The organism is Bartonella sp. AU55XJBT (assembly GCF_028618525.1).
In genome coordinates this window covers 1-41,422 of record NZ_JAQITC010000017.1, presented here as the reverse complement: position 1 = coordinate 41,422, position 41,422 = coordinate 1, and the positions used below count along the sequence as shown (strand labels likewise).

At 36.8% G+C, this 41,422-nt stretch carries 31 protein-coding genes and 4 tRNA genes; 17 read left to right on the top strand and 18 right to left on the bottom strand.

Translation table 11 applies throughout. The annotated features are described in order from the left end of the window. Window positions 1–550: 550 nt before the first annotated feature. The 7 genes from PVV70_RS08635 to PVV70_RS08605 form a co-directional block, all read right to left on the bottom strand. On the bottom strand, window positions 551–1,951 hold the full coding sequence (locus PVV70_RS08635) for an amino acid permease (RefSeq protein ID WP_273717785.1): 1,401 nt from the start codon (window positions 1,949–1,951) through the stop codon (window positions 551–553). Window positions 1,952–2,736: 785 nt separating this feature from the next. Further along, on the bottom strand, window positions 2,737–3,216 hold the full coding sequence (locus PVV70_RS08630; RefSeq protein WP_273758855.1) for a LysE family translocator: 480 nt from the start codon (window positions 3,214–3,216) through the stop codon (window positions 2,737–2,739). Between the two features lie 150 nt (window positions 3,217–3,366). Beyond that, entirely contained in the window at window positions 3,367–3,975 is a 609-nt protein-coding gene (locus PVV70_RS08625) for a fumarylacetoacetate hydrolase family protein (RefSeq protein ID WP_273758854.1), read from the bottom strand. Between the two features lie 233 nt (window positions 3,976–4,208). Continuing rightward, on the bottom strand, window positions 4,209–4,514 hold the full coding sequence (locus PVV70_RS08620) for a D-isomer specific 2-hydroxyacid dehydrogenase family protein (protein WP_273758853.1): 306 nt from the start codon (window positions 4,512–4,514) through the stop codon (window positions 4,209–4,211). Between the two features lie 31 nt (window positions 4,515–4,545). Then, entirely contained in the window at window positions 4,546–4,944 is a 399-nt protein-coding gene (locus tag PVV70_RS08615; protein WP_273758852.1) for a hypothetical protein, read from the bottom strand. Continuing rightward, window positions 4,941–5,660 carry a 2OG-Fe dioxygenase family protein gene (locus tag PVV70_RS08610; protein ID WP_273758851.1) on the bottom strand — a complete coding sequence of 240 codons (720 nt, stop codon included), beginning with the start codon at window positions 5,658–5,660 and terminating at the stop codon, window positions 4,941–4,943. Before PVV70_RS08610 ends, PVV70_RS08615 begins: the two co-directional genes overlap by 4 nt. A 1,125-nt stretch (window positions 5,661–6,785) precedes the next feature. Next, on the bottom strand, window positions 6,786–8,354 hold the full coding sequence (locus PVV70_RS08605) for a TerC family protein (protein ID WP_273758850.1): 1,569 nt from the start codon (window positions 8,352–8,354) through the stop codon (window positions 6,786–6,788). Between the two features lie 436 nt (window positions 8,355–8,790). Here PVV70_RS08605 and PVV70_RS08600 point away from each other — a divergent pair. Further along, a tRNA-Lys gene (locus tag PVV70_RS08600) sits at window positions 8,791–8,866 on the top strand. A 584-nt stretch (window positions 8,867–9,450) separates the two neighbouring features. Here the strand turns inward: PVV70_RS08600 and PVV70_RS08595 are convergent. The 4 genes from PVV70_RS08595 to PVV70_RS08580 all read right to left on the bottom strand — a co-directional run bounded on the left by PVV70_RS08595 (window position 9,451) and on the right by PVV70_RS08580 (window position 15,266). Further along, a complete protein-coding gene (locus PVV70_RS08595; protein ID WP_273758849.1) occupies window positions 9,451–10,404 on the bottom strand; it encodes a YbhN family protein in 954 nt (317 codons plus the stop codon). A 24-nt stretch (window positions 10,405–10,428) separates the two neighbouring features. Next, entirely contained in the window at window positions 10,429–12,171 is a 1,743-nt protein-coding gene (gene ybaL / locus PVV70_RS08590) for a YbaL family putative K(+) efflux transporter (protein WP_273758848.1), read from the bottom strand. A 100-nt stretch (window positions 12,172–12,271) separates the two neighbouring features. After that, on the bottom strand, window positions 12,272–14,785 hold the full coding sequence (gene secD / locus PVV70_RS08585) for a protein translocase subunit SecD (RefSeq protein WP_273758847.1): 2,514 nt from the start codon (window positions 14,783–14,785) through the stop codon (window positions 12,272–12,274). A gap of 91 nt (window positions 14,786–14,876) precedes the next feature. After that, a complete protein-coding gene (locus PVV70_RS08580; RefSeq protein WP_273758846.1) occupies window positions 14,877–15,266 on the bottom strand; it encodes a hypothetical protein in 390 nt (129 codons plus the stop codon). 171 nt (window positions 15,267–15,437) lie between these two features. Here PVV70_RS08580 and PVV70_RS08575 point away from each other — a divergent pair, with 171 nt between their 5' ends. The 3 genes from PVV70_RS08575 to PVV70_RS08565 all read left to right on the top strand — a co-directional run bounded on the left by PVV70_RS08575 (window position 15,438) and on the right by PVV70_RS08565 (window position 19,608). Then, on the top strand, window positions 15,438–17,813 hold the full coding sequence (locus PVV70_RS08575; protein WP_273758845.1) for a mechanosensitive ion channel domain-containing protein: 2,376 nt from the start codon (window positions 15,438–15,440) through the stop codon (window positions 17,811–17,813). Further along, on the top strand, window positions 17,807–18,079 hold the full coding sequence (locus tag PVV70_RS08570; protein WP_120101727.1) for a hypothetical protein: 273 nt from the start codon (window positions 17,807–17,809) through the stop codon (window positions 18,077–18,079). The genes PVV70_RS08575 and PVV70_RS08570 overlap by 7 nt, the downstream gene beginning before the upstream one ends. Window positions 18,080–18,663: 584 nt before the next feature. After that, a complete protein-coding gene (locus PVV70_RS08565) occupies window positions 18,664–19,608 on the top strand; it encodes an outer membrane protein (protein WP_273758844.1) in 945 nt (314 codons plus the stop codon). A 333-nt stretch (window positions 19,609–19,941) separates the two neighbouring features. Here PVV70_RS08565 and PVV70_RS08560 read toward each other — a convergent pair. Beyond that, window positions 19,942–20,027 (bottom strand) — tRNA-Leu (locus PVV70_RS08560). A 148-nt stretch (window positions 20,028–20,175) separates the two neighbouring features. Between PVV70_RS08560 and ilvA the strand changes: the two genes are divergently transcribed. The 3 genes from ilvA (at window position 20,176) to PVV70_RS08545 (ending at window position 23,688) form a co-directional block, all read left to right on the top strand. Next, entirely contained in the window at window positions 20,176–21,453 is a 1,278-nt protein-coding gene (gene ilvA, locus PVV70_RS08555) for a threonine ammonia-lyase IlvA (protein ID WP_273758843.1), read from the top strand. Window positions 21,454–21,488: 35 nt separating this feature from the next. Then, window positions 21,489–22,019, top strand: a complete 531-nt coding sequence (locus tag PVV70_RS08550; RefSeq protein WP_273758842.1) for a hypothetical protein — start codon at window positions 21,489–21,491, stop codon at window positions 22,017–22,019. 286 nt (window positions 22,020–22,305) lie between these two features. Continuing rightward, a complete protein-coding gene (locus PVV70_RS08545; RefSeq protein WP_273758841.1) occupies window positions 22,306–23,688 on the top strand; it encodes a DEAD/DEAH box helicase in 1,383 nt (460 codons plus the stop codon). Between the two features lie 1,420 nt (window positions 23,689–25,108). Here PVV70_RS08545 and PVV70_RS08540 read toward each other — a convergent pair. Next, window positions 25,109–25,183: transfer RNA gene (locus PVV70_RS08540), tRNA-Asn, on the bottom strand. A 185-nt stretch (window positions 25,184–25,368) separates the two neighbouring features. Here PVV70_RS08540 and PVV70_RS08535 point away from each other — a divergent pair. The 6 genes from PVV70_RS08535 (at window position 25,369) to PVV70_RS08510 (ending at window position 33,474) form a co-directional block, all read left to right on the top strand. Then, window positions 25,369–25,442 (top strand) — tRNA-Cys (locus PVV70_RS08535). 215 nt (window positions 25,443–25,657) lie between these two features. Then, window positions 25,658–26,332, top strand: a complete 675-nt coding sequence (locus PVV70_RS08530) for a protein-L-isoaspartate O-methyltransferase (protein ID WP_273758840.1) — start codon at window positions 25,658–25,660, stop codon at window positions 26,330–26,332. A 57-nt stretch (window positions 26,333–26,389) separates the two neighbouring features. Next, on the top strand, window positions 26,390–27,691 hold the full coding sequence (locus PVV70_RS08525) for a TolC family outer membrane protein (protein WP_273758839.1): 1,302 nt from the start codon (window positions 26,390–26,392) through the stop codon (window positions 27,689–27,691). A gap of 245 nt (window positions 27,692–27,936) precedes the next feature. Then, window positions 27,937–28,506: a DUF2497 domain-containing protein gene (locus PVV70_RS08520; RefSeq protein WP_273758838.1), complete on the top strand. Its 570-nt coding sequence runs from the start codon at window positions 27,937–27,939 to the stop codon at window positions 28,504–28,506. Window positions 28,507–28,656: 150 nt separating this feature from the next. Next, a complete protein-coding gene (locus PVV70_RS08515; RefSeq protein ID WP_273758837.1) occupies window positions 28,657–31,380 on the top strand; it encodes a valine--tRNA ligase in 2,724 nt (907 codons plus the stop codon). Window positions 31,381–32,682: 1,302 nt separating this feature from the next. Continuing rightward, a complete protein-coding gene (locus PVV70_RS08510) occupies window positions 32,683–33,474 on the top strand; it encodes a tetratricopeptide repeat protein (protein WP_273758836.1) in 792 nt (263 codons plus the stop codon). Between the two features lie 103 nt (window positions 33,475–33,577). Here the strand turns inward: PVV70_RS08510 and PVV70_RS08505 are convergent, their stop codons facing one another. The 5 genes from PVV70_RS08505 to xth all read right to left on the bottom strand — a co-directional run bounded on the left by PVV70_RS08505 (window position 33,578) and on the right by xth (window position 37,760). Next, window positions 33,578–34,324, bottom strand: coding sequence for an amino acid ABC transporter ATP-binding protein (locus tag PVV70_RS08505; RefSeq protein ID WP_273758835.1), 747 nt, complete (start codon window positions 34,322–34,324; stop codon window positions 33,578–33,580). A 12-nt stretch (window positions 34,325–34,336) separates the two neighbouring features. Further along, window positions 34,337–35,053, bottom strand: coding sequence for an amino acid ABC transporter permease (locus tag PVV70_RS08500; RefSeq protein ID WP_273758834.1), 717 nt, complete (start codon window positions 35,051–35,053; stop codon window positions 34,337–34,339). 2 nt (window positions 35,054–35,055) lie between these two features. After that, complete coding sequence (locus tag PVV70_RS08495; protein ID WP_273758833.1) at window positions 35,056–35,808, bottom strand: amino acid ABC transporter permease; 753 nt, start codon at window positions 35,806–35,808, stop codon at window positions 35,056–35,058. 140 nt (window positions 35,809–35,948) lie between these two features. After that, window positions 35,949–36,854, bottom strand: a complete 906-nt coding sequence (locus PVV70_RS08490; protein WP_273758832.1) for a transporter substrate-binding domain-containing protein — start codon at window positions 36,852–36,854, stop codon at window positions 35,949–35,951. Between the two features lie 123 nt (window positions 36,855–36,977). Beyond that, entirely contained in the window at window positions 36,978–37,760 is a 783-nt protein-coding gene (gene xth, locus PVV70_RS08485) for an exodeoxyribonuclease III (protein ID WP_273758831.1), read from the bottom strand. A gap of 502 nt (window positions 37,761–38,262) precedes the next feature. Here xth and rpsL point away from each other — a divergent pair. From rpsL to PVV70_RS08465, 4 genes are all read left to right on the top strand, one after another. Continuing rightward, window positions 38,263–38,634 (top strand): 30S ribosomal protein S12, encoded by a 372-nt coding sequence (rpsL, locus tag PVV70_RS08480; protein ID WP_005773262.1) that lies wholly within the window; start codon window positions 38,263–38,265, stop codon window positions 38,632–38,634. Window positions 38,635–38,652: 18 nt separating this feature from the next. Beyond that, window positions 38,653–39,123: a 30S ribosomal protein S7 gene (gene rpsG, locus PVV70_RS08475; RefSeq protein ID WP_005773264.1), complete on the top strand. Its 471-nt coding sequence runs from the start codon at window positions 38,653–38,655 to the stop codon at window positions 39,121–39,123. A 24-nt stretch (window positions 39,124–39,147) separates the two neighbouring features. After that, window positions 39,148–41,232 (top strand): elongation factor G, encoded by a 2,085-nt coding sequence (gene fusA, locus PVV70_RS08470; RefSeq protein ID WP_273758830.1) that lies wholly within the window; start codon window positions 39,148–39,150, stop codon window positions 41,230–41,232. Between the two features lie 63 nt (window positions 41,233–41,295). Next, window positions 41,296–41,422: GTP-binding protein (locus PVV70_RS08465; RefSeq protein ID WP_244455647.1), on the top strand; the 127-nt coding region annotated here is incomplete at its 3' end.

The following is a 41,422-nucleotide window of genomic DNA, read 5'->3' as shown; positions in this document are numbered from 1 at the left end:
AATATTTATTAAATAATAATTTTCATTTTATATAAAAATATATTTAAAATAGTTTTATAAAAATGATAATTATGATTTTTTTAAAAATAAAAAATTTTGTTGTTGTAGATAACTGTTAGTATCTATTTCATTGAGAGATGTATTTTTAATCTTGAAAAAAAGTTGCATAAAAATTGGGGGAGGAGGCAAAGTCTAAATATTGTATGAGTAAACAATGTAAGTGAACTTTATAGAAAATTCTTTACAGAATAATTCGTGTATTATCCTATTATACTGTACAACACCGTTGTTTAGAGCAGTAATAGGGGAAAATATATTATACATTAGGTATTTTTAGAATGAGTGCTAGGTGAAGTATTCAGGGCAGGGGGCCCATAGAGCCTTATGTAGGTGAACCATATAAGTGGTTAGCAGCATCTCCCTTAACACGTCAGATTTTTCTACAAACCGGTGCTGGGAGGAATCCTCTTCTTTTGAAGTGTGGGGAGAAGATTAAGAAGAAAAAGGGTAACACTTTAGTTACCCTTTTTTGAGCTGTTTTGTATAGATTTTATTTGTTCTTTGGAGCAATTTTTTTTCTTATAAACATAAAATACATTATGCCTAAGAAGATAAACCAAAAGATACTGTATTTTAAAGCTATTAGGGTATCGTGTTCTAATGTTAACAAATAGAGCATGAAAGCAAAAAACACTAACACAATCCCGCACATAATGACACCTCCCGGCATTTTGTAGACGGATTCAGCATGTAGATGAGGGTGATTGCGACGATACACAATATAGCTAATCAAAATGACGGACCATACGAATAAAAATGCAATAGCTGAAATACTTGTCACAATTGTAAAAGCACTTATGATGCTTGGAGATGATGATGCAATTGTATATCCTACTAAAATACATAGGCAGGAAAAGAACAGAGCATTGGCTGGAACATGGTATTTGGAAAGCTTCCCTAAAATTGGAGGAGCGCCTTTTTGTGTTGCAAGACCGTATATCATACGGCTGGTGGAAAAAATACCACTATTTGCTGAAGAGGCCGCTGAAGTGAGAACAACAAAATTGACCAAACCAGCAGCTATTGGAATGCCAGCAAGCCAAAACATGGAGACAAAGGGGCTTTTATCTGGAACTATTTGATCCCAAGGTGTAACTGACATAATCACAGCAAGAGAAAAGATGTAAAAGAGTACAATACGCACCGGTATTGCATTAATTGCTTTAGGGAGAACTTTTTTAGGTTCTTTGACTTCAGCTGCTGTTGTTCCAGCAATTTCAATCCCAACAAAAGAAAAAATGGCAATTTGAAATCCGGCAAAAAAACCTGTAATTCCTCGGGGAAATATATCTCCACCATTCCATACGTGACTGAGAGAAGCGACAGTACCATTTGGAGAGGTAAAGCCTGTAGTGATCATATAAAATCCAACAATAACTAATGCTAAAATTGCTACGACTTTGATAAGACCAAACCAGAATTCAAGTTCACCAAAAAATTTTACGGCAAGGAGATTAAGGATTAAAAAGAAACCAATGCAAGCAAAAACAACAATCCATGGATTAAGTGTTGGCCACCAGAAATGCATATAGTTAATGATTGCAATAATATCTGCAGCTCCAGTCACAACCCAGCTTAACCAATAGTTCCAGCCAACAAAAAAAGCGATTCCTGGCCCTAGCATATCGGTTGAAAAATCAATAAGAGATCGATATTGTGAATTAGAAAGCAATAATTCTCCCATTGCACGCATGACAAAGTATAGGGCACATCCAATAACGGCATAAACGAGTATGATGGAAGGGCCGGCTACACTAATCGTTTTTCCTGATCCCATGAAGAGCCCTGTTCCAATAGCCCCACCGAGGGCTATAAGTTGTACGTGACGGTTATCTAGACCACGTTGTAGTTTTTTCTGAGGATCATCTTTTAAATTTTGTTTACAGTTCATTTTTTGGGGGTTCCCTTTAATTATTTTGAGATTAAATTACACTCAAAGAGATATTATTCGTATCGAAGCATGATATAAATGAGGTGTAAAGGAAAAAAACATTTTTTATGGTTTTGTGTGGATAAAGATAAAGGGGGATAAACAAAAGAACATGGTTTTGAAAAAAGAGAATGTATTTCTCTTAAATAGCATAACAGATATTTGCATAGGGAGTTTATTTGTTATGAATAACAAATAAATAGCTCATGAAGAGGTTTTGATAGAGCGCCCTTTAAAATTATTTCAGAAAGTTGTTAGGTGTTTTTATAACTTTATGAAATTTATCGTTTATAATCAATATGTTGTTATTCATAATAGAGAGAGTTTAAATTTTTTGCTCAAGTAGCATTAGAGAGTTGGCATCTTAAGTGTAGGGAAAATTCTTTAATGATAAAAAATTTAAATGATTTCTAAAATCATTTTATTTGTTTTTATGATGCTATCATAAGTAAAAAAGAGGGCCTTTTTCACAAAGGAAAAGAGGGACACTTTAGCTTTTTTCTTCTAAAGTGGTGAATAAGAACTTCATTTAGATATTGATAAAACGTTGCGATAAATTCTATTGTTTACACAAAAGTTCTTGAGACTACGATAAAAAAGCAACGTTATTCAGTTTTACAGAGAAAATAAGAAAGAATTGGGGATTGTCTCAGCTTTGTGAGAGGTTAGACTCTTCAGAAGTGAGAGGCAGCGTCATGAAAAGATTACTCTGTTAGCTTTACGACCTCTTATCAAAAGAGGAAATGTTATCCAAAGAAAATGAAAAAAGAAAATAGCGATAAAACTGTTCCTGTTGCACTATTAATACATCCTTTTATTTTTTCCTTTTTTAGAGTGGCACTTGCAAATGATATAAAAATGGTCATTAAAGTAAACCATGCAAAGATATTGAAGGAATGTATTGTTACAAGTTCAAAGCCTTTTTTTATGCTACTGCCAGAAGCTAAGAATTTTGGAAAAGCTGCTATGTAAAATATTGATACTTTGGGATTTAGTATTTGTGTTAAAAAACCATCCATATAGCTGGTGAAGAGCTTTGTTTTACCGACAATGCTTTTTTCATTCGTTGATATTTTTTCTTTTGAATTTAAGCTGTGTATTCCAGATTTAATCGATTTAAAGCCCATATATAATAAATAGCAGCCTCCCATGAGTTTTACTAAAAGGAAGAGCGTTTTGTTGTTGAGAATGAGTGCTGATACACCTAGATATGGAAAATGCTCCATGCGCATATGTTGCTGTACACAACCCTAAAACGTTTGTAAATGCGTTCTTTTTTCCCAATCTCGTTGCATTATCGATGATAAGGGCCATGTTTGGTCCCAGTGAGATGACTAAAAAAAATGAAACAATGAAAAAGGTCAGTATTTGATGCCTCATTTTACTTTTAGCTCTGAGATTAATTTATCTTCAAGATAGAGTTCTATGGCATCAAATGGGGAAAGTTTTCCTACGCCCTGTGGAGTGCCTGTATATATGATATCACCACTTCTTAGCTGAATGTAGTGACTTAAGAATGATATTATTTTCCCAAAGCTGAAAATCATATCTCTCGTATTGCCAAGTTGTCTTGTTGCACCATTCAACTTCATTGTAAAGGTTATTGGGTCCTTGACTTTTTCCTTGTTTATGAAGTCAGAGACGTATGCGGCTCCTTTAAAGCCTTTAGACAAAAGCCAAGGAAGCTTTTTTTCTTTTAATTTTGTTTGCAAATCTCTTGCTGTTAGATCAAGACCTACCGCTACAGCATCATAACATTCTTCAGCTTCCCTTTCATTGACCATAAAGGTATCCTTTGAGATTCTGAGCACAATTTCAGTTTCGAAATGGATTTCTTTGGAAAAATCAGGAAGATCAATTTGATTTCCTAAGATGAGTGAACTATTCGGTTTGCTAAATATAACAGGTTCATCTTCAACAACATTCCCCATTTCATGAACATGTTCAACATAATTGAGTCCGACACAGTAAATATTATTAATCATAGGAAAACTCCAAGTTTTTCTTTTCCTTTTGTATAGGCAAGATATAACTGTTGAAACAATATCTTTTCTCATATCGATGTGTGAGCTTTCTGAAAAGTATGCGTTGTGTGGATTAATGACTAACCGCGATGATAGCCACTTCGCATTGTCTCTCCAAGCTTTAATGAGAGGGTGGCTATTGGGTGGTTCTATGGGGAGAATATCAGGGAATGCGTGAAATTTAGGATTTTCGCTTAGATGCTTTCTAAGCAATCAAAACCGCTGAGGATTTTCCCTCTCGCGGTGTTCACTAAGATAGCATTTTTCTTCATCTTGTTGAGAAATTCTGAATTAATCATTCCTATTGTTTTTTTTGTTAGAGGACAGTGTAATGATACCACATCAGACTCTCCTAGAAGGGTATCTATATCTTCTAATAGTTTGAAGTTGAGTGATTTAGCGAGTCCCTCGTCAATATATGGATCATAGACCAAAATTTTGAATCCAAAAGGCCTTAGACGCTCTAGCGTTGCTTTTACTATTTTCCCGAACTCAGCCAACTCGATGGTTTTATGTTTTGGACGGAATATTTTAAGATTGTTTTCTTACTATATTTTTTGCTAAATCATTATGTCTGGATACTTGCCTGCATCCTTCCAAAATCATTGTTAATGCAGTATCAGCTACTTCATCTATACAATAAGAAGGGTTGTTAGCAAATTCAACACCGTGCTTTCTTAGCTCTTCGTAATCTAATTGCTCAAAACCGATACCAAATCGTCCTGCTATTTTACATTTATGCAATTCCTTGGTTGTTTTCTCTGTTATTTTTGCATGCCAGATCAATAAGACATCAATTTCCCTCAGAATTTCTTCAGGAAAGTCGTTTTCATTTAAAGAGTTGAAAAAATAAAATTCAGCACCCAAATCAGCCAGAGGTTTCTCAAATTCACTCACTTCAGTTATTCTATCGGTTATAGCGATTTTCATTGTCGTTTTTCTCTATAATCGATAACCATCAAATCTCTAAAGCCTTTTTTATCATTTATTGATGAAATTACAAATGCTGAATGGTACATTTCCATATCGTCGAGCAGTATACTCTCTAAGTTTTCTTCCAAAACAATCTCTTTTATTTTATTTCTGTTTTCATCATAGATATAGGATGTACCACCTTCAATATTATATCTACCGATCATGTGCATACTTATAAATGTATGACCATCTTTATGAATGCCCTCTGGTGTAGGATTTCCTTGTATTCCTTTTTTTGATTCAATACGGAATTGGTGCACAAAAACATCCCATATATTGCTTTTTTTCTTTTTATACATCAAAAAAGCATTCAGTGTATTTTCAATGATTTTCCGTAATATAACATTAGATGATATTATATCTGACATTTGGGGCAGTTTTCTTTCAATCCCACCTGCATAACAATTTATTTCAGAACTCTGAAAAAAAATATTATCATCTACAAAATCTATTGTTTTATTTGCTATATCCACAATAAATTTGCCAAAGCATCTTCTCCTGTAAGTGTCACCTTTTTTCATGTAAGGATCGATTGGCAAATAGTCCCAGCTTCTTTTTAGTAAGGCTAAATCAGTTATCTCATTTGCCTTGATATTGATTTTCTCAGAAAGTATATGGGAAAATTTATTCTTTTTTAGTTCCTCAACAACCTTATCTAGACTTACAAACATATACTCCCCCCTTTTCTATACTAGTAGACTCTTATAACCACTTTTAAAACTGAAGCAAGTATATATCAGATAAAAGCTCTTTTTATGGCTAAGCTATTAATTTTTTTTATAGCATGGTTTTATTATTAGGAACTTGAATGGTAAAATAGTCGTGTTTTTTAGTAATAATTAGTATAAGGCTTAAATGATTTAAGATGTTAGCACGATATTAGTTGCTATGCAGGGGGGAATTCGTGATAACTTATACTTTAGCGATGTTGCGCAATGCATTGTCATAAAACATATTTCATACCAGAGATGTCGTAGAGACATTAAAAAGGTTAGCTCCAGAGCCTTATTGTGATTGAAGTGAGAGACAACTTTTGCATATTATCTACTGATCGTATTGTAGGTATTCGTTATGATATTTTAAATTATAGAGAAGAGAAGAAGAAAGGTTTCGGTTACCGGTTAAATATGATCACTGCCGCTTATTGTCTTGCTTGAGAATATTCTGTCGGCAAAGATTCATGGAATAACTATAAAAACGCGCTGTTTAGCTATCTTTTGATTGAAAAAGTAGCAAAAAACATGAGCTAGGGGAAGTAACGACGTTCTTAACAAGAGCTTTCTGGCGAAGAGAAGCGTCGCTCTTGGAAGGAAAAAAGTTAAATTTATTGAAAAAAAGATAAGGAATAGCTCCTTAAGAAATATAAAAAAATCTCAAATTTTATAGAAAATAGGGTGTTGCTCAAAGCTGCCTTCATCAGTTAAGTGAACGCATTAATGATGGTAGTTTAATGTTTAAAAAAGCTTTTTTAATATGAAGATGACAGGATGTTTTAATAAAGAAATAATAAATAATTATTATGCATCAATATGTTGTATAAAATTATCATTTTTAAGATTAATAACCATTTACAAATATAATTATGCACCATTTTTTCTTTTAGTGCTCTTCGCAAATCATCAGTGAAAACTTTTTTGTACTGAAAATTTATTGATAACTATAATTTTTGTGCATTCATTCTTTCCGCTTAAAAAATATAAAATAAGGACAATACAATTAAGTTATCAATTTCTTATTCTTTTCACTTTCTCATCATGAAGAAAAATCTTTTTACTTAACCTTATGGATCAAAAGAATTAGCTTTTTTCTGGTAATACAAGTGGAGAAATAAGGATTTTAGATATGTTTCGCCGTTCCATTTCAACCACTTTAAAGCGTAAACCATCAGTTTCAAAACTTTCTCCTTCATTCGGCAAATGACCAAATTGCCAAAGCATAAAGCCTGCCAGAGTCGTATAACGGTCTGCCTCATCAACAAGATTTCGTCCAAGATAGCCACTTAAACGGCGGATATCAGCGTATCCCTCTACAAGAAGGTTGCCATTTTCAAGTTGTTCTGCGATCATGAGCTCTTCATCGTCATCAGGAAAATCTCCTGCAATAGCTTCAAGAATATCGGTTGGTGTTGCAATCCCTTCAAAAGAGCCATGCTCATCAACAATAATTGCAAGCTGAATCGAAGAATGACGTAATTGTTCCATCAATCGTAAAACACTTGTATTTTCATGAACAACAAGTGGTTCTCGCATCGCTTTTTTCCAATTAATCTTTTTACCCTCAGCCAGATTCAAAAGAAGATCTTTTGTTAACGCAACGCCAACAAATTCATCCACTTTTTCACGTGCAAGAATTAAGCGGCTATGCTTAACCTTTTGTAATTCTTCACGCATTTCATTTTCATCAGCATTTAAATCTAACCACTCAATCTCATTGCGCGGCGACATGATAGAGCGAACAGGACGATCTGCTAAATCGAGAACACCACGAATCATCTCCTTTTCTTCTGGTCTAAATAACTCAGAAGCTGCAGCTTGTTCAGCAATGACATCTACAGTTTCAGCAAGATGACTATCTTTGCTTCCTCCTCCTAGGAGCCTTAAAACAGCATCAGCTGTTCTACTGCGTAGATCATTCGTTGTAATCATCTTTTCACGGTTACGACGTCCAATTTGATTAAAAGCTTCGATGAGAACAGAAAAACCAATAGCGGCATACAAATACCCTTTGGGAATGTGAAAACCGAACCCTTCAACAATGAGTGTAAAACCAATCATCATTAAAAATCCAAGACAAAGGATTACAATAGTGGGATGACGATTAATAAAACGCATAAGAGAGCCAGAGCCACACATCATGACTCCCATAGCAGTAATGACTGCGATATACATAACTGCGGCCTGATCTTTTGCAATCATACCTGTTGCAGTAATAATACTATCGAGTGAAAAGACGGCATCCAGCACTACGACTTGAACAATGACTTGCCAAAAAACAGCATAAGCAACGCCTGTTTTTCTCTCATGAGATACTCCTTCTAACCTTTCATGTAATTCTAGCGTTCCCTTTGCTAGCAAAAAGGCTCCACCACCGATTAAAATAAAGCTATGCCAACTGAAGACAAAGGATGAAAGTGAAAGAATGATCGTATCCAGTCTCATAACCCATCCAATAATTGTAAGAAGGAAAAGCCGCATGATTAATGCTAAAGTAAGACCTATCAAGCGTGCACGGTCACGCAAATGCAATGGCAATTTTTCAGCTAAAATTGCAATAAAGATAAGGTTATCTATTCCTAAAACAATTTCGAGAAAAACCAACGTGACCAAACCAAACCACGCATGGGGATCAGTGATCCATTCCATCATTTCTTACCTTTTAAAAGCTTAAAAGCGTGTGATAGACAAAAAAAATTCATGAGCTTTTATTCGTATATTTGATCATAAACATTGAAGGTAAAAAACTTACATTCAAAGAAAAAAACAGCAAAGTATTGCTTAAATGCATGTGATTATTGATAAAACAAAACGACGTCCCATCCCGCTTACAATCACAAGAAGGTTCCTCTAAATTTTGCTCGGGCATTATGCTCGATAATCCTCCAACTATGGGCTCTGTATAACAAACAGAAAATTTATTTATAGAGCCTCTTATAATGGGTTTATTTTTATATAAGATCAAGTAGTGAATATCATATTTTTAACCTTACAGACAGTGACTCTCTATAAAAAGTAACAAAATATCTAGACATCTACCCTTAGGAGCGTTATAGAAACGCTCATTCTCGTTTTTGGGGAAGCTTATGGGTGATTAGCTCAGTCGGTAGAGCAGCTGACTCTTAATCAGCGGGTCGTGGGTTCGATCCCCTCATCACCCACCATTTATTTTGTATTATAAATAATTTGTTGATTACATAAAATTTTTCAAGATATAAGAGGTTCAATGAAATTGGGGAGGAGGAGAAAGCCTACACCACACGCTTTGCTCGTCCCAATATTATATCAGCAACTTTTGTCCTTGAAACGATTTAGAAGAGGTATTTTAATCCTTTCTTGTACAGTTTCACTTCACACGGTTCTTCCTGCTTATAACGTGCAAAAGACATGGTTTTGATTCATTCAACGTGGGGAGATTTGAAATGAGAGAATCTTACGGTATTCAAGGTTCTCATTCAACTTGAATAATGATAAATTATCTTTATAAATCAATATGTTGTATGTTATGGAAACGATTGTTTTCTACGCAGGTAGATATTTTCAAGTTTATGGAATTTCTTTGAAGGAAAATAGATAAATATTTCTCTGTTTTTTTAGAATAAGTCTCTTATAAAGGGGGCATTTCAGGTTCGAAGGTAAAAAAGATAAATAAAATAATGATTGTATTAATTTACAGATGCAATTTGAATTCCGATATGATCCTATCATTTATAGGCACACACAAAAGAAGCCATTGATAGCCTTTTATTTATTTAGGAGGTGTTTTGGGGGCTTTTTTCCAATATTGCTGTGCTTCAAAAATGGCGACCACAAATAATGAAATGATGAGTGGTATGATCAAATAAAGTATTCTAAAGACAATAAGTGCTGCGATAACATCGGTTGGATTTATATTCGGCATACCTGTTATGAAGAGTGCTTCGAGAACGCCTACACCTCCTGCTGGAGCATTGGAGAGAAGCGTTATCGTAAAAGATGCTAGGAAAACACCAAGAACAGAAATAAAATGGATATCTGCATTGTAGGGGAGAACAGCATATATAATTCCTGCTGCTCCTAAAAGCTCTAGAGGGCTAATGAGGAGCTGTTGAATAACAATTTTTAGCCGTGGATAGGAAAGCTGAATTTTCTTGCCCAAGCGTAAGGGCTTCAATTGAAGCCAACTCCCAAACGTATAAAGTGCTATGCAACTGAGTAAAATTGCTCCAACTGTCGTTCCCAGCCATTCAGGAAGCTCTTCATGAATGAGGGTGATAATTTCGGGTTGCAAAACCAAAACGATCCCCAACAGTAAGATTGTACCGATGACAAAAGTAAAAGAACAAAAACCTACTAATATGGCGATTTCTGTTCCATTTAATCCTTTCATTTTATAGGCGCGATAACGCACGACGGCACCAGAAAAAACTGAAGCACCGATATTATGTGAAAGAGCGTAAGTTGTAAATGAACAGATCGCAATAAAAATCCAAGAAATTTTATGGCCTAGATGTTGCAAGGCGATGCGATCATATCCAGCAAGAGCAGCATAAGCAAGCAGAGAACATAAACAGGCTAATAACCAGTGCTGTGTATTTAAATCGCTCAAGCGTTCCAATACGTCTGCGAACGAAATGGCAGAGAGCTTTATATAAAGAATTCGAACAGATATCAGCATTGCTAAGATACCAATTAAGGGCCATATAAATTGCTTTATTTTCACGCTTCTTTATCCATGTTATGTTTTCTATAAATTTTCATGATTATGCATATTCTTTACAGACCTTTGCTCTGTTATATGCTCTATAATGCCATTAGCAATTTCTTCATCATCCGTTACTACAATATCAGCCCCTAAATCAATGAGATAAGCTGTTTCTGTGTCAGATAATGCATGTGTGATTATCTGGATATCCTTCTGCATATCACGTATATTCACGATACATTCTCCGACTTCAATGGTACTTCGCATTGTAATAACAACTTTATGTGCATGATTTATATTGGCTGCGTTCATTATTTCTTGTTGAATAATATTGCCATAAATAACCTCAAAACCATCGGCAATTGCTTTATCAGCGAGGCGTTTTGATTCTTCGACAATTACTATGGGTTTATCTCTATTTATTAAAGATAATGCAATACATTGACCAATACGACTATAGCCAATAATGACGATATGGTTGTTTTTTAAGGTCATTGGTAAAAAATCTTGGTCAGGATCTTGTGGATCAATATCAATAATTGTTTGGGTATTTTGTGAAGAGGTAGAAATTTTTTCTAGACGTTTTTTTATTTTGTTACAAGCAATGAAAATAAGAGGATTGAGCAAAATAGAAAAAATTGCTCCTCCAAGAATCAAATCATGGGCGTCATTGTTTAAAAGTCCTAAGCTTAGACTTAAACCAGCAAGGATAAAGGAAAATTCTCCGATTTGGGCAAGGCTTGCAGCAATCGTTAAAGCCGTTGCGTTTGAATAGCGAAAAGCTTTAACGATGAAAAAAGCGACAGCAGATTTTCCAATGACGATAATAAATAAGGTTGCTAAGAGAGGAAAAAAATGAGTTAAGAGCTTTTCTGGATCAAATAACATGCCTACAGAAACAAAAAAGAGAACAGAAAAGGCATCGCGCAGGGGTAAAGATTCTTCAGCAGCATGGTGACTTAATTCTGATTCGCTCATGACCATGCCGGCAAAAAAAGCACCAAGAGAAAGAGAAACACCAAATAAATGAGCGGCTCCAAATGCTACACCTAGGGCAATAGCAAAGACACTGAGACGGAATAATTCGCGTGATCCCGATTGTGCGCTCATTTTTAAAAGCCATGGGATAACACGTCGCCCAATGACGAGCATCAATGCGATAAATATAATGACTTTCAGGATGGTGAGACCAAAAATACCCCAAATACTTAAATCCAACCATTGAATAAGGGGATCCAATGCTTCTTTGTTTGTATGGTTGAGCGTACTTGCCAAGGCTGGAATAAGGACAAGTATAAGGACCATTGCTAAATCTTCAATAATCAACCATCCAACAGCAATGCGGCCTTTCTCTGTTTCAATAAGATGACGCTCTTGCAAAGCACGTAACAGGATAACAGTACTTGCTATGGATAAAGCAAGTCCGAAGATCAAGCTCCCACTGAGGCCCCAACCCATAATCAGACCAAGGCATAAGCCTAGAAAAGTAGAAAATGCCATTTGGGCAATAGCAGCGGGAACAGCAATCGCTTTGACAGATAAAAGGTCTTTTAAGGAAAAATGTAGCCCAACACCAAACATGAGCAAAATAATACCAATTTCAGCAAGTTGATTGATAATAACGGAATCTATTTTAAATCCGCCTGTATTGGGACCCACAATAACACCAGCTAACAAATAGCCCACAAGGGGCGAAATCCGCAAACGGCTAGCAATCATTCCCAAAAGAAATGCTAAACATAAACCGGCAACAATGGTTGTGATAAGTGGTGTGTCGTGGAGCATGGATTATTTACTATTCTTGATCAAAAAGCGAATGAATGAAAATGTCTCTTATTTCTTCGAGAAGAGAGGAATGATGTATCATATGTATCAAAGAACATTTTCATTTCGCTTTCATATTTACACGATTATTTCGTTCACGCCACCAATTTCCTAGCAGGAGTAAAATAGGAGCAGCAATAAAGATAGAAGATGATGTTGCAACAATAATCCCAAAGACCATGGGCAATGCAAAATTATGAACGGCACTTCCACCCCATATCGCCATAGGAAGCATAGCAAGAATTGTTGTGGCGGATGTAAAAAAACAACGGATAAGAACTTGATTAATTGACAGATCAATCAGTTCGCGCAATGGCATTTTTTTATAAAGACGCATATTCTCGCGCATCCTATCATAGACGACAACCTTATCATTTATAGAATATCCAACAATTGTTAAGAGTGCAGCGATGGCTGTTAAATTAAAATCAAATTGAAATAAAGCAAAAAAGCCGATCATTTTTGTGGTGTCTAGAATGAGTGTGACAATGGCTCCAATAGCAAAGAACCATTCGAAGCGTAACCATATATAGAGAGTCATGGCAATAGCTGCAAGAATAACAGCTGTAAATGCAGCAGTGGCAAGTTCGCCTGAAATTTTGGGGCCAACAACTTCTATTTGATCAAATGTGGTATCAGGATAGATATTTTGTACAGCTGTTTTGACCTTATCAATGGCGATGGTTTGTTGTGCTTCGCTCCCACTTTGTTTCTGCATGCGAATGAGTACGGTGTTTTCGTTATCGATATTTTGCAGGCTAATTTCCCCAATATTAAGGGTAGAAAGCTTGGAACGCAGGGTTGCTAGGTCTGCTGGTGCTTTCGTGGTAATACTCATTTGGCTGCCGCCAATAAAATCAATTCCAAAATTCAAGCCAGGCTTAAAAAAGAGAAAAACTGAAGCTATTGATAAAATAATTGAGACACCAATCCCAATGAATCGCGCTTTCATAAAGTGGAAAGTTGTCTTTTGGGGGAGAATGTTGAAAGCGGAGTGAATATGCAATTTTTTAATTTTCCATTTACGAACAATCCAAATCATGATGATGCGTACAATAGTAATATTTGTGAACATGGAGATGATAATCCCAAGCAACATAGTTACGGCAAAACCACGCACGGGACCGGTACCAAACCAAAAGAGTAAAACAGTTGCTATAATGGCCGTAACATTTGCATCAACAATGGTTGCAAAAGCCTGTTTAAAACCACGATCTAGGGCTGCAAAAGCACTTACACCTTTTCGGCTTTCTTCACGGATACGTTCATTAATGAGAATATTCGCATCAACGGCAATACCGATGCCTAAGATAATACCAGCAATACCAGGCAGGGTCAGCGTCGCACCGAGGAGACTGAGGGCAGCAAATGTTAAAATCGTGTGGAGCGCTAGGGCTATATTGGCAATGAGCCCCCAAATTCGGTAGAGAAGAAAAATAAAAATTGCAACAAGTATAAAACCGATTATGCCGGTGTAAAGTCCCATTTGGATAGCATCAGCACCAAGATTTGGACCTACCGTTCTCTCTTCAATGACTGTGAGTGGAGCGGGGAGGGAACCTGCGCGGAGCAGAGCAGCCAGAGTTGAGGCTTCTTTGGGATCAAAGTTTCCTGTAATTTGACCTTGCCCATTGGGAATGACACTATTGATGGTAGGAGCGGTTAAAACCTTATGATCTAAAACAATAGCAAAAGGACGGTTAATATTTTGTCGTGTTATATCGGCAAATATTTTTGCACCAGCAGAATCTAGCGTAAATGAAATAATAGAACGTCCTGGTATTTGCGGGTCAAAACCAGCGCGGGCATCTTTAAGGACATTTCCATCTAAGGCTATTTGATCATAAATTGCATAATGTTGTGTTTCATCAGTATATCCAGGAAGAATGGAAACACCTATAGGGGGATTATTGGGGTCCACATTAGAGGGAACAAGATGAAAACTCATCTTAGCGGTCGTGCCTAAAAGATCTCGCAGTTGTTTTGGATCTTGTAAGCCAGGCAATTGGACCATAATACGATCATTTCCAACCTTTTGGATCGCTGGTTCTGAAACACCAACTTGATCGATACGGCGACGGATGATTTCTAAGCTTTGTTCAATGGCGTTGCTTACACGATCTTTTATACCCGCTTCCGTTAACGTGACACGAAGCATTTCATTTTGAGCACTAATTGTGATGTTATGTTCTGTCGTACCAAAGCTGCTGTGTATGGGGGTTATTAATGTTTTTAAAGCAGAGAGAGCTTTTTCAGTTTGTGATGCATCAGAAATAAGGGCGACAACGCTATCTTCGACGATACGAACACTTGAGGTACGGATTTGTTTTTCACGCAACGCATTACGTACATTGCTTAAAACGGTGTGTAATTGATCGCGTTTTAATGTTTTGCTATCAACCTCGAGCAGGAGAGAAGAGCCTCCTTGAAGATCAAGACCAAGGGCGACACGGGTGTCGGGTAAGAATTTTGAATTTTTAACTTGTTCGTGTGAAAATAAATTGGGTAAGGCAATATAAATGCTGCTTAAAAGGATAAAGCAATAAAGGGTAGTTAACCAACGAGGTGTACGCATGATATATTCCGCTAATAGGCAATCTAACAGTGATTCAAAGTTAAAAGCACGAGTAAAATAAGATGAACGTTTTATAATTCAAGGAAGAGGATTAGGTATGTTCATGGGGAGGAGCCCGTTTATTTGAAAAATATTGCGTTTTGACGTTATGAAGTCGTTTATAAATAGCTGAAATTTTTATTAACAAGAAAGCTAATATTAGGATTTTTTGAAAGGACCTCATAAAAATAGATTCTGCATGGAATGTTACAATTTTTAGGGTTTCAGTTGTTAAAACATTCAATTGATCACACTTGTTGGGTAAATCAAATCTATTCGTTTTAATAATATTCCTAATGATATTACTGGTGTCTGATTGTTTGATGAAAGAAGCACGCATTCCTAGATTGCTTGTCAAAAATACACCAAAACTGGATAGAAAAATCCAAGTCATCAAAGGGAGCAAATTTTCTTTTTTGCCATAGAGGTACAAAAAAAGCATGCGAGAGTGTCTTCTTTAATCTTAATTAAGTTCAGCTTATCCCTTCTTATTATCAGTATTATAGGATAAGGGAAAGCTTTTATAAGATTATTCTACAAAAGTTGAAAATATCTGTCTTATACTATATTAAAAAAGAGGAGATAAAATCCTTTTTGTATACCTAAGGTAGATATGTATTCATTTTGTAGAAAAAATACCCATATACTTTTCCTCCTTTTGGGGATTATCGTTGTTTTTAATGCTGGTGCATGGGGAAATGAGGGGACGCGCAATACAATTGTCGAACAGACAATAGATTCTTATTCAGTTGATGAAATTATTCAAAAACAACAGTTGATTATTGAGAAACTTGAAGAAAATGCTGAAACTTTAAAAAAAGATTTTGACAGAAAATTAGAAGATGAGCGTGCTCTGGAAGAATTGCGCTTACGTGCACAAGATATCAGTGAACGTGCTATGGAGGCAGCATTTGTTTTGCGTTCTCCTCTTAATGAGATTAATGCACTTCTTGATCAATTAACCGAGCTTAATCGTGACGTAAAAAAACTGAAAAGCTCAGTAAAGGAATACGCTTACTTAATAGAGCAAAAAGATAAAATTAATCGTATTATGCTTCGCTTTGAAGCAATTTTTTTGGCGACAAATAGAATAGCTGAACTTTCTATTTCTCAATCTCGTGAGCTTTTTAAACGCACACTTACAGATAGGCTTGAATTTTCGATTCCGATGATTAAGCATCTTATTCAGAAAACAAAAGAGGCTTCATCAGATTTTCTTTTGCTGTTGAATTCTTGGTGTGGTTTTATCTTTTATTTCAAGCCATTACAGCTTTTTCTTTGCTTTTTGATTCCACTTTTTATCACTTTGGGACTTTCATATTTTTCTCGTAAGATTCTTGTTCATGTGTATTGCCATTTTACTAGGTCTAATGAAGAGATATCCTATTTACAACGCTTATTGATCGCCTTTATTTCAGTTCTCTTACCTTCGCTTATCTGTGTTCTTTGCGTTTATCTTGTGTTGTTTTTGTTTCGTCATTTTAATTTAGATCTAGGTAAGCTTACAACTGTTTTTAATACGATCGGTTGTCAAATTATTTTAGTCTTTTTAATCAATCGCTTAGCAGTTGTTCTTTTATCATTAAATATGCCCCATATACGTCTTTTCAATGTTGCACCATCATCGGCTTATCAATTGGTGATTGTACTCACTTCTTTAGGGGGCATTTTGGCATTTGATGCTGTTTTTGATAGTATTTATCAAATTATTTCAGCGCCTCTATCTTTGACAATTGCTAAAAGTTTTATTGCTGTTTTTCTTGTCGCGCTATTACTGTTTATAATAGCATGTGTTCCTTTGCGGTTTAGACATAGACGTTTTCAAGGAGAAAAAAGAGAGCCCTATTTTTGGCCATTTTATATACGCATTCCTTTTATTGGCTTGGGATTATTGCTCTTTGTGTTGAATTTTTTAGGCTATGTTGGTCTCGCGCGTTTTATTATGCAGCAAATTATGATTGGTGGAGCATTTTTAGTTCTCATGTATTTAGGCATAAAAAGCGCTCAAGCAATTGGAACTAAAGGACAATTTATGAAGACAACTGTTGGTCATTTTTTGATGCAGAGGTTTCATTTAGAAGAAAAAACAATGAATCAATTGGGAATTGTTTTAAGCGTTTTTCTCAATTTGTTTGTTGTTGTATTTTGTGTAATGCCAATCGTTGCACAGTTTGGATTTTCCTATTCTGATTTGAAAGCAGTTTTGTGGCAATCGGTGAGCGGTTTTCAGATCGGAAATATGACTCTTTCTTTGATTTCTCTCGTAACAGGAATTATTTCTTTTTGTGTTTGTTGGTTTCTTATTCGCCGATTTATTGGTTGGTTAGATCATGTGGTGTTGGACCATGGAGAATTCGATTCTGGTGTCCGTAATTCTATCAAAACAGTGATAAGTTATGGAGGCGTTGTTCTGTCTGCTTTGACAGGATTATCAATGGCAGGTTTGGATCTTAGAAATTTTGCTCTTATTGCTGGAGGACTTTCACTTGGTATAGGTTTTGGTTTACAGAATATTGTTCAAAACTTTGTCTCTGGACTTATTATTTTGGTTGGAAGACCATTTAAAATAGGCGATTATATAGAGTCCGGATCAGTAGGGGGGGTTGTTAAGCGTATTAGTGTACGAGCAACAGAACTTGAGACCCTTCAGCGTAAAACAATTATTATACCCAATTCAAGCCTTATTAATAATAATGTTAGTAATTGGACACGACGCAATAAAGTAGGAAGGATTGATATTCCGGTGACTGTGTCATCTAAGGTCGCTCCAGAGCATGTTGTTGAAATTTTATTAGAGATTGCTTCTTCGACAGAAGGTGTTTTAAAAAATCCTATCCCACAGGTGAGTTTTACAGCATTTGATCGTAAGAGTTTTTCCTTTAATTTGGCTATTTATGTACCTAATATTACCGCACCTTCTCATGTAACCAATACTCTTCGATTTGTCTTATATAAGCGTTTTTCCGAGGAAGGAATCTTGGAATGCTGAAATATATTTATACTTTAATGACAGGTATTTTGTTGAATATTTTTACTATAACGGCTTTTGCTGCAACAGTGAAGAATATTGATTTAAAGATACAGTCTCTCATTGTTGTCGAAGGAAGTATACCTTCAAAATTTTCTTTAAATACGCATCAAACAATAACAATTTGTATGAAGGGATGCTTTATCACTTTTCCTAATAAAGACCGTTTTGTAATAAAGGCAGATGACACTATAGAAATTAGTAGGGGAAGAGCAATTTTTAAATAAAATGATTGAGGACTTTTGTTTGGAGACAAATTTTAGAAGGATAAAGGTATTGCACTTGTTAATAATCTCACCCTTTGAAAAATGCTAGGAAAAAAGGGATGATTTTAGTGTAAGATAGGTGTTATTTTATATAGATAGAATCTATAGTATTCATTTTTGATATAGAAGTATTGAGTTATATTTATAATAATTTTAATAAATATTAATTTTATAAAAATACTTACATCATTTTTAGAAAGTTTAAAAATTTATCTCATTAAAAGAGACATAAAATATTCTATTTTGTGTTTTTTGTGAGATAATTTTGATGCAAAATGTTTTATATTTACTCATTTTAAAGTATATAATAGATAATTTTATTGAATATTTGTACTTTTTAGTATTTGTTATTCTAATATTTTTAAATTTATTAAAATTTAATTGCTAAACTTCAATTTTAATGTAATGATGTATTTATGTAGTGATTGATTTAAATATAACTATAAAGGAGTACATGTGATTTTGCGGCATAAGATTTTATAAGACTTTGTTTTTCTAAATGTGATTTTTGATTATATTTAAATTTAGCAATGGGGTATAATTTTATGAATACAAAATTTATAACAGCATCTGTTTTTTCTTTGATTTCACCTTCTATAGTACAGGCTGCAGATGTGGTGGCTCCGGAAGAGCCAGTACATGTTGCTTCAGAGATTGTTACTTCTTCACCTTTTTCTTGGGCAGGTTTTTATTTCGGAGGTCAAATTGGTGGCTTTTCAAGTAAAATTTCTGGAACAACGCCTGATGTTGAGATTCCTCTCTATCCTGATAAGGAGAGTAAAAATAAGCCATGGGTGCCCCTTGAGAAACAGTATAAGCCTGAACTTTCTGGGTTTGTAGGTGGTTTATATGCGGGTATTAACTTTGATCTTGGTAATAATTTGATTGTTGGACTTGATACGGATATCCTTTTAACGGAAAAAAAGGATACAAAAACGAAATTTCTAGATGAGAAATCGGATATTGAAGAAACAGAGTCTGGTGGATCGGGCATTGAAGGAGATAAACCTGGTGGATCGGGTACTGAAGGTACTGAAGGCACAGAAGAGAAAAGTTTGAGAAGTATAAGCTTTACCAATGGACGGGGGCGAAGCTTTTCTCGATCTGATCCAGAGGATAAAGAAGAGAAAAATAGTTTAACTTTTAATCATACGTTCAAACAAAAATGGACGGGTGCCACACGGGTGCGTGTTGGGTTTTCTGCGGGGCGGGTGATGCCTTATATTGCTGGTGGTATCGCTTATGGGCAGTTTGAAGATATTTTATCGATAGTCATTACGGGAGATGAGCGCTTCAATAAGACAGAGGATGCTACAAAAACGATGATTGGTTATACTCTCGGTGGTGGTGTTGATTTTGCAATGACAGATAATCTTGTTGTACGTGCGGAATATCGTTACTCGGATTTCGGTAAAAAGAAATTTAAAGACGAGATTGAACTTAAGTATAAGACGAATGACTTCCGTGCAGGGATAGCTTACAAATTCTAGTTATTTGTGAAAATAAAGAAGCTTAAGTGTAAGAGGTCCTATCTTTGATAGGGCCTTTATCTTTTGAAATTTTATGCATTGTAAATGCTATTTTATAGTGAAGAAAAAATCTTTGACTTTGAGTCACGATGAGGAGGTAAGGAAGAGTTACTCAGATTCTTAATTACTAAGAATGAAATTTTTGATTCATAAGGTATGGCTAAAATATTCTTTTTCACAGAAAGGGCGATTCGCCTTTCGCTTTATCACAGTATCATTTGATAATATCATTACAGCATTGTTTAAAAATCATTTTTCTATCCAAATGATTAAAAAACAAAAAAATGCACAGAATGGTGCGGACGGCGGGACTTGAACCCGCAAGGTCTTCGACCGGCAGATTTTAAGTCTGCTATGTTTACCGTTTTCATCACGTCCGCGATGAGAGTTCTCTCATAAGCTATATCTTTTATTGAATCAAGAATTAATGACAAAAGAAAAAATTTTCATTTTTTTTAGTGAAATTTTGACTGACAATGCTTTTCTTTATCGCTAGAAGAAGCCAGTATAATATAAACAAAGCATGAAATGATCAGTGTTATGAGTAAATTTATTCAAGACGTCACAAAAGCTATGGGGGGATTGCATCACGTGTTTGCTGAAACACCCCTTCAAAGAAATGATTTTCTAAGCCAAAAATATGATGCAGAAATTTATTTGAAGCGTGAAGATTTAACACCGGTGCGGTCTTATAAGATTCGTGGTGCTTTCAATTTTGTTTCAGAAATGCTGAGCAGTATAGCGTCAGATTCTGCATTTGTGTGTGCTTCAGCGGGGAATCACGCGCAAGGGGTTTCTTTTGTTTGTCGTTATTTTAAACGTAAAGGGGTCATTTTTATGCCTATGACAACACCACAACAGAAAATTGAGAAGACACGTATTTTTGGTAAAGAGTTTATTGATATTCGTTTGGTGGGTGAAACATTTGATCAATGTTATGAAGCTGCGCAATCCTTTGTCGTGGAGAGCGATGGTGTGATGGCTCCTCCTTTTGATGATATTCGCATTATTACCGGGCAGGCAACAGTGCTTTGCGAAGCTGCTTTGCAATGGAAAAGACTCAATGGAGAAAGTGAGCCGGATTTAATTATTGTGCCAGTAGGGGGCGGTGGTTTGGCAAGTGGGGTGAGCAAGTTTTTACGGGAATATGGTTGGAATACAACGCTTCGTTTTGTTGAACCCCAAAGAGCTGCAAGCTTGCTTGCTTGTTTGGAGAGTGGAAAACGGGTCAAACTGGAAAATATTGATACTTTTGTAGATGGGGCTGCTGTGGCTGAAATTGGTGCACTAAACTATACAATTTTAAAGCAATTTTCTCCTGATTCTGTCATTACAGTTCCTGAAAATCGTGTTTGTTCTACGATGGTTGAAATGCTTAATGTAGAAGGTGTGGTTCTTGAACCGGCTGGTGCTTTATCGATAGATGCGCTTAACAGCATTCCACCTCAAGAGTTAAAGGGTAAAAAAATTATTCTCGTTATTTCAGGAGGTAATTTTGATTTTGAGCGTTTGCCAGAAATTAAAGAGCGCTCTTTACGTTTCCAGGGTTTGAGAAAATATTTTATTTTTAGTTTTCCGCAACATCCTGGTGCATTGCGTCATTTTCTTTCCACATTATCACCGGATGATGATATTGTGCGTTTTGAATATCTTAAAAAATCAGCGAGAAACTTTGGTTCTGTCTTGGTTGCGATTGAAACAAAAAAATACGATAATTTTCGTCTCTTAGAGGAAAAATTTCAAGTGTTAGGTTGGCGCTATCGTGATATTACCGATGATCAAACATTATTTGATTTTGTTATTTGAGAAATTGAAATTTTACTAAAACAAGAAGTGTAAAAATGAAATCTATTTTTTATTTTGTGTTGAGTCTGTTTTTCTTTTTGATTGTTCATCAACAGAGTTTTGCATCTCAGCCAACAACAATACAAACAACTGAACTTTCAAAAATAGTTGTTGATGTCAATAATGCTATAAAAAGTGGAGATTTTTCGCTTATATCTCATTATATGCCTGAGCGGCTTTATAAAGAGATGGCACGTCGGTTGAATACAACAGAGGATGCTTTACGTGGTGATTTTTTTCAACAGTTGCATAAGCAATTTGAGAATTTGCCTTCTGGTGCTTATTGTTTAGATAAAGAAAATATAGAGTATCTTCAAACAGATAATGGTACTTTATATGCTTTAATTCCAACGGTTCTTGAGATGAAGGATCGCATTATTCAATATAAAACTTTGGCGATTTTTGATAAAACTCAATGGTATTTAATTTATGGCGGTCAAAAAACTTTACAAAATCCAGTTTTTCTCGAGATTTATCCTGATTTTATCAAGGTACATTTACCGATGGAGACAATTATCAAGAAATAAACGATTAATATTTTTTGTTGCGGTAAATGTATTTCGTAAAGCCCTTGCTTTTTTATCATAATCCAAGGATAATAAGGGTGAAGGTATTTAAGCTGTTTTGTTAGCTTTTTGTATAAAGTAAAATTACATACCTTTCCCTTAATTTCAAGGTGCTCATGAGTTGCGCAGGTCGCTTTTCAAGCGTTGCTTCGTTTAAAATGTCAAGGATTTCTCTTGCGCGGATTCTTGAGTGGAGAGTTCAGCTGGTTACTTCGTGAAAGTTGTTCAGCTGAGGAAAGATTTTATTTTGCCTATAAAAAAAGAAGATGTTTTTACAAAGTTAGGTTTGCCTACTCTTTTGGTTAAAAATTTACGCATTTCTGGTATGAGTAAACCTAAGCCTATACAAGAACAAGCTATTCCAATGATGTTGAAAGGACACGATATTTTAGGTATTGCACAGACAGGTTCTGGAAAAACCTTGGCATTTGGCTTACCTATTTTAAGTCAAATTTTGGCTTTGGGTGATAAACGCTGTCCTAAAACTGCACGCGCTTTGATTTTAGCTCCAACGCGTGAACTTGCTGTTCAGATTGATGAAGCAATTCGCACCATGGCGAAAGGAGCGCATCTTTCGACGTGTCTTGTTTTTGGAGGGGTATCACGTTTAAAACAAATTAAACGTATGGCAGCAGGTGTGGACGTTTTGATCGCGACTCCAGGGCGTTTGAGAGATCTTGTTCGTGAAAAGTGTATTGATCTTTCTCAATCTCGTTTTTTGATTTTGGATGAAGCAGATCGTATGTTGGATATGGGGTTTATTCGTGATGTTAAGCAAATTGCAAAGCTTTTGCATCAAGAGCGTCAGACAGCCCTTTTTTCTGCGACAATGCCGAAAGAAATTGCTGTGCTTGCAAAGTGTTTACTCAATGATCCGGTTAAGATTGAAGTTGTTCCGCAAGGCACTACGGTTGTAGAGATTACCCAGAAATTATATTATGTTCCTACCAGTGAAAAAAAGAATGTTTTAAGTAAACTTTTGACAAATCCAGCTTTTGATTCCGTTATTGTTTTTACTCGAACGAAACATGGGGCTGATGCTGTCACACGTCATTTAGCAAAGATAGGCTATTTAGTTGCAACAATTCATGGGAATAAATCACAAGGTGCTCGCCAATCTGCTTTAAAAGCTTTTCGTGAAAGATCGGTACAGATCCTTGTTGCAACAGATATTGCTGCACGTGGTATTGATATACCAGGGATAAGCCACGTTATTAATTACGACTTACCAGATGAAGCTGAAAGTTATGTACATCGTATTGGTCGTACAGGACGCAATGGTGCATCTGGTGAAGCTCTTACGCTTTTTGATGAAAAGATAGAAAGGACACGGTTGCGTGCTGTAGAGCGCTTGATTCGTATGAAATTGGTTTCTGAATCTGTTCCAGAACAATTTGCCGCATTTCCAGAAAAGCTAAATGTGCCCCAAAGTGGAGAAAAAGAAAACAATAAAGAACGCCGTTTAAAAAAATCTAAGCGTCAGAAACGGTTTTTAGGTCGAAAAGATGATGCTGCACAGTTACAGCGGAAGAATTTTTCATCTCCAAATGAGAGGCATAAAAAAGCAAAAATAGCGGCAAAGCATGCAAAGTCTTTTCGTTTCCGCAAGTCAGTCAAGAAGGCGGCTTAAATAAAATCTTGAAAAGAGATCATGTTTTGGGTGTTTTTTTACTTTTATCGATTCCTTCTCAATTCAAAAGAAATATACAACACTCTTATCAAAACAAGAAAGGTTTTCATTTTTTAGAAATGAAAACCTTTGAATGCTTAGATTGAAAATATTTTGAAAAGAAAGCCTCATTGTAGAGGCGATTATTTATTTGCTTTATTTTGATTTTAAAAAATATGAATAAAGATAAATTTTATTCATATAAAGGATGTGTTTTAGCTTTAATGATAGCTTTTAATTTAAAAATTTGATTATCTAATAATAAATGATTGTTTTATATATTAAATAATCCACCTATATCGTAAAATTTTCTCATTTCGAATCTGTTTATATTGATCCATTAAAACTATTCGTTTGCATGTTGCAAACGAGATTATTGTGTGAAAAAATTTAAGCAATCAATAAAATTATTCTTATAACTCATTGTAAATAAAATAAATATTGCTAACATTGAGCGTGAGAAAATAGTATGATGGTATGGCTTTTATTGTGGATCAAAGATGGTGCTCATCAATGGATTTTTATACCATTTACGGGAGCCATTGTGAAACGGGTTTGGGGGGGATTTAAAGGACGCCTTTCAATATGTGTGTAGATGCACAATAAAATGGATAAAAACGATGGAGAAAACGCTCATGATTTGTTGAAGGCTTTCATAGCATGCTCAACAACTTAGATTGTTATACTGTTTGCACTGTAAAAACACCCTTGTTTAGGGTTGTGATATAAAGCCTATAAAATTTTACGCACTAAGGGTTTTTATGACAGTATAATGAATATTCAAGACAAGGCTGTTCTTAGAATTTATGCAGTGATTAAGTAGGAGGAACCCGCTAGATAAGAAGCTGGACTTTATTACAGACTTTTCGATTGGAAGTTTCTGCTTTTAGGGTGGGGAGGAAGTATGGAGTGTAGGGAGATAATATAGATAATTTTGATTGTGTTTTCCCGTTTTTCAAAATGATTGTTTCAAGAGCAGATTTTTGAGTTTAATTGTTTTATTGAGTAAAAATCATTTTTGGGTTGAGAAACAAAGTTTATACGAAATATTTTTCATTACTGGTGGTGTTTAATAATTTTCTCTCATGAAAGAAATCGTAATTTATAATGTGCAAAAAATTACAGTGCTCTCTGATAGAGAGCGCGGTAGTTTGAAAGAAGTAATTATTTGAAATTAACCAATAAGAAAAATACTTGTACAACAGTTTTCTCATTTAAAATGAATCAATAATTTTTTTGCATTCATTGCAAAAAAACATCCCGTAGGATATTGCATTTCTACTCTATTGCAAAAATCCTACACCCTCACTTTTATTAACGAATCCCTCATGTTTAAAAAATTATAGCAAAAACAATAAACTATATGGGATAAAAAAAGAAGTGGCTCCCCGGGCCGGATTCGAACCAGCGACCAACCGGTTAACAGCCGGTTGCTCTACCGCTGAGCTACCGGGGAACGATGCTCAATCATTTAGCTGAAGAGGCTATAGCAAAGCAATACTGATTTGCAAAGAATAAAATTACTTTTTTTAAAAAAAATATGATAAATTGTGTAATAAAAGGAAAAAAGGCGAGAGAAAATTTCTACACCTTGACGGATGCTTTACCTTCCCTTATTGAGACTTTTGTATCTGTTGATGAGGCCTTGTGGCGGAATGGTTACGCAGAGGACTGCAAATCCTTGTATCCCGGTTCGATTCCGGGCGAGGCCTCCAGCCGATTTTAAACGAAACGGCTTTTAGGGGAGCTATAGGAAAAGAGATTATTTCCCTCTACAGTTGTAAAAACACCTTTGTATGAGAGATTGTACTGTTAGAATTGAGTTCTTGACTGTCGCATCTTTTTTTGTAACACCCATAGCTTAAGAGATCTTAGTCCCTCATTGTTGCTGTTTTGTTTGTTTTTTGTAGGTTAGGAGAAAATAGTCGTTATGGTTGCAGATTTTGCTGAGCTTCGTCGCAAAATGGTTGACAATCAAATTCGTACAGTCGATGTAACGGATTTATCAGTTCTTGAAGCGTTTTTAACGATATCTCGTGAAGAGTTTGTATCGGAAGATATGAAAGCATTAAGCTATCTTGATACCGATATTGTTTTATGTCCAGTGCGAGATGAGGCTCCAGCACGCTATTTGATGAAGCCTGCATCTCTCGCGAAATTATTACAGCTTGCTGCTGTAAAATCATCAGATGTTGTTTTAGATATTGGTGCAAATAGTGGTTATTGTGCAGCTTTGCTTTCAAAACTTGCAGGGTCTGTGATTGCGTTGGAAAATAATAAGTCTCTTTTTGAACGTGCTCTTGAAGCTTTAGAACGTAATCAATGTGATAATGTGGTTGTCATTCATGGTCCATTAGAGCAGGGATATGCCGTTGAGGGACCTTATGATGTGATTTTTATTGAGGGATCTGTCGATTTTATTCCACAAGGTATCTTTGACCAAATGAAAGACAATGGACGTCTTGTTGTGGTTGAAGGAGATGGAAATGCTGCTGTAGCACGAATCTACATCAAAGAAGATGGAATCATTTCAGCCCGGCGTGCTTTTAATCTCGCTGTAAAACCTCTTCCTTGTTTTTTAAAAACACCTGATTTTGTATTTTAGTGCTTGTTCGTTTTATGAATAAAAGATATTTCTGTTATTTGTTTGGGGTTTGTTATTGTGTGTATTGTGTTTAAAATAAACAAGAAGTTTCAGGCATGTTTTTTGCTGGTTTTGAGTCTTTTATTATCAGAGGCTGTTTGTGCTGAAACATTGATGGATGCCTTTTCTAAAGCTTATAAACACAATGCTAAGTTGAATAGTGAACGGGCGGCTGTTCGTATAGCCAGTGATGACGTTGTCATCGCGCGATCAGGGTTATTACCACAAGTTGAAGGGGTTGGGAGCTATGGGCGGAATAAGTCTTTTACAGGTTCTTATGTCACTTCTGGATCTATAGGCGTGAAATTAAATCAAAGATTATTTGACGGTTTTATCACGCAAAATATGTTTTCTTCAGCCCAAGTTAAGCTGCAGGCGCAACGTGAGTATCTTCGTAATGCTGAACAAAATACGTTTCTGGAAACTGTGACAGCTTATGCTAATGTCTATCAGACGCGTCGTGTTGCCGATCTTCGGAGAGAAAATTTGGCAGCTCTTGAAGAGCAGGTTCGTTCCAATAAAGCAAAATTTGATGTGGGTGAGGGAGGGCGTGTTGATCTTGCTCAAGCTCAAGCTGCACGTTCCGTGGCGGTTTCAGAACTGAGTCTTGCTCGTGCTGATGTAAAAGCAGCAGAGGCAGTGTATCGACAAATTATTGGTTCTGATCCTGAAAAGTTAAAACGCCCACCCGTCGCCACAGATTTTCCCGTCAATCTTGATACGGCTTACCAAACGAGCGTTGTGATGCATCCAGCAATCCTTTATGCTCAATATTTAGTCGATGCGAGTGGTTACAATGTAAAGGCGAAAGAAGGAGCGTTGCTTCCTAAAGTTGATTTTTCTGCAACAGCATCTTATAATCGGATTTACAGCGGTGCTGGAGAAGATGGCGTTTCTAAATCAATAGGATTGTCAGTGAGTGTTCCAATCTTTGAAGGGGGGCGTACGTCTGCGCAGATTCGCCAATCGAAGGAACAGCTTGGACAGGCGCAGCTTCAACTTGATTTGGCGCATAGTAATACGAGACAAGCACTTACTTCTGCTTGGTTTCAGTTGGAAGGTGCACGCGCATCTGTTATTGCTTACCGTGAAAGTGTTCGTGCTGCTGAAATTGCTCTTAAAGGTCGTGTGCAAGAAAATCGTGTAGGGCAGGCAACGACATTGGATGTTTTAAATTCTCGTACTCAATTGATTAATGCTCAGATTGCGCTTGCAATGGCAGAACGTAATGCTGTTGTGGCGAGCTATAGTGTTCAATCCTCTATTGGTAAATTGACTGCAAATTATCTAGGCTTAAAAACAATTCAATATATCCGTTAATGCATAAAAGTAGCTCTTTGATCTCAGACCATTTTAGTTTTTAAAAAATTGGTTAATCAGTCGTTGGATATGTTGAAAAATAGAGCGGTTATATGTTTTTTTAAGTGCAGAAAGTTGTGTGTAGCGCCCTCTTTATGGCAAGCATATTTGAAAATATCACGAGAGGCATGTTGATCTTATGATTCTTTTGCATACACTGAGAATGTGATTCTATTTGTTGTTGCGTCTTTGAGAGGTTGTAAAGTATGGTACAGAGTTCAAGCGTGTTACGTGAGCCAAGTATGGATGAAATTTTGACATCTATTCGTGAAATAATCGAAGAAAATGCGGTTCAATCTGATCACTTTTTAAATCAAGATGTCGCAGTAAATGCTTCGGGAGATCGTTCAGAAATTGCATCAGAAGGTATTTATGATACAACCCTATCGGTTGATGATGCTATGAAGGCTTTAGCTGATCGCATTGGTCTTTCTACTGAAAACCAAGGGGGAAGAATAGCGCAAGAGAAGGAGGAGGATACAGGGAGGGAAAATGATACAGTTGGTGTGGATATGCAAAAGATGAAGCTTGCTTCTGAAGAACGAAACTCTGTTTATAAAGCAAAAGAATATGAAGATGAGATCAGGAAGTCACAGTCAGAAGCTGGAAAGACTGGTCGTGTGGAATTGTCTGCGTATTGTATTTCTTCTGCAGAAAAGATTGCAAAGGATGTGTTACGGCCGGCTATAGCAGAATGGTTGCAGTCTAAATTGCCTGTTTTGCTGGAAGATATTTTACGTGAAGAGATTGTGAAGGCGATTAAAAAGTCGTCTTAATTGTTTTTTTACATTATTTTTTATGTTTTTCATTTTATAAAAAAGCCTTTTGAGTTTTTGCAAGCTCTCGAGTGAGAGGCTAGTTTTTCTCGATTCTGATCGGATTTTAATCATATATTGTGTTTTTCAGCGGCGTTATGGATGGATAGAATGTTAGAAAAAAACTATGATGCTGCTTCCATAGAGCAACGGGTTGCAAAGAGATGGGAGACTCGTGGGGCTTTTAAAGCGGGAGCGGGTTCTAAAAGTGGAGCAGAACCTTTTTGCGTTATGCTTCCACCACCTAATGTTACAGGCTCACTTCATATGGGGCATGCGCTCAATACGACAATTCAAGATATAATGGTTAGATTTCAGCGGATGCGTGGCAAAAATGTTTTGTGGCAGCCTGGTATGGATCATGCTGGGATTGCTACACAAATGGTTGTAGAGCGTCAACTTGCAGAACGCCAAGAGCCAACGCGTCAAGAAATGGGAAGAGAAAAGTTTATTGAGCGTATTTGGGAGTGGCGTCATGAAACGGGAGGCATTATTGCAAACCAGTTGCGTCGCCTTGGCGTTTCATGTGATTGGTCACGTGAGCGTTTTACAATGGATGAGGGGTTGTCGCAGGCTGTTCGTGAAGTCTTTGTTACGCTTTATAAACAAGGATTGATATATAGAGATAAACGCCTCGTCAATTGGGATCCTAAATTGTTGACGGCTATTTCGGATCTTGAAGTTGAGCAAAAAGAAGTTCAAGGACATTTGTGGCATTTTAGATATCCGCTTGAGGGTAAAGTTTTTGATCCAAATGATGCGACAACTTTTATAACAGTGGCGACAACACGGCCAGAAACAATGCTTGGTGATACAGGAATTGCCGTTAATCCTGAAGATGAGCGTTATAAAAATCTTATCGGTAAAAATGCTCTTTTGCCACTTGTTGGTCGTAGGTTATTGATTGTTGGTGATACGCATGCTGATCCTGAGGCAGGAAGTGGTGCGGTAAAAATCACACCGGCTCATGATTTTAATGACTTTGAAGTAGGACAGCGTAATGATTTACGCTTAATCAATATTTTTACCCAAAAAGCCGAGATTTTTCTCCATGAGAATGAAGCGTTTTTTGATGGTTTGATTTTATCAGATGAATTAAAAATGTTAGTAGAAAATCTTGATAAATCCGATCGTTTTGTTGCGCGCCAGAAGATTATTTCTTTGATGGAAGAACGAGGGTATTTAGCTTCTGTTGATGAGCATTCCCATATGGTTCCTCATGGAGATCGTAGTGGTGTGCCTATTGAACCTTTTTTGACAGATCAATGGTATGTTCATGCTGCTGAATTAGCGAAGCCCGCGATAGAAGCTGTGCAACAAGGAAAAACGCAGTTTGTTCCCGATAATTGGAAAAAGACCTACTTCAATTGGATGCAAAATATTCAGCCTTGGTGTATTTCTCGCCAATTATGGTGGGGACATCAGATTCCTGCTTGGTATGGCCCTGATGGAACAGTTTTTGTTGAAAAAAGTGAAAAAGAGGCTTTAGATTCGGCTTTTGCTCATTATGGTGATGTGGTTGAATTAATCCGCGATCCAGATGTTTTAGATACTTGGTTTTCATCAGCTCTTTGGCCTTTTTCAACATTAGGATGGCCAGATAAAACAACTGAATTATCTACTTTTTATCCAACATCTTTATCCGTGACAGGATTTGATATTATTTTTTTCTGGGTTTCTCGTATGATGATGATGGGACTTCACTTTATGGGTGAAGTTCCTTTCCCAACGGTTTATGTGCACGCTCTTGTCCGAGATCAAAAGGGTGCAAAGATGTCAAAATCAAAGGGAAATATTATTGATCCCTTAGAGCTTATTGATCAATATAGCGCTGATGCTCTCCGTTTTACTTTGGCTATTATGGCAGCGCAAGGTCGTGATGTAAAACTTGATACTTCCCGTATTGCTGGTTATCGTAATTTTGCTACGAAATTGTGGAATGCTACCCGATTTGCACAGATGAATGGTGTAAAGCATGATCCTACTTTTAAGCCAGAACACGCAAAACTAGCGCTTAATCGTTGGATTTTAACAGAGCTTTCTAAAACAATTGCAGCAGTGACGACGGCTATTGAACACTATAAGTTTAATGAGTCTGCGGCTACACTTTACCGTTTCATTTGGAATACATTTTGTGATTGGTATTTAGAGCTTCTCAAACCTATCTTTCAGGGTGAAAATGAAGAGGCTAAAAATGAGGCTCAAGCTTGTACTGCTTGGGTTTTAGATGAAGTCTATAAACTTCTTCATCCCTTTATGCCTCATATGACAGAAGAGTTGTGGGCTCTTACAGAAACGCAAGGGGTCAAGCGTGAAGATATACTCGCATTGACAAAATGGCCAGAGCAAACATTGATAGATGAAGAGGCTGCTGCTGATATTAATTGGCTTATTGATGTGGTCACGGGGATTCGGTCTGTACGTTTTGAAATGAATATTCCAGCGGCTACACGAGCACCTCTTGTCGTTGTCGAAGGAGGAGAAGTCACGCGAGAGCGTGTGCAGCGTTATGATGCACTTCTCAAAAAGTTAGCGCGTATTGAAGTCATTGATTTCTCTGATAAAGTTCCGGAGGTATCAGCACAAATGATTTCGGGAGAGGCTGTTTTTTGTTTGCCATTAGGGCAGCTGATTGATTTGGAGGCTGAACGTATTCGTTTGAGGAAGGAGGTTCGTAAAATTGAACAAGATATTGAAAAGATATCGCTTAAATTAAATAATCCAAAATTTATAGAAAATGCAAAAGCAGAAATTGTTGAAAGTGAACAAAATAGGGTTGTAGAATTGCGTGCTGCACAAAAGAAGATATCTATTGCTTTAGAGCGGTTGGGTTGATTCTCACTTTTTGTTTTTTTGATGCCTGATTTTACAGCATTTTCATCTTTCGTGAATGCGATCATGAAATCTTTATGGGGAGACAACGTTTTTATGCTTCTCATGAAAGAAACATCTCTTAAGGCGCCTAAGCTCATTTCGCGTTGGCACTTGTAAATAGTATAAAGGTAAAGCTATTGAACCTCCTCATCTTTACGCTTGTGAAGTAACGAATTGGTGTCATGACATACTTTGTTAGCGCTTAATGTTGCGCGGCAGAGCCTTTGGCTCTTGTGACGGTGCACAAGAGGTGTTTTTAGTCCTTTCTTACACCGTTTTATTTCACACAGTCTCTTTCTGCTTGTAGTGTACAAATGGATGGTTTTGATTTATTCAACATGAAACAGGTTTGGAATGTACGGTATTTGGGGGACCTCGCTCAATAAGCAAAACAGTAAATTATCCATTATAAATCAATATGTTGCCTTACTTCTGTAAAACATCATCATGTAGGGCGATAAGGCATATAAAATTTTACATGTGCTATTTTTGTTATATGGAGCGGTGAATATTTAGGAGAAATCTTATTTGTAAAGTTTGTCAAGACGCAAACAGATAAGGTCATTATATTTTCTAGCCTCCAATGTTTTGATAGCTCTTGTATTTGAGTATCTTTATTCGAGGTGTTTTTAATCCTCTCTTAAGCTCATCTGCAAATCCCGCTTATTGCTTATTCTGGCAAGTGATTTTGATTGCTTCAATATGAAAGAGGGAAGGAATTCTCTTATATTGGGAGTATGATTCAACTCAAAAATGATGATTTATATTTATAAATCAAAATGTTATCTATGAAGCAAAGCATATGAAGTGATCAGCAGTTAAAATCTAACGAAAAAACTGGATGGACTGTTTACCGATTGAGGTGGATGAAAAATTTCATCTTTCAGCTGGAGAGGAAATCGTGAAGTTATAAGTTAACGATCATTATATATTCCCTCCCTTCTCGACATGCTGTTCAATGTGTAGGTTATTTATTGAACGATTTTTACGCACTCATATGAATTTTAAAGATAACACAATCCTGTAATGTTAAAGGATGTATTAAAAAATATAGAGTGATTATTTGTATTTAAAAATCAATTTGTTGTATATAAAAATGAACGCTTAATTTTATTGAAAACTTTGAATGGTTTTCATTTATTGGTCTTTTCTTTTAAAAAATTTACTTTAAAATTTCTCGTATTTCTTACTAAGAAGAAGCGTTTAAAGGTCTACAAAGAAATTTGAACAGATAGAACAATTAACATTGAGAAAGGGGGGGAAATGATCAGGCGTTTTCAGATATGGAAAAAAGCTATGATTATTGTGATTTTAGGGGGATTTTTTTCGACTGTTTATGCCATAGATGTTAATAGCTTGCAGGAAGTGCATGATGGTTCGTTTTATTTTTTCAAACGTGGCATGTTTGCTTATAAAAATGGGCAGATCAATCGGGCACTTTCAGCGCTACGTTGTGCCGCTAAGAGGGGCCATATTGGTGCGAATTGGAAACTTGGTTCTATCTACGCAAACGGTGATGGTGTCCCTAAAGATGATTACAAGGCCTATCATTTTTTTACGTATATTGTTGAAAAAGGTGCAGATCTGGGTTCAGAGGATGAAAGTTATGTTTCTGATGCGTTGGTTAAACTTGCGGGATATATAAAAAAAGGTATTCCTCAATCACCGGTGAGACCTAATCCTTCTTATGCCATTCGTCTTTATATGCAGGCTGCGGTGAACTATGGAAATTCTAAAGCTCAGTATCACTTAGGAAAAATATTTTTAAAAGGAGAGGGAGGGGAGAAGAATCTTATACAAGCAGCACGGTGGTTTCAACTTTCAGCAAAAAAAGGAAACTCTTCTGCCCAAGCGATGCTTGGAAATATGCTGATTCAAGAAGGAAAAATCATTCGCGGGACAGCAATGTTAACTGCTGCCTATGAAAAAGCTAACGTAAAAGACAAAGATTGGATTCGCCCTTTGCAAGAGCAGGCTTTTACTCTTTGTAATGAATTTGAAAGACGTACAGCAATTTCACTGGTTGCTGATATTTTAAAAAATAAGAACTTTTAACTATCTGCTTGTAATATTTTTTACATCCTCTCATCTGTTATTAAACTTTATTATTTTATATTCAAGTTTATAGTAGAGAGAGCTTTTTGCGATGATATAACAGCTAATGACTTAGAATTTTAGACAAAAATTCTTGCGTTCTTGGTGTTCTTTCTCGCGGATTAGAAAAGAACTCTTTAGATGAACAGTCTTCAAGAATTGTTCCTTGATCCATGAAAATAACACGCTCAGAGACTTTTTGTGCAAATCCCATTTCATGGGTTACACAAATCATCGTCATCCCTTCTTCTGCTAAACTGATCATGACGTCAAGTACTTCACCTACCATTTCAGGATCTAGAGCAGAGGTTGGTTCATCAAAAAGCATAACAAGTGGATCCATGGTTAAGGCACGTGCAATAGCAACACGCTGTTGTTGCCCTCCAGAAAGTTGTCCCGGATATTTGTCTTTATGTTCAATGAGTCCAACGCGCTCAAGATACAACAAACCACGTTCAAGTGCTTCTTTTTTGCTTCGTTTTAGGACTTTAATTTGTGCAATTGTCAAATTTTCTGTGACCGATAAATGGGGAAAAAGTTCAAAGTGCTGAAAGACCATTCCCACATGGCTGCGCAATTTAGGAAGATTCGTTTTTTTTGAATGAACTGGTGTTCCATTAATCCAAATTTCGCCTTTTTGAAAAGGAACGAGAGCGTTAATCGTTTTAATGAATGTTGACTTTCCTGAGCCTGATGGCCCACAAACAACAACCACTTCTCCTTTGTTAATATTGGTTGTACAATTTTTAAGAACGTTAATTTCGCCATACCAATTAGAAACATTTTTTATTTCGATCATATGCGTAGACATTTTTTTTTCCTGTTAGCGAATAATGGATACTTTTTTTTGTAAATATAAAACAATTTGTGACAGCGTAAAACAGATCACAAAATAGAAAATAGCTGCTAAAATATAAGCTTCTTGTTTAACACCAAAATTATTAGCAGCAATATCAAAGCCATTCAAAAGGCTATGACCACTGATGGCGTACACAAGGGTTGTATCCTGAAAAAGGATAATAACCTGTGTTAAGAAAACTGGAAGCATATCTCTAAAGGCTTGAGGAAGAATGACAATGTACATACTTTGCCAATAGGTCATTCCAAGAGCTTGCCCTGCATATTTTTGTCCTTGCTGAACTGAATTGATTCCAGCACGCATAATTTCAGCAAAATAAGCTGTTTCAAATGCGGTAAAGGTAATAAGTGCTGACTTATTGGCACCGATGGATGACCCCGTTAAAAAAGGCAGAAGCACAAAAAACCATAAGATAACCATCACAAGTGGTATTGAACGCATCGCTGTTATGTAAACGATTGCAAACCAAGAAAGAAGTTTTATGGAAGAAAGGCGCATCATTGCTAAAAGTGTGCCGAAAACAAATCCCAATACCGTTGCAAAAAGCGTTAGAAAAACGCTAAAAAGTAAACCAGATAAAATATAAGAACGAAATACATCAAAGGTAAAAAAGGAAAAATCAAAGTCGGAAAAATTGAAAGGAAAATAAAGTCCAAACTGAGAGCTTATGAAATTTATCATATTCAATTTCCCTTTGTTTGAAAATTAGGAATTTTGAGCATTTGTTCAATGACTGTCATCACAATGAATACGCATAAGGCTATAAAAATATAAAGAATCGTAACAAGCAAATAGTTTTCGTAAACATGACTTATCTCTTCAATTGTTTGGTATTGAAATTGCATGAGTTCATTTATTGAAACGGCGAATGCTATAGATGAATTCTTCACAATACCCATTGCTTCTGAAGTAAGCGGCGGCATAATTGCACGGATAGCACGTGGTAATATGATATAGCGATAGCTTTGATAAGTTGTAAACCCCATCGCCATAGCAGCATAGCGTTGTCCTGATGGAATCGCTTCAATACCTGAACGAACTTGCTCTGCAATACGTGCCGATGTGAAGAATCCCAACGCGCATGTTATTAAGAGAATGGGGGAAAATTTCATCGCTGGTGGATAAATCTTAGGAACAACAAAATACCATAAAAATACCTGTACAAGGAGGGGAATGTTGCGCATAATTTCTACCCAAATAGCACCGATCGTGCGAAATACACAATTGATGATGGACGTTTTAGGTAAAGTGCGCATTGTTCCTATAATAATGCCACAAAATATAGCTAATATAAGTGAAGTGATGGACAATATAACCGTATTTTTTAAGCCATCAAGAAGTGTATCTAAATAGGTATGGCTTACGCCGGGAGTGCCCAAGCATCCTGTTACCAGTGTTTGAGTAAGGTCATCTCTACAAAGGAAAGAAAAGTCCATTAATTGATATTCCCTCAAATTAGTCATTCACAAATAGAACGATAAATCAAGCATATTTACATAAGCAGAATTTATTAAAAAGTGAACTAAAATATAAACCACACTCGATTTTTAAAGAGTGTGGTTCTTCTTTTCAAATTTTATAAATCTTTTTCTGTGTAGCTTTCACGAGGCTTATTGTTTGGGTGATCCCAGGCATATCTTGTCTGTTTTGATAAGGGAAGGTTCATAACAGTATTAGCAGGTGGGATTGGTTTCATAAACCACTTATCGTAAAGCTTTTCAAGTGATTCGTCTTTAATCTGACGTAGGATACTATCGTTGATTGCTTGTTCAAGTTTTGTGTCATGTAATCTCAGCATGCAGGCGATAGGTTCGACTGAAAGTACGGTGTCAAGAATGACATAATCCGATGGATTTTTTGATTTTGCAATATGTCCAGCGAGAATTGAAGCATCCATAACAAAAGCATCAGCGCGACCCGATTCGAGTAATAAGAAACTATCTCCGTGATCTTTTCCTTTGACGACCTTAAAGTGAATGTTTTTTGCGCGTTTGTTTTTACGAATAAGTTGCACAGATGTCGTACCGGTGGTTGTTGCAACTGTTTTTCCATTTAAATCGTCAAGAGATTTAATGTTAGAGTTTTTCTTTACAGCAATCCGGACCTCTTCAACATATGTCGTATAAGCAAACGCTGCTTCTTTACTGCGGGCAATATCATTTGTTGTTGAGCCGCACTCAAAATCATAGGTCTTATTTTTTAAGAGAGGAATTCTATTTTGAGAAGTGATGGGAAGATAATGGATTTTAATCGGTTTACCAATTTTCTTTGAGATATCATCAATAATACGTTCTGCCATTTCTGTATGAAAACCGACATATTTATTATTACCAAGGGCGTAGGCTAAACCAGATGATTCACGAACTCCTAAAGTGATTTCCCTTGTTTGTTTTATTTTTTCAAGCGTATCATTTTCAGCATGTGCGAGGCTTGTAAGCCCAATGGCTGCTGCTGCAATAAACATTAACAACGATTTCTTCATTTATGTCCTCCATTCATTGATTTTTATTTTAGTTACTTAAGATATACTGTTTGAACGGTGTAGCATAGTTATTCTTCGGAGTGGAATTTTTTTGTTGTCTTATGAGATGAGAGTTATACTTTCTTAATTGATATTAAGATGAATCCAGACAGGAACATGGTCGGATGGTTTTGAAAAACCCCTTACTTCTGTTTGGCTATGAGCGCACATAAGGTGATCAACCGCTTCTGGTGATAAGAGTAAATGATCAATGCGAATCCCATTATTTTTAGACCATGCCCTAGCTTGGAAATCCCAAAAACTGAAGGAGGGGGTATCGGTGACATTCCGAATAGCATCGTAAAGACCTAAATGAAGCATACGTTGGAATGCTTTTCTTGTTTTTCGAAGAAATAAGGCATCTTGATCCCATTCGTGAGGTTTTTTTGCATCGAGTGGGGTGGGTATGACATTATAGTCACCGGCTAGAACAAGGGGCTCTTCATATGCAAGTAATGATTTTGCATGTGCATATAATCTTTCCATCCATTCCATCTTATAGGAATATTTTTCACTCTCAATGGGGTTCCCATTTGGCAAATAGAGCGATGCAACACGAATAACGCCTTTATTTATTGAATAAACAGCTTCAATATAACGTGCTTGTTCATCATTATTATTGCCAGGTAGTCGACGGATCACTTCATCCGGTGTTTTTTTAGAAAGAATCGCAACGCCATTAAAACTTTTTTGTCCGTGTGTTTCTATATGGTAACCTAGGTTTTCAATTGCATCACGTGGAAAATTTTCATCAATACTTTTAATTTCCTGTAGACAGACTATATCTGGCTGATTTTGCTGGAGCCATTGATATAATGTTTCGTGTCGTGCTTTTATTCCGGCAATATTCCACGTTGCTATTTTCATGGTGCTCATCATTCGATATCAAATATCCAATTTAATTTGCTGCGTTAATATTTTATCGCAGTCACATTATTGTTTTTTTATTTATAGGGCGATATTACTATGGTAAATTGATTTATCAAGAGACTCAATAAAAGCCAAAAAGGCAAATTTAAAGTTTTAAAATTTAATTTATTTTCATTTTTGAAAACTTTCTGCTGTTTAGTTCTTGACGAATGTCTGTGTTCTCGCTATTAGACACGAATGTAACCGATGTGGAAGTGATCTTTTGTTTTGGATATAACCCAGAAGCTCCTTCAAACGGGTATTAAAAAGATTAAAAGCAAATGCTAGTGCAAAAGGCTATTGCCTTCTCTGCTTGTGATCGGGTGGACTGTTTTTAGCAGCTATGCCCGATTTTGTGTGTAGAGTAAGACATCTATACCAATTTTGTTGGAGTGGGTGGAGATAAAATAGAAAAGCCCAATTGGGTGAGACGAATGTAAATCGAAAAGAGGAAGGTTGCATGCCTACCGTAAACCAGTTGATTCGCAAGCCGCGTGTGGCGCCAGTTAAACGTAATAAGGTTCCTGCTCTGCAGTCGAATCCACAGAAGCGTGGTGTTTGTACGCGTGTTTATACAACAACGCCGAAAAAACCTAATTCGGCTCTTCGTAAAGTTGCTAAAATTCGCTTGACGAATGGGTTTGAAGTGATTGGTTATATTCCTGGAGAGGGACATAATCTTCAAGAGCACTCTGTTGTGATGATCCGTGGTGGTCGTGTGAAAGATTTGCCAGGGGTTCGTTATCACATTATTCGTGGTTTGCTTGATACCCAAGGTGTTAAGAATCGTAAACAGCGTCGTTCAAAGTATGGCGCGAAGCGTCCAAAATAATATTGAGAGACAAAGCTAATGTCCCGTCGTCATAGAGCAGAAAAGCGTGAAATTAATCCAGATCCTAAGTTTGGTGATTTGGTTATTACAAAATTTATGAATGCCATTATGTTTGATGGTAAAAAATCAGTTGCAGAGCGTATTGTTTATGGTGCGCTCGATTCTGTAGAGAAAAAAGTAAAAACAGATCCAGTAGATCTCTTTCATCGGGCTTTAGAGAATGTTGCTCCTCATATTGAGGTTCGTTCTCGTCGTGTTGGGGGGGCTACTTATCAGGTTCCGATTGATGTTCGTCCTGATCGTCGTCAAGCTCTTGCTATTCGTTGGTTAATTTCCGCGGCGCGTGGGCGGAATGAGACGACGATGATTGAGCGTTTATCTGGTGAACTCATGGATGCGGCTAATAATCGCGGTTCTGCCGTGAAAAAGCGTGAAGATGTTCATCGTATGGCTGAGGCTAACCGTGCATTCTCGCATTATCGCTGGTAGAAGTTTTAAACTGAGGCAAATATAATGGCTCGCGAATATAAAATTGAAGATTATCGTAATTTTGGTATTATGGCGCATATTGATGCCGGTAAGACTACGATGACTGAACGTATTCTGTTCTATACGGGTAAGAATCATAAAATCGGTGAAACCCATGATGGTGCTTCTACGATGGATTGGATGGAGCAAGAGCAAGAACGCGGCATTACCATAACATCTGCTGCGACGACGACGTTTTGGGAAGGACGTGATGGTCGCAAGCGCCGCTTTAATATCATTGATACGCCAGGGCACGTTGATTTTACTATTGAGGTTGAGCGTTCTTTACGTGTTCTTGATGGGGCGATAGCATTATTGGATGCGAATGCTGGTGTGGAGCCTCAGACAGAAACTGTTTGGCGACAGGCTGAGAAGTATTGCGTTCCGCGTATGGTTTTTGTTAATAAGATGGATAAAATAGGTGCTGATTTCTATCGTAGTGTAGAAATGGTTGGTTCTCGGTTGGGGGCTAAAGCGCTTGTTTTGCAGTTGCCAATTGGTGCTGAAAATGACTTTGAAGGTGTTGTCGATCTTGTTGAGATGAAGGCTTTAAAGTGGGATGGTTCTATTGGTGCTTCAGCGGTGATAAGTGAAATTCCTTCTGACTTAAGGGAAAAGGCTGAAGAATATCGCGAAAAACTTATTGAAATGGCTGTGGAGGTCGATGAGGCTGCTATGGAGGCTTATTTGGAAGGTGTTATGCCAACCAACGAGCAGCTTGTTGCTCTCATTCGTAAGGGAACCGTAGAGGTTCAGTTTCATCCAGTTCTTTGTGGTACAGCTTTTAAAAATAAGGGTGTGCAACCGCTTTTGGATGCTGTCGTTTCTTATCTTCCTTCTCCGGTTGATATTCCGGCGATTAAGGGTATTAATGTGAAGACTGAGGCTGAGACGACACGCGAATCTTCTGATGAAGCTCCGCTCTCTATGCTTGCTTTTAAAATTATGAATGATCCTTTTGTTGGTTCCTTGACTTTTTGCCGTATTTACTCTGGTAAAGTTCACAAAGGTGTTTCTCTTGAGAATACTGTTAAGAAGAAGAAGGAGCGTTTAGGGCGTATGCTTCAAATGCATTCAAATTCTCGTGAGGATATTGAAGAAGCATTTGCTGGTGATATTGTTGCTCTTGCTGGTCTTAAGGAGACAACAACCGGTGATACGCTTTGTGATCCTTTAAAGCCTGTTATTTTGGAGCGGATGGAATTTCCAGAACCTGTTATTGAGATTGCAATTGAACCGAAAACAAAAGCAGATCAGGAAAAAATGGGTATTGCTCTTAATCGTTTGGCTGCGGAAGATCCTTCATTTCGTGTTAAATCAGATGAAGAATCGGGTCAGACCATTATCGCTGGAATGGGTGAACTTCATCTTGATATTATCGTTGATCGTATGCGGCGTGAATTTAAGGTTGAAGCAAATGTTGGGCAACCTCAGGTCGCTTATCGTGAGTCGATTACTAAAATGGCGGAGATTGATTATACCCATAAGAAACAATCGGGTGGTGCTGGTCAATTTGCTCGTGTAAAAATTGTTTTTGAGCCTCATGAAGGTGATGATTTTATTTTTGAGTCGAAGATTGTTGGTGGTGCTGTTCCTAAAGAATATATTCCGGGCGTTCAAAAGGGGATTGAAAGTGTTATGGGGTCAGGTCCTCTTGCGGGATTCCCTATGCTTGGTGTGAAGGCGACACTCATTGACGGTGGTTATCACGATGTTGATTCGTCTGTATTGGCTTTTGAGATTGCTGCTCGTGCAGCTTTTCGTGATGGAGCAAAGAAGGCTGGTGCGCAGCTTCTTGAACCGATCATGAAGGTGGAAGTTGTTACACCAGATGATTATGTTGGTGATGTTATTGGTGATCTCAATTCTCGTAGGGGGCAGATTTCAGGAACTGAAGCGCGCGGTATTGCAACGGTTGTGAATGCGATGGTTCCGTTGGCGAATATGTTTGGTTATGTGAATACTCTTCGCTCTATGAGTCAGGGGCGTGCGCAGTATACAATGCAGTTTGATCATTACGAGCCTGTCCCTTCGGCTGTTGCTTTGGAGATTCAAAAGAAATACGCGTAATTTCAGGTTGGTAAATTAATTTTTAACTTAGTCCTTGGCTTGGACGGAAAATGGAGAGCTCAAATGGCGAAGAGCAAGTTTGAACGAACGAAACCGCATGTTAATATAGGTACGATTGGTCACGTTGATCATGGGAAGACTTCATTGACAGCAGCGATTACGAAGTTTTTTGGTGAGTTTAAAGCATATG

Excerpts from the sequence above, each read along its gene's own strand:
- PVV70_RS08635 (WP_273717785.1), bottom strand. The coding sequence starts at position 1,951 with ATGAACTGTAAACAAAATTTAAAAGATGATCCTCAGAAAAAACTACAA.
- PVV70_RS08630 (WP_273758855.1), bottom strand. The coding sequence starts at position 3,216 with ATGGAGCATTTTCCATATCTAGGTGTATCAGCACTCATTCTCAACAAC.
- PVV70_RS08625 (WP_273758854.1), bottom strand. The coding sequence starts at position 3,975 with ATGATTAATAATATTTACTGTGTCGGACTCAATTATGTTGAACATGTT.
- PVV70_RS08615 (WP_273758852.1), bottom strand. The coding sequence starts at position 4,944 with ATGAAAATCGCTATAACCGATAGAATAACTGAAGTGAGTGAATTTGAG.
- PVV70_RS08610 (WP_273758851.1), bottom strand. The coding sequence starts at position 5,660 with ATGTTTGTAAGTCTAGATAAGGTTGTTGAGGAACTAAAAAAGAATAAA.
- PVV70_RS08605 (WP_273758850.1), bottom strand. The coding sequence starts at position 8,354 with ATGATGGAATGGATCACTGATCCCCATGCGTGGTTTGGTTTGGTCACG.
- ybaL (WP_273758848.1), bottom strand. The coding sequence starts at position 12,171 with ATGCTCCACGACACACCACTTATCACAACCATTGTTGCCGGTTTATGT.
- secD (WP_273758847.1), bottom strand. The coding sequence starts at position 14,785 with ATGCGTACACCTCGTTGGTTAACTACCCTTTATTGCTTTATCCTTTTA.
- PVV70_RS08580 (WP_273758846.1), bottom strand. The coding sequence starts at position 15,266 with ATGCTTTTTTTGTACCTCTATGGCAAAAAAGAAAATTTGCTCCCTTTG.
- PVV70_RS08575 (WP_273758845.1), top strand. The coding sequence starts at position 15,438 with ATGTATTCATTTTGTAGAAAAAATACCCATATACTTTTCCTCCTTTTG.
- PVV70_RS08570 (WP_120101727.1), top strand. The coding sequence starts at position 17,807 with ATGCTGAAATATATTTATACTTTAATGACAGGTATTTTGTTGAATATT.
- PVV70_RS08565 (WP_273758844.1), top strand. The coding sequence starts at position 18,664 with ATGAATACAAAATTTATAACAGCATCTGTTTTTTCTTTGATTTCACCT.
- ilvA (WP_273758843.1), top strand. The coding sequence starts at position 20,176 with ATGATCAGTGTTATGAGTAAATTTATTCAAGACGTCACAAAAGCTATG.
- PVV70_RS08550 (WP_273758842.1), top strand. The coding sequence starts at position 21,489 with ATGAAATCTATTTTTTATTTTGTGTTGAGTCTGTTTTTCTTTTTGATT.
- PVV70_RS08530 (WP_273758840.1), top strand. The coding sequence starts at position 25,658 with ATGGTTGCAGATTTTGCTGAGCTTCGTCGCAAAATGGTTGACAATCAA.
- PVV70_RS08520 (WP_273758838.1), top strand. The coding sequence starts at position 27,937 with ATGGTACAGAGTTCAAGCGTGTTACGTGAGCCAAGTATGGATGAAATT.
- PVV70_RS08515 (WP_273758837.1), top strand. The coding sequence starts at position 28,657 with ATGTTAGAAAAAAACTATGATGCTGCTTCCATAGAGCAACGGGTTGCA.
- PVV70_RS08510 (WP_273758836.1), top strand. The coding sequence starts at position 32,683 with ATGATCAGGCGTTTTCAGATATGGAAAAAAGCTATGATTATTGTGATT.
- PVV70_RS08505 (WP_273758835.1), bottom strand. The coding sequence starts at position 34,324 with ATGTCTACGCATATGATCGAAATAAAAAATGTTTCTAATTGGTATGGC.
- PVV70_RS08500 (WP_273758834.1), bottom strand. The coding sequence starts at position 35,053 with ATGATAAATTTCATAAGCTCTCAGTTTGGACTTTATTTTCCTTTCAAT.
- PVV70_RS08495 (WP_273758833.1), bottom strand. The coding sequence starts at position 35,808 with ATGGACTTTTCTTTCCTTTGTAGAGATGACCTTACTCAAACACTGGTA.
- PVV70_RS08490 (WP_273758832.1), bottom strand. The coding sequence starts at position 36,854 with ATGAAGAAATCGTTGTTAATGTTTATTGCAGCAGCAGCCATTGGGCTT.
- xth (WP_273758831.1), bottom strand. The coding sequence starts at position 37,760 with ATGAAAATAGCAACGTGGAATATTGCCGGAATAAAAGCACGACACGAA.
- rpsL (WP_005773262.1), top strand. The coding sequence starts at position 38,263 with ATGCCTACCGTAAACCAGTTGATTCGCAAGCCGCGTGTGGCGCCAGTT.
- rpsG (WP_005773264.1), top strand. The coding sequence starts at position 38,653 with ATGTCCCGTCGTCATAGAGCAGAAAAGCGTGAAATTAATCCAGATCCT.
- fusA (WP_273758830.1), top strand. The coding sequence starts at position 39,148 with ATGGCTCGCGAATATAAAATTGAAGATTATCGTAATTTTGGTATTATG.